Source organism: Pseudovibrio ascidiaceicola (assembly GCF_900114245.1).
Taxonomy (GTDB): Bacteria; Pseudomonadota; Alphaproteobacteria; order Rhizobiales; family Stappiaceae; genus Pseudovibrio; species Pseudovibrio ascidiaceicola.
The window spans coordinates 229547-287217 of sequence record NZ_FOSK01000005.1 but is presented as its reverse complement, the minus strand read 5'-3'; the positions used below and the strand labels follow the sequence as shown (position 1 = coordinate 287217).

At 51.7% G+C, this 57671-nt stretch carries 47 protein-coding genes (2 of these 47 running past the window's edge); 26 read left to right on the top strand and 21 right to left on the bottom strand.

What is annotated here, in order from left to right; genetic code table 11:
* From BM231_RS11755 to BM231_RS11745, 3 genes are all read right to left on the bottom strand, one after another.
* A protein-coding gene (locus BM231_RS11755; protein ID WP_093519555.1) for an iron-containing alcohol dehydrogenase crosses the window boundary here: on the bottom strand, positions 1-562 show its 5' portion. It extends 596 nt beyond the left edge of the window; 562 of the gene's 1158 nt are visible here — the first part of the coding sequence; its start codon is at positions 560-562; its stop codon lies beyond the left edge, outside the window.
* A 114-nt stretch (positions 563-676) separates the two neighbouring features.
* Complete coding sequence (locus tag BM231_RS11750) at positions 677-1966, bottom strand: MFS transporter (protein WP_093519553.1); 1290 nt, start codon at positions 1964-1966, stop codon at positions 677-679.
* 237 nt (positions 1967-2203) lie between these two features.
* On the bottom strand, positions 2204-2866 hold the full coding sequence (locus tag BM231_RS11745) for a YrbL family protein (protein ID WP_208860291.1): 663 nt from the start codon (positions 2864-2866) through the stop codon (positions 2204-2206).
* A gap of 228 nt (positions 2867-3094) precedes the next feature.
* Between BM231_RS11745 and BM231_RS11740 the strand changes: the two genes are divergently transcribed.
* Complete coding sequence (locus tag BM231_RS11740) at positions 3095-4618, top strand: acyl CoA:acetate/3-ketoacid CoA transferase (RefSeq protein ID WP_093519551.1); 1524 nt, start codon at positions 3095-3097, stop codon at positions 4616-4618.
* 755 nt (positions 4619-5373) lie between these two features.
* Here BM231_RS11740 and BM231_RS11735 read toward each other — a convergent pair.
* From BM231_RS11735 to gmd, 3 genes are all read right to left on the bottom strand, one after another.
* Complete coding sequence (locus tag BM231_RS11735) at positions 5374-5718, bottom strand: RidA family protein (RefSeq protein WP_063287656.1); 345 nt, start codon at positions 5716-5718, stop codon at positions 5374-5376.
* 146 nt (positions 5719-5864) lie between these two features.
* On the bottom strand, positions 5865-6833 hold the full coding sequence (gene fcl / locus BM231_RS11730; protein ID WP_093519549.1) for a GDP-L-fucose synthase: 969 nt from the start codon (positions 6831-6833) through the stop codon (positions 5865-5867).
* A complete protein-coding gene (gmd, locus tag BM231_RS11725) occupies positions 6826-7887 on the bottom strand; it encodes a GDP-mannose 4,6-dehydratase (protein ID WP_093519736.1) in 1062 nt (353 codons plus the stop codon). The genes fcl and gmd overlap by 8 nt, the downstream gene beginning before the upstream one ends.
* A 321-nt stretch (positions 7888-8208) precedes the next feature.
* On the opposite strand from gmd, the gene BM231_RS11720 reads away from it, so the two are divergent.
* The 7 genes from BM231_RS11720 to BM231_RS11690 all read left to right on the top strand — a co-directional run bounded on the left by BM231_RS11720 (position 8209) and on the right by BM231_RS11690 (position 18838).
* Entirely contained in the window at positions 8209-9465 is a 1257-nt protein-coding gene (locus tag BM231_RS11720) for an Hsp70 family protein (protein WP_093519547.1), read from the top strand.
* A gap of 338 nt (positions 9466-9803) precedes the next feature.
* Complete coding sequence (locus tag BM231_RS11715; protein ID WP_093519545.1) at positions 9804-10649, top strand: hypothetical protein; 846 nt, start codon at positions 9804-9806, stop codon at positions 10647-10649.
* Positions 10650-10685: 36 nt separating this feature from the next.
* Positions 10686-15434: a DUF5801 repeats-in-toxin domain-containing protein gene (locus tag BM231_RS11710; protein ID WP_093519543.1), complete on the top strand. Its 4749-nt coding sequence runs from the start codon at positions 10686-10688 to the stop codon at positions 15432-15434.
* Positions 15435-15564: 130 nt separating this feature from the next.
* The gene (locus BM231_RS11705; protein ID WP_093519541.1) at positions 15565-16479 is read left to right on the top strand and encodes an alpha/beta fold hydrolase; all 915 of its coding nucleotides are present in this window, start codon (positions 15565-15567) and stop codon (positions 16477-16479) included.
* Positions 16480-16537: 58 nt separating this feature from the next.
* Positions 16538-17551, top strand: a complete 1014-nt coding sequence (locus tag BM231_RS11700; protein WP_093519539.1) for a glutathione S-transferase family protein — start codon at positions 16538-16540, stop codon at positions 17549-17551.
* 309 nt (positions 17552-17860) lie between these two features.
* Positions 17861-18199 carry a hypothetical protein gene (locus tag BM231_RS11695; protein ID WP_093519537.1) on the top strand — a complete coding sequence of 113 codons (339 nt, stop codon included), beginning with the start codon at positions 17861-17863 and terminating at the stop codon, positions 18197-18199.
* Positions 18200-18457: 258 nt separating this feature from the next.
* Positions 18458-18838 carry an LTXXQ motif family protein gene (locus BM231_RS11690; protein WP_093519535.1) on the top strand — a complete coding sequence of 127 codons (381 nt, stop codon included), beginning with the start codon at positions 18458-18460 and terminating at the stop codon, positions 18836-18838.
* A gap of 49 nt (positions 18839-18887) precedes the next feature.
* Here the strand turns inward: BM231_RS11690 and BM231_RS11685 are convergent, their stop codons facing one another.
* The 6 genes from BM231_RS11685 to repA all read right to left on the bottom strand — a co-directional run bounded on the left by BM231_RS11685 (position 18888) and on the right by repA (position 25347).
* Complete coding sequence (locus BM231_RS11685) at positions 18888-19652, bottom strand: isocitrate lyase/PEP mutase family protein (protein WP_093519533.1); 765 nt, start codon at positions 19650-19652, stop codon at positions 18888-18890.
* Complete coding sequence (locus BM231_RS11680) at positions 19639-20718, bottom strand: bifunctional transcriptional activator/DNA repair enzyme AdaA (protein WP_093519531.1); 1080 nt, start codon at positions 20716-20718, stop codon at positions 19639-19641. Before BM231_RS11680 ends, BM231_RS11685 begins: the two co-directional genes overlap by 14 nt.
* Before the next feature lie 162 nt (positions 20719-20880).
* A complete protein-coding gene (locus BM231_RS11675; protein WP_093519734.1) occupies positions 20881-21408 on the bottom strand; it encodes a GNAT family N-acetyltransferase in 528 nt (175 codons plus the stop codon).
* Between the two features lie 34 nt (positions 21409-21442).
* The gene (gene repC, locus BM231_RS11670; protein WP_093519529.1) at positions 21443-22810 is read right to left on the bottom strand and encodes a plasmid replication protein RepC; all 1368 of its coding nucleotides are present in this window, start codon (positions 22808-22810) and stop codon (positions 21443-21445) included.
* Positions 22811-23092: 282 nt separating this feature from the next.
* Complete coding sequence (gene repB / locus BM231_RS11665) at positions 23093-24142, bottom strand: plasmid partitioning protein RepB (RefSeq protein ID WP_093519527.1); 1050 nt, start codon at positions 24140-24142, stop codon at positions 23093-23095.
* Positions 24139-25347 carry a plasmid partitioning protein RepA gene (gene repA, locus BM231_RS11660; RefSeq protein WP_057462928.1) on the bottom strand — a complete coding sequence of 403 codons (1209 nt, stop codon included), beginning with the start codon at positions 25345-25347 and terminating at the stop codon, positions 24139-24141. Before repA ends, repB begins: the two co-directional genes overlap by 4 nt.
* A gap of 534 nt (positions 25348-25881) precedes the next feature.
* On the opposite strand from repA, the gene BM231_RS11655 reads away from it, so the two are divergent.
* The 3 genes from BM231_RS11655 (at position 25882) to BM231_RS11645 (ending at position 28683) form a co-directional block, all read left to right on the top strand.
* Positions 25882-27222: a YheC/YheD family endospore coat-associated protein gene (locus BM231_RS11655; RefSeq protein ID WP_093519525.1), complete on the top strand. Its 1341-nt coding sequence runs from the start codon at positions 25882-25884 to the stop codon at positions 27220-27222.
* A gap of 180 nt (positions 27223-27402) precedes the next feature.
* Positions 27403-28179 carry an SDR family NAD(P)-dependent oxidoreductase gene (locus tag BM231_RS11650; protein WP_093519732.1) on the top strand — a complete coding sequence of 259 codons (777 nt, stop codon included), beginning with the start codon at positions 27403-27405 and terminating at the stop codon, positions 28177-28179.
* Between the two features lie 21 nt (positions 28180-28200).
* Positions 28201-28683 (top strand): GNAT family N-acetyltransferase, encoded by a 483-nt coding sequence (locus tag BM231_RS11645; RefSeq protein ID WP_093519523.1) that lies wholly within the window; start codon positions 28201-28203, stop codon positions 28681-28683.
* Here the strand turns inward: BM231_RS11645 and BM231_RS11640 are convergent.
* A complete protein-coding gene (locus BM231_RS11640) occupies positions 28637-29452 on the bottom strand; it encodes a helix-turn-helix domain-containing protein (protein ID WP_093519521.1) in 816 nt (271 codons plus the stop codon). The two genes, BM231_RS11645 and BM231_RS11640, sit on opposite strands and share 47 nt — an antisense overlap.
* Positions 29453-29629: 177 nt before the next feature.
* On the opposite strand from BM231_RS11640, the gene BM231_RS11635 reads away from it, so the two are divergent.
* Positions 29630-30622: a threonine dehydratase gene (locus BM231_RS11635; protein ID WP_093519519.1), complete on the top strand. Its 993-nt coding sequence runs from the start codon at positions 29630-29632 to the stop codon at positions 30620-30622.
* Positions 30623-30671: 49 nt separating this feature from the next.
* Here BM231_RS11635 and BM231_RS11630 read toward each other — a convergent pair whose 3' ends face one another.
* The gene (locus BM231_RS11630) at positions 30672-33575 is read right to left on the bottom strand and encodes a DUF2339 domain-containing protein (protein WP_208860290.1); all 2904 of its coding nucleotides are present in this window, start codon (positions 33573-33575) and stop codon (positions 30672-30674) included.
* Positions 33576-33774: 199 nt separating this feature from the next.
* The gene (locus BM231_RS11625) at positions 33775-34587 is read right to left on the bottom strand and encodes an SDR family oxidoreductase (protein ID WP_093519515.1); all 813 of its coding nucleotides are present in this window, start codon (positions 34585-34587) and stop codon (positions 33775-33777) included.
* Positions 34588-35028: 441 nt separating this feature from the next.
* Here BM231_RS11625 and BM231_RS11620 point away from each other — a divergent pair, with 441 nt between their 5' ends.
* From BM231_RS11620 to BM231_RS11600, 5 genes are all read left to right on the top strand, one after another.
* Positions 35029-36924, top strand: coding sequence for a 2-oxoacid:acceptor oxidoreductase subunit alpha (locus BM231_RS11620; RefSeq protein ID WP_093519730.1), 1896 nt, complete (start codon positions 35029-35031; stop codon positions 36922-36924).
* A complete protein-coding gene (locus tag BM231_RS11615; RefSeq protein WP_093519513.1) occupies positions 36921-37949 on the top strand; it encodes a 2-oxoacid:ferredoxin oxidoreductase subunit beta in 1029 nt (342 codons plus the stop codon). Before BM231_RS11620 ends, BM231_RS11615 begins: the two co-directional genes overlap by 4 nt.
* Positions 37950-38070: 121 nt before the next feature.
* A complete protein-coding gene (sigZ, locus tag BM231_RS11610) occupies positions 38071-38613 on the top strand; it encodes an RNA polymerase sigma factor SigZ (RefSeq protein ID WP_167550294.1) in 543 nt (180 codons plus the stop codon).
* Positions 38614-38776: 163 nt separating this feature from the next.
* On the top strand, positions 38777-39478 hold the full coding sequence (locus BM231_RS11605; protein ID WP_093519509.1) for a glutathione S-transferase family protein: 702 nt from the start codon (positions 38777-38779) through the stop codon (positions 39476-39478).
* Positions 39479-39667: 189 nt separating this feature from the next.
* Positions 39668-40195, top strand: a complete 528-nt coding sequence (locus BM231_RS11600) for an Lcl C-terminal domain-containing protein (protein WP_093519507.1) — start codon at positions 39668-39670, stop codon at positions 40193-40195.
* 3 nt (positions 40196-40198) lie between these two features.
* On the opposite strand, the gene BM231_RS11595 is transcribed toward BM231_RS11600, so the two are convergent.
* Positions 40199-40906 (bottom strand): DUF930 domain-containing protein, encoded by a 708-nt coding sequence (locus BM231_RS11595; protein WP_093519505.1) that lies wholly within the window; start codon positions 40904-40906, stop codon positions 40199-40201.
* A 405-nt stretch (positions 40907-41311) separates the two neighbouring features.
* Between BM231_RS11595 and BM231_RS11590 the strand changes: the two genes are divergently transcribed.
* The 3 genes from BM231_RS11590 to BM231_RS11580 all read left to right on the top strand — a co-directional run bounded on the left by BM231_RS11590 (position 41312) and on the right by BM231_RS11580 (position 45122).
* Entirely contained in the window at positions 41312-42460 is a 1149-nt protein-coding gene (locus BM231_RS11590) for an NnrS family protein (RefSeq protein WP_208860289.1), read from the top strand.
* Between the two features lie 245 nt (positions 42461-42705).
* Entirely contained in the window at positions 42706-43851 is a 1146-nt protein-coding gene (locus BM231_RS11585) for a helix-turn-helix transcriptional regulator (protein ID WP_093519501.1), read from the top strand.
* A 482-nt stretch (positions 43852-44333) separates the two neighbouring features.
* On the top strand, positions 44334-45122 hold the full coding sequence (locus tag BM231_RS11580) for a pentapeptide repeat-containing protein (RefSeq protein ID WP_093519499.1): 789 nt from the start codon (positions 44334-44336) through the stop codon (positions 45120-45122).
* Between the two features lie 77 nt (positions 45123-45199).
* Here BM231_RS11580 and BM231_RS11575 read toward each other — a convergent pair whose 3' ends face one another.
* A complete protein-coding gene (locus BM231_RS11575) occupies positions 45200-46183 on the bottom strand; it encodes a TRAP transporter substrate-binding protein (RefSeq protein ID WP_093519497.1) in 984 nt (327 codons plus the stop codon).
* Between the two features lie 693 nt (positions 46184-46876).
* On the opposite strand from BM231_RS11575, the gene BM231_RS11570 reads away from it, so the two are divergent.
* The 3 genes from BM231_RS11570 to BM231_RS11560 all read left to right on the top strand — a co-directional run bounded on the left by BM231_RS11570 (position 46877) and on the right by BM231_RS11560 (position 50081).
* Positions 46877-47977, top strand: a complete 1101-nt coding sequence (locus tag BM231_RS11570) for an NAD(P)/FAD-dependent oxidoreductase (protein WP_093519494.1) — start codon at positions 46877-46879, stop codon at positions 47975-47977.
* Between the two features lie 16 nt (positions 47978-47993).
* On the top strand, positions 47994-48347 hold the full coding sequence (locus BM231_RS11565; RefSeq protein ID WP_093519492.1) for a RidA family protein: 354 nt from the start codon (positions 47994-47996) through the stop codon (positions 48345-48347).
* 192 nt (positions 48348-48539) lie between these two features.
* Positions 48540-50081 carry an FG-GAP repeat protein gene (locus BM231_RS11560; RefSeq protein WP_093519490.1) on the top strand — a complete coding sequence of 514 codons (1542 nt, stop codon included), beginning with the start codon at positions 48540-48542 and terminating at the stop codon, positions 50079-50081.
* A gap of 523 nt (positions 50082-50604) precedes the next feature.
* On the opposite strand, the gene BM231_RS11555 is transcribed toward BM231_RS11560, so the two are convergent.
* Positions 50605-50898 carry a hypothetical protein gene (locus tag BM231_RS11555; RefSeq protein ID WP_208860288.1) on the bottom strand — a complete coding sequence of 98 codons (294 nt, stop codon included), beginning with the start codon at positions 50896-50898 and terminating at the stop codon, positions 50605-50607.
* An 886-nt stretch (positions 50899-51784) separates the two neighbouring features.
* Here BM231_RS11555 and BM231_RS11545 point away from each other — a divergent pair.
* Together BM231_RS11545 and BM231_RS11540 are read left to right on the top strand one after the other, a co-directional pair.
* Positions 51785-53353 (top strand): Re/Si-specific NAD(P)(+) transhydrogenase subunit alpha, encoded by a 1569-nt coding sequence (locus BM231_RS11545; protein ID WP_093519486.1) that lies wholly within the window; start codon positions 51785-51787, stop codon positions 53351-53353.
* A gap of 18 nt (positions 53354-53371) precedes the next feature.
* The gene (locus tag BM231_RS11540; RefSeq protein WP_093519484.1) at positions 53372-54760 is read left to right on the top strand and encodes an NAD(P)(+) transhydrogenase (Re/Si-specific) subunit beta; all 1389 of its coding nucleotides are present in this window, start codon (positions 53372-53374) and stop codon (positions 54758-54760) included.
* Positions 54761-54852: 92 nt separating this feature from the next.
* Here the strand turns inward: BM231_RS11540 and BM231_RS11535 are convergent, their stop codons facing one another.
* The 3 genes from BM231_RS11535 to BM231_RS11525 form a co-directional block, all read right to left on the bottom strand.
* Entirely contained in the window at positions 54853-55248 is a 396-nt protein-coding gene (locus tag BM231_RS11535; RefSeq protein WP_093519482.1) for a hypothetical protein, read from the bottom strand.
* A gap of 185 nt (positions 55249-55433) precedes the next feature.
* On the bottom strand, positions 55434-56324 hold the full coding sequence (locus BM231_RS11530; RefSeq protein WP_208860287.1) for a DUF5666 domain-containing protein: 891 nt from the start codon (positions 56322-56324) through the stop codon (positions 55434-55436).
* Complete coding sequence (locus BM231_RS11525) at positions 56324-57145, bottom strand: DUF6502 family protein (protein ID WP_093519478.1); 822 nt, start codon at positions 57143-57145, stop codon at positions 56324-56326. Before BM231_RS11525 ends, BM231_RS11530 begins: the two co-directional genes overlap by 1 nt.
* A 152-nt stretch (positions 57146-57297) precedes the next feature.
* On the opposite strand from BM231_RS11525, the gene BM231_RS11520 reads away from it, so the two are divergent.
* Positions 57298-57671, top strand: the 5' portion of a protein-coding gene (locus BM231_RS11520) for an amino acid adenylation domain-containing protein (RefSeq protein ID WP_093519476.1). The gene runs 1264 nt beyond the window's last position; 374 of the gene's 1638 nt are visible here — the first part of the coding sequence; it begins with the start codon at positions 57298-57300; its stop codon lies beyond the right edge, outside the window.

The window sequence follows — 57671 nt, the reverse complement described above, 5'->3', positions numbered from 1 at the left end:
CCGTGACATGTGGTGGCAGCCCAACCGTGAGATCCGCATCCAGCACCGCCACATCAGGCAAAAGGGATGGAGACACAACGCCTTTCTTCTCAGCCTCACCCGTCGTGATGATGGATATTGGCGTCACTTCAGACCCTGTTCCAGCGGTTGTCGGGATAAGGATCAACGGCAGCCTTTTGCCCTGCGCCATTCCAACACCGTAGATATCAGCAAGCTGCTCGCCTCCCCCAACAAGCAATGCAACAAGCTTAGCGACATCCAGCGAGGACCCGCCGCCCAAACCAATAACACCATCCACACTGGCTGCTTTAGCGATATCAACGGCTTGCAGCACGATGGCCTCTGGCGGGTCGGCAACAACATCATCAAACAACGTGACGTCAATTCCAGCGGCTTCCAGCTGAGCGATCACAGGTTCAACAAGACCTGCCTTCATTAATCCCTTGTCGCTCACCAGAAAAACGCGTTTGCCGACGGTCTCCAGCGTGAGCTCATCCAGCTTCTGAACCGCACCGGGCTCACATACAACGCTGGCTGACGTGTTAAATACAAAGCCTGTCATTTCATTTCCCCCTCATTGCTCAGCACAGGTGGCAGATTTGAGCAATGCAGCGAGAATGCCTCACCCATCAAGCAAGGTCGAGCGCAATTAAAGTCGTAACAACTGATGGAATGCTTAGACAGCTTCCTCTGAAATCACAGGCTCCGCATCAGGCGCCTTCCCAAGGTTGAGCGCAGCAAATAACCCAAACACTGCTCCCACACACATGATAGCACCACCCACAAAGAAGGGCATGGATACAAACCACTGCTCTGCCAGAAATGCACCGATCGGGATCGCAATCAGCGTCAAACCAGATTGCAGCATTTCACCAACCGATGAGATCCGTCCCAGCAAATACTCAGGCGTTTGCTTAACAATGATTGCTCCAAAGGGCACCGTGATAAAGCTGGTAAATGCCCCCCCAATAAACCAGAGAACCATCTGCTCCTGCATCCCCCAAGGCACCGGACTAAACGGCATCCAACCCGCCACCATGGTAAGAGCGCCTCCGAAGAAGGAGCCAATCACCATCAGCAAATGCAAGTTGATACGATCGCCGATCTTGGCCGTCAGATAAGTTCCGATAAGCCCGCCAACACCAATCGAACCTAGGATTGGTCCAGCAGCACTCTCTGGCTGACCGGTTTCTTTAATGAGCAACAACAGGACAGCCTCATAAAGAAAGACGCTGAATATAAAGAGGCAGATGAGCGCCATGCCGAGCATGAGACGCGGTGTTTTCCAGAGATAGGCCAGCCCAACCTTGGCATCGTTCAGCACGCTGCTTTTCTCAGAGGCTTCTTCGGTCTCATCTTCTGCGTCCTTTTTCAGCACGCCTAACAGACTCAGAGAAATTAGAGAGGCCACTGCAAAGCTGGCACCGCCAAGCAGGAAGACATTATGTGGGCTCCAGATCGCAAGCAAAGCACCACCCAAAACCGGTGCAAAAACCTTGGTAGACTGAATGACGAAATGGTCCACGCTGACAGCCTGCGTCAGCATGTTCGACGGCACAATCTTCTTCAGTGCCAATTGCTGCGCGGGCATAAAGGCAGCTGAAACAGCGGCTTTAAAAAACACAAAAGCAATAAGAAGCGAAAGACTGGTGGCAAAAAAGAACATGCCAACCATCAACCCGGCTCGGAGAAGCAAACCGGCGATCAGCACAGGGCCAGCCCCAATCCGGTCAACCAGAACACCGGCTGGCAGGCCGAAGATCACACGGGGCAAAGTCGCTGCCATGATGACACTGGCAACCTCGGTCGCGCCCATTTCCCAGCTGTAACTAACAAGCACCATGATAGCGATGAAATCGATCCAGTCCGCGAATGCTGCCGGAACAAGAACACCAAAAAATCGACGAAACGCGCTCAGCTTAAACAATGCCAACACGGAAGTATTTACTGCCTCACTCTGCGCCACGAAGCCCGCCCCAATTTCATTTGATTGATAACACCAGAAAAATCAGCGCACAAAATATCGCGCTCACCAAATTTGCAATCCCGTCAGCTTAACTGAAGCCAACCCAGATACAAGGCGCGTATAGGTGAAGAAAATTGGCCGAAATACAGCAAGCAAATGAACTGTAGGTGAGAAATGAGGCGAGCCTTTCTCAATCAGTGGCTAGTTTAACAAAACAAGCCACTCAGCTTAGCTAGATCAAATCTTGTGGCCGTCACTGGAACTATCGCCACTTAAAATATCGAGGTGGCGATCTAACCGCCGCCTTATCCGCTTCTTGTTAAGATAGTCAATCTTATGAAGAGGCAGCAATTGATGGTTCAGGTACGGCTTTACGTCAAAACTCTTGATGTACTTATTGCCTGCAGTATCGAGAACAATGCCCATGTTTTCTGGTCTGTCAGCAAAACAGGAAACGTGGTTCTGACGTAAGATTTTAAAGTAATCAATCAAAGCGCGAATAAGTTCTTTGTCCTCAACCCGGCCATGGCGACTGATGTAATCCCGGATACTTCGGATTTCCGGGTGCCAAAAGTTGTCGATCTTCTCGGTCAGCAAAGCAGGTCCGCGATCCGTCTCCACAATCCCGTAGACTTTCGCGAAAGACTGGTGGTCTTCCAAACCAACATCCTGAATGTGCTGCCACCCCAGCAACTCATCCTGATTGCCGCTTAAACGCTGTTTCTTGTAACCTAATTTCGCACGCACCGACCGAAACAGGTCTTTCAAAAACCCACGGCTTTTGACTTTGCGCTCGCCAGCCTCATACCGGTCAAACTTCAGGAGCTTCGTTGGGTCAGACGCACATTCATAGGTGTCACGGAATCCGCCCCCACGAATAAATTCTCCCACCTGAAACACTTGATCTTCCTGAAACACAGTCAACTTTAAGCCAGTCTTTTTTGTAAATTTGAGCCACTTACATAACAAATTATAATAGTTTGAAAAGCATCTTTCTTGCCACACATGCTTAAAGCATTGCTTCTAAAGGCCTTAATTTCATCTGCATGTGCCTTAACCGGACTTTTCAGGGTTTGAGGGATAATCGGTGCAAAGACAAAACGGACACGAACTCCGGGAACCAGCAGGATGCAGATCTGCAGTGCGCGTGAAATTGCGGCCTTTGTGGAAGATGGCGATACCATCGTCATTGGCGGTTGTGGCCGGGGCCTTGCAACGCCGGAAGCTTTGCTGGAGGCCATCGAGCAGCGGTTTCTTTCAACGGGGCATCCCCAAAACCTTTTCATCATCAACTCGCTCTCCATCGGAGATGGCGACAAGCGGGGGCTGAACCGGTTTGCGCATAAGGGAATGCTGCGCGGCATTATTACATCTCACTTCGTTCTCACTCGTTCCCTCCAGAAACTGATCTCTCAAGACAAGCTGGAGGCCTATTGCCTGCCAGCCGGAGTTATTCAGCAGTTGATCCGCGAGATTGGCGCAGGGCGTCCCGGCCTCTTCACCCGCACCGGACTGGGGACGTTTGTTGATCCCAGACATGGCGGGGGCAAATGCAGCAAGTCTTGCAAGCATGAGCTTGTGGAATTGGTTCACCTGCATAGTCAGGAGTATCTTCGGTACCGCCCATTCAAAATCGACCTTGCCTTGATCTGTGGGTCTGTAGCAGACACGAAAGGCAATCTCAGCCTTAATGAAGAAGCTGTCACCCTTGATTGTCTCAGCTTGGCGACGGCTGCGCATAACAGTGGCGGTCATTGTTTTGCGCAGGTGAGAAACGTGGTGCAAACCGGGAGCCTACCTGCCCGCTCTGTTGCGGTTCCGGGCGTTTTTCTGGATGCAATTGTTGAGGCCCCCGGCCAGACTATTGCCTATGACACGCCTTACAGCCCGGCTCTCAGCGGGGATATAAAACCCTCCCATGCCAGAGTTCAAAACGAACCCAGCGAAGTTGCCCGCAAGGTGATTGCTCGCCGGGCGGCGGAGGAGCTGATCGAGAACGCGGCCGTGAATATCGGCTTTGGCGTTCCTGCTGGCCTTCGCTTTACCGAGCAGCGCAAGCAGCTGGCCGAGAGGATCTGGCTCTCCTGCGAACATGGGCATCACAACGGCCAGTTTTTGGGAGATTCTCTTTATGGCGCGGTTCTGGGGTCTGAAGCACTGCTTTCTTCACTGGATCAGTTTGACTTTTATAGCGGCGGCGGACTGGACATTGCTTTTCTAGGCATGAGTGAAGTGGATCGGCATGGGAATGTGAACCTCTCCAAAGTGAATGGCAAAATCGTTGGGGCAGGCAGCTTCATCGATATCTCACAGAATGCCAGAAAGCTGGTGTTTTGCGGTTTGTTAACGGGGGCAGACTCGCAGGTTGAGTACCGCAAAGACAAACTCAAAGTGACGCGCAATGGCACCCACACAAAGTTTGTAGAGCAAACCGACCACATCACCTTCAATGCCTTGAATGCCAAAACCAACGGGCAGGAAGTGCTTTATGTGACCGAGCGCGCCGTCTTCCAGCTGGGGCCTAACGGGCTGGTGCTGACTGAGGTTGCCCCCGGCATCAAACCCAAGCGGGATGTGCTGGCGCATATGGGGTTTGCCTGCAAAGTGGACGTGCAACGTAAAATGCCGGAGCACATTTTCAACGCATTGTGATTGCCGCAAACACAAAGAGCACCGCACGGCTTTGCCGGCAGTGGTGGAGCTTAAATTCCCGAGAGACGGGAGGAGCAAGGCGAGCAGGCAATACCTGCGCTATTTGGTGTAGTTAGTTTCTTCGGCATTGGCTGTCGCCTTGCCCGGGCATTTTGTTATGGACAACATCGCCTCTTATCCTGAAAGACACGATAGCCAGTTTCCTGGAAGGACAATGGCTTATTCCAGCAAGTTTCCTTACTAAAACAGTTCCTTCATCCCTGACACGCAACCACTCTGACAGGTTCGTGCCACCGCGTGATGCCCTTCAGACTTGGGTCCTTCCTCTCAAACCATGCGGTCACGTTTGAAAATCGGTTCCACCGGACCACTGAAAGATACGTTACTTCTCTCAGAAGCCCCACCCAGCCTACGACAAACTGACGGACGGTCCGCCAGCAGCCCGTTACGTAGGCATAAATTCAGAGTACGAGAGATTTTGGAAAGGGGAATAAGTTTTGGCTGATAACTGACCGCTTTTACGCAAAGAGTACGACTGCTTGCCTTCTAATCACGTAGTGGTGGTCATCCACTAAGCCGTGCTCACTTTAACATTTGCCATGGTTCGCAAATGGCGAGGACAAGCGCCTCTCAGCTTTACTCCTAAGAGCGCACCCTGCACATGAGCAAGGCGCGCACTCGCGAAGTCATAGGAGTGGAACTGTGCCCCTTGGTTGAATAAAACCAAGCAAAACAGCTCCAAACACCTGTCTGTCTTAATCGTAAGCCGCTGTTACGATGACTTCCACCAACAACTCCTGAGAAGCAAGACGGGCTTCACCACATGCACGTGCGGGCGCATGCCCTTCTGGCACCCATGCATCCCAGACTTCGTTCATCTCAGCAAAGTCGCGCATGTCAGAGAGCCAGACGATGGCTTGCAGAATCTGCTCGCGGCTGGACCCTGCTTCAACAAGCAGTTCATCAACACGGCGCAGGCATTCTGCGGTCTGTTCTTTGATGCTTTCACCGCGCACGCCAACCTGACCACACAGATAAACGGTGCCGTTGTGCTTGACGATCTTGCTCATACGCTGCTTGGTGTGCATGCGTTCAATCATGGTGCTATCCCTTTGGTTTAGGGGCAGAAGGATGCAGAGATCAACATCCGCTCCAACGCCCAATCTCAGCGAGATACCATGACTGAAACTGCTTCTAATTTCACTGTGACATTTGCGGGTGTCCAAGTGTTTTCGAGAAAGCTGCGTTAAACCAGCTCTTTCTGCACCCCGTTTTCCAAAAACCACTGATAGGTTTGGCGAATTCCTTTATCCAGCGAGATGGATGGCTCCCACCCCAACCGCTGCAAACGGGCTGAGCTCATTAGCTTTCTCGCAGTTCCATCTGGTTTGGAGGTGTCCTGTGTAATGGCACCTTGATAACCCAAAACCTTGGAGAGCCGTTGCGCAAGTTCCAGAATTGAAATGTCCGCACCAAAGCCAACATTGATGTGTTCTTCTGCAGAGTAAGTCTTGAGTAAATGCACCAGAGCATCCGCGCAATCATCGCAGTGTAAAAACTCTCTGCGCGGAGCACCCGTTCCCCAAATCTCAAAGGATACAGCTCCGCTTATCTTCGCTTCGTGCACTTTGCGCATAAGGGCAGGCAAAACGTGGCTGCTTGTCAGATCAAAGTTGTCACCCGGCCCATACAAGTTGGTTGGCATGGCAGAAATGAAGTCACAATCATATTGCCGCCTGAAGGCCTGACACAATTTTATGCCGGCAATTTTAGCAATGGCATACCATTCGTTGGTGGCTTCCAGAGGGCCAGAGAGCAATGCCCCCTCCTCTATCGGCTGCGGGGCGTGTTTTGGATAGATACAGGATGACCCCAAAAACAGGAGCTTTTGCACGCCAGCTGCGAAGGCACCACGAATGAGGTTGGTTTCAATCGCCAAGTTTTCATAAAGAAACTCGGCAGGATACTCATTGTTTGCCCAAATGCCCCCCACCTTGGCAGCAGCAACAATCACGACCTCAGGCTTCGCTTCCTGCAAAAATGCTAGGGTTTCTGCTTGCATGGTGAGGTCTACTTGGCTCCGGTCCGCAGTCAAAAGAGTGCACTTCTCACGCGCCAACCTTTTCATGAGGGCACGGCCAACCATGCCCTTGTGCCCGGCCACGAAAACCGTTTTTCCAGTCAGATCAAAGTCAACAGGTTGGAGATCAGGCATCTTCGAGCATCCTACCGTCTTTCACCTCCAGCAAGTCTGCCTGCACCATCTCCTCAATCAGTGTTTCGAGGGATGTTTTCGCCTCCCAACCGAGTTTATCCCGCGCTTTGCTCGCATCACCAAGGAGCTCGTTCACCTCTGCTGGGCGGAAGTAGCGTGGATCAATCTCAACAAGAGTGCGGCCACTTACCGAGCAGATCCCCTTCTCATCAACCCCACTCCCCTGCCATTCCAGTGTGATGCCGCATTTTGAAAACGCCAGTTCTGCAAACTTGCGCACTGATGTCATGGTGCCGGTTGCCAGCACATAATCATCTGGCACATCCTGCTGCAGCATGGACCACATGCCTTCAACAAAATCCCGCGCATGTCCCCAATCCCGGGTCGCATCGATGTTACCCAAGTAGAGTTTGTCTTGCAGCCCCAGACTGATTGCGGCGGCGGCACGGGTGATCTTACGAGTTACAAACGTCTCACCACGCAGCGGGCTTTCATGATTGAACAAAATACCATTGCTTGCATGGATTCCGTAGGCTTCCCGGTAGTTGACCGCAATCCAGTAGGCATAAAGCTTGGCCGCGGCATAAGGAGAGCGCGGGTAAAACGGTGTGGTCTCGCTTTGTGGAACTTCCTGCACCAAACCGTAGAGTTCCGAGGTTGAAGCCTGATAAAACCGCGTTTTCGGCTCCAGGCCAAGGATGCGGATCGCCTCCAGCAATCGCAAAGCCCCCAAAGCATCGCTGTTGGCGGTGTACTCGGGCGTTTCAAAACTAACCTTCACATGCGATTGCGCCCCAAGGTTATAAACCTCATCGGGCTGCACCTCTTGCATGATGCGGATGAGGTTGGTGGCATCCGTTAAATCCCCGTAGTGCAGGATGAAACTGGCCTCATCCTCATGGGGATCCTGATAGATTCCCTCTATCCGGCCTGTATTGAAGCTGGAAGAACGGCGTTTGACGCCGTGCACCACATATCCCCTATCCAGCAAAAAGCGGCTGAGATACGCTCCATCCTGTCCGGTAACACCTGTTATCAAAGCGGTTTTCTGCAAGGCCATGGCACGCTCAAAAATTTGAGGGAAACAGAGCATGAACCTAGAAGCAGATTGGTTGTTGTCGCAATTCTGAAAACACACCCCTGTATTCTTTGGGTGTTTCTGCAGCCATATGTTTTTAAACGGGTTTTGATGTTCACCCACAAAGATATCCAAGTCCCGTCAAAATTCACTGGCAATACCGCGAAGCAGCGTGTATCAAGCTCGCCCTCCCAAACGCCTTGGGAGGTATCCCGAACCTGAAAACCCATTGGTGCCGCCAATTGCCTGGCAGCCGTCCAGCTTTGCCTGACTTGAGGCATGATAAGAGGTCTTAAAATGAACACCGCATTCGCAGGCATTGATTTTGGAACCTCCAACTCAACCGTGGGCATCTTTTCCGGCGCAAGCCCTGAACTTGTGATGCTTGAAGACGGGCACAGCGAAATGCCTTCTGCCATCTTCTTTAATTTTGAAGACGAGCAGATCGTTTATGGACGCAAGGCCAAGGAAGAGTACATCAGGGGCGATGAGGGCCGCCTTATGCAGGCGCTTAAAAGCGTTTTGGGCACATCCCTCATTCAGGAAAAAACGGCTGTCATGGGCGGCCGTATGGCTTTCAGAGATATTATCGCGCTTTACCTGCGCCAGCTGAAACGCAAGCTGGACGCACACATGCAGGACAATGTTTCCAGCGTGGTTCTGGGACGCCCAGTGCATTTCATCGATGGCGATGAAACCGCTGATCGTGCAGCTGAAAAAACGCTGGAAGGGATCGCCCGTCAGGAAGGCTTCGAGCACATTGCCTTTCAGTACGAACCGATTGCAGCAGCGCTGGCTTATGAGCAAACCGTTACGCGCGAAGAGCTTATTCTGGTGCTGGATATTGGCGGTGGTACAGCCGACTTTTCCGTCATTCGCGTGTCACCTGAGCGCAAAAACGCAGCAGATCGCACCAATGATATTCTCGCCAATACGGGTATTCATATCGGCGGTACTGACTTTGACCGGTTGCTTTCCCTTGCGCAGGTTATGCCGCATCTTGGCTACAAAACGCTGACAAAAGACGGCAAGCGCGCCCTGCCTTCAAAATACTATTTTGATCTGGCAACCTGGCAGTTCATCAACCAGCTCTATTCTCCGAATATCCTGCGGGAACTGGGGGAAGTGCGCCGCGAAGCTGCACACCCTCATCTGGTGGAGCGCCTGCGCGAAGTGATCCGCGCAAAAGACGGGCATATGCTGGCAACCCGCGTGGAGCAAACCAAGATTGATCTGTCCTCTGCAGAGATCGCAAGTCTCAAAATTGAGTTGGAAGAAGAAGACGTTCTGGTTGATGCAACCAATGCAGATTTCCATGCCGCTATCGGCCCTTCCGTTGGCAAAATCGAAGCCACCATTCAGGAAGCGCTGAATAAGGCTGGCGTGAGCGCGGACCAGATCAACAGCATGTTCCTCACCGGTGGCACAACTCGCATCCCGATGCTACGCGAACACTTTAAGTCCTTGATGCCAAACGCATCTGTGGTTGAAGGTAATGTCTTCGGCGCTGTCGGTCTCGGCCTGGCCACCGACGCCCGTCGCAAGTTCGCATAGAGTAATCATGTTGAGTGGGGCCTGCGGCTTGCTCAGAATGCTTTAGCCACTGACGAACGTGAACACACCATCGCAAGATGCATCAAGAGGCCGCTAGGCCTCTTTTTTTTTCGTCTCAGTATGAAGTAATGCCCCTCCCCTTTTACAAGATCCTTTGCCTTGCTCAAGGCATACCCCCTCAAAAACAGCACCCTAATATTTAAATCTACGCCATCTCTCTACCCGGATGTAGGAATTGTCACTTTCAACCAATTCAGGTTCCCTAGATGCAAATGTTAATGAATTCTTAAGAGGAGAGGTGCTGCCGGAGGGTGGATTGAGCGCCTTGAGGGGGCGTTATGAAACAGTGGCAAAATTGGCGTTTCAAACATAGTTGGTTTTGCCGATTTGCCATCATGATGCTTGCGTCCTTCATGGTCACATCCAGCGGTGCGACTACGCTTCGTGATGCAGTGGAAGATAGCTTCCTCTTCACCTCAGCTGAAACTGGCCGGAGTTGGATCAAGGCATCCGAGCACGAAAAGAACGAACTTTGCCTGAGCGTTCTTGAAGCCTATCTAACACTTCACCAAAACACCCGAACTCTTGAGATTTACAGCAAATCTGAGAGTGAGTTGAAGGCATTTGCAGCGACGCTAGCCGATACTGAAGACATCCATTCTCCAGAAGCCGTTGAGCTTGTTGAGAAGGCCGTCGAGAAAACCCTTAAGACGCTGAATGAAATAACTATTTCAGCAAAAAACCAACTCATTGCCGCCCATGCAAAATACGTTGAGTTGACCGGAGCGCGTGCATCAAATCTGCAATCCTCCCTCAGCCCATCTCTTTTTAGTGGATCAACGCTCACAAGAGATAATCGCAGGGATGAGAAGCGATTTCAGCGAGCCGTCGACCAGCATAAACAGCTGCAATTTCGCGCAGCTCGGCGGGCACGTGCCTATCATCTGGCACGCACGGCCAGTCTGGTTGATCCGGCATTGTTTGCGCAGTTTCTGACCGCCCTCGACGACCTACGCCAGGCTGATTTGAAACTTGCAGCGTCTGAAGCAGACCTCGTACGCCTGCATTTTCAGGCGAGAATCCGACAAACAGACATCCTGCTGCATCTGGGGCTCTCACCCCGGCTGATTGAGAAGAAAAAGCACACACAAAGAAAGCTGTTGGCTCGCCAACACGCCAGGTGATCGCAGAGCAAACCGAAAGAAAGAGGAGACACAGCCATGACAAATCTGACCGCACCGCCCGCGACTGTGCCTTCTCAGCCCGCACCGCCGCCGATCCTGCTTGCCGATCCGCTGGCCCCCTCCAGAACGCCAATCCTCATGGTGCGAGAGCAAGGGCAACTTGTTGACCTTTCCAAAACCATCGGCACAGCGAAGCTTATCCGCGATGGAGACGAGCTGCATATTTTGCAAGCAGACGGGCAGATTGTTGTCATCGAGCAATTCTTTGGCGGACCTGCCAATGAGTTCTTCATTTTGATGCCAACTGGCCCGCTAACCACACAAGCTCAGTTTCTGAAGGCCGTTGAGGTTGATACGACACCAAGACTTGGCAGCTTTCAGGTTGACCTCCCCTCCCCTGCCCAGGAAAAAGCAGAGGATGCTGACAAGACATCTGAAGAGCCAAATTGGCAGCCGATATCTAAAACAAGTTTCCAGAGTATTCATCAGGAACCAGTTCTTGAAAAATTGAACGCCCCGACACACCACACTCAGCTTTCTGCGAGTAAGCAGGATAATGATCAGGGGCTACAATTTACAAACCCACTCCCAACGCAATCAGAGAACATCGTTGTTCCGCAACTCTCACTCTCTGATCTTTACGTTCAACCAAACAGCTCAGTTACACGGGCAAGTGATCTTCCTGTCCATTCAATTCAGGAAGCATCCTTTCGCACATCCAACAGTATTTCAGTCAGCGATAGTCTCGCTCTTGATTTCGGCGTGGATGGAACCAACTCCCGCGCACTGCTCTTTACACTTGATGCAGCCGGACGCCCACTCGGCCGCTCAGGTGATCCGCTCGATATTACCTGTGGCGGTGCGCGGGTTCTTTTTCAATCTGAGTTTGGCCCGCAAGGCCAACACATATTGAAAGGTTTGAAAGGCGACGGAACGCTTGTTTTCAAGGTTACGCTGGATCCGAGTACACCAAACGGCACATACAGCTATGAGCAATTTGCGTCATTGGACCATCCGGGAAGTTCAGCAGAACTTTTAGTGAGCTTTAGATTCATTGCAAAGGATGCAGATGGCGACACTCTTGTTTCCTATTTAGACATACGTGTTGAAGATGATCCGATGCCGACTGAGTGGAACCTGTCAGCAACGGTTTCAGAGGCGGGGCTCGCAGGTGGTTCAGATGGCAATCCGGGGCAAGCTTCAGCCTCTGGAGACTTACCGATCACTGCTGAACAAGGTCCTGTCGCTCTGTCTTGGAACGCAGCCTCTCCAGTTGAAGGCTTTAGTTTTCATCAGGAAGGACAAACGCTCTTGATCTTGCAGGGCAATAAAGTCGTTTTGTCAGTCACACTCAATTCAATAACAGGCTCTTACAACGTCACCCAGCACAGTGCGATCAATCATGGATCTGCTGCAGAGGCCGTCTTTAACCTCAGTTTCAGCGCGACCAATACTCAAGGCCAAACGACAGAAGGCAAGCTTCTGGTTTCTTCACTGGATGATGCGCCAAAAGTGTTTCCGCTCAACCAGATCAATTTTGATGAAAGCCAGCTGAGCACTGAACCAGAGCTGAGCTATTCGTCACAGTCCTTGCCTCATTCAGCAGGGGCAGATGCAGCCACGATACGCTGGCAATTACCTGATGACCCCGACGGTCTGATCTACATTATCGAGGGGCAACAGGTCAGTGTCCTGCAGGGTGATACGGTCATTCTCACTGCTCAGTTTACTGGCGGCAACGGCGCTTACTCGGTTCAACAACACAATCCATTGCAACACCAGCACGGCGTAGACCAGCAAATCATCAACCTTCCCTATCTGATTACGGATGGGGACGGTGACACAGCTTCAGGCAACTTCATGGTGTCAATTAAAGACGACACTCCAGAAGTCGGGGCAACGGTCAACCTCAGTTTAAGCGACGACGCATTTGCCCTAACAGCGCCAGCAAATGCGCAAGTTGAGGATACTCATGCGTTAACCGGTGTACTCCCGATCTCAGCTGGTGTAGATGGAGGGCAGGTTTCATGGACACAGTCACCGCTTCCTCCGGGCTTCAGCTGGGACTTGACTGGCGAGAAACTGACGCTTTTCCAAAATACGACGGCGATTTTCACCGCGACGCTGAATTCCAACAGTGGCGCGTATTCTGTCGAACAGCACGCGCCGTTGAACCACGCTCAGGGTATTGAACAGTTTCAACTCCAGTATATTGCAAGCGATGCAGATGGGGACGCTGCACCCGGTCAACTTCAGATCACGATAGCAGACAGCTCCCCCATCCTAGGTTCCGCACCTGAAACACTCAGCCTATCAGAAAGTGCTCTCTTTCAAGCACGCATGAACGACGAGGCCTCAATCACTCAAGACGGCGACCTGAACATTCAATGGGGTGCAGACACTCAGTCAGCGACGTCTCTCACTTTCTCCTCCAGCATGAGCGGCAGTCTTGCCCCCTTCACCGTCAACGGTGCCCAAGTCTATTACGCCATTGAAGGAACGGGCAATCAACTCAGCGCGAAGACACAGGACGGCACGCTCGTTTTCAGGATTAAACTAGACCCGGCGGCCTCTGGCAATTACGAGGTCGAGTTCTTCACGCCGATTGACCATGGGGCGGCACGCGATATTTCTTTGTCGTTTTCTGCAGTGGCTTCTGACGGTGACGGAGACACGATTCCACTGACCTTCTCCTTCAGCATCTCAGATGGAAAATCACTGGCATCCCCTGATCAGTTTTCTGGCAAGGAAGATACACCGCTTGTGTTGGATCTGTTGGGCAATGATATTCTCAGCAGCGAAGGCTTCACTGTTCGCATCGTCTTGGCACCTTCCAAGGGCCATCTCTCTCAAAACCCGGACAACACGTTCAACTACACAGGTCACCCTAACGTCAATGGCTCGGACAGTTTCAGTTATTATATTGAAGATGCCGACGGCGAACGGAGCAACACCGTTAGCGTCTCTATTGAACTGTCGCCAGAGAATGATGCGCCGATCTTTTCTGGTGTGGACCAAGACGCACCGGTTCATCTAAGCGTTGAGGATGACGGTTCAGAAACCGTGTTCACGACAAATGCTTCAGATGCCGATGGAGACCCCCTCCATTTTTTTCTCGAAGGGTCTGATAAGGCCCGTTTCAACATCGACGAACAGACCGGACAAATCAGCTGGAAAGAGGATGTAACCTTCGACGCACCTACGGATATGGACGGCGACAACATCTATGAGGTCTCCGTGGTTGCAAGAGATCCTTCTGGCGCTGAGGCTGTTCAGCAGTTCCGCATTGAAGTCACCGAGGGCACACCCCCCCCCGTTCCGCCACCCGTCGTTTTCCTTCACACCCGAGAACCTGGCAGTTACCAAGTCGGGTGGACCTTCGAAGAAGCAACCTATTCGTCTGAGGCAGCGGGTCATTTGAAATCCAGCCCTTGGATCGAATCTGGAGACGACGGTAAAGCAAACGCCGCCAATGATGGCTCCTCGGACATCTACATCGATGCTGTTACAGGCACCCTTATTCTCTCTGATCGGTCTGGCTCATCCTCAAATGGAGACGACAATCTCGCCAGCATCAGCAAGACGTTTGATCTGACAGGCGCCCAAAATGCTGCAATCCAACTCACTTACACGGCGGAGTTTGCGGCGGTCGACCCAACCAGAGTGTTCTACATTGAGGTCACGTTAGCGGATGGATCGGTCCATCAGATCGGGGAAGTTTCCAGTCTGGAAAACCATACTCAATCCCAGAGGATCAATCTTGATTTGAGCGAGTACATCTCATCCGCGACAACAATCCGTCTGGTTGCGCCAGCCGAACTCACCGCTGCGGACACGCTGAGAATAGAAGACCTGACGGTTTCAATGACTCAACCAGACACTCTCGAACAGCAACACTTTGAAGCCTCCTTTCAGCTTGGAGATGATGACTTGGCAATTGCCAAGTCGGCCAAGATCGAAGGAATGCAGGACCAGATCTCGGGTCTGACCATAAAGCTCTTCAATGCGCAAAGCGGCGATCTTCTCAACTTCACGGATGTCGAAGGTGTAACCAGCCAGCTGGAAGACAACGACAATGGAACCGTAATCCTCACGTTCTCCGGTTCAGCCGACAGCTCCGCCTATCAGAATTTGCTCAACTCAATCACCTTCACAACCACATCGGACAGCTTGGAGGCCCGTAGTCTCTCCGTGGTTGTTCACTCAGAGGATGGGAACTCCAATCCGTCCATTACCAGTATTCAAGTTCACCCCAATCCAGATGACGGTGTCGCCGATACGAGGAACCATATTGACGGGACAACTGGAAACGACACTCTCAAAAGCACCGATGAAGATGATGTGATCAATGGCTTTGAAGGCAACGACCAACTGACTGCCGGAGCCGGCTCAGACGAACTTACTGGCGGTGAAGGCTCTGACATCTTCTTCTTTGAGCAACTCGATGGCGCAGCAGATCACATCACAGACTTCCAGCTGAAAACCTCTGCCGGAGGAGACAAAGATATTCTGGATCTCTCGAAACTGTTTGAAGATTACAGCGAGCATCATTACACCTCGATCTACAACCGCTCAGAGCAATACGTTCGAGTCGCCAAAAGTGAAGATGGGCAGTATTCAATTCAAGTAGACTGCGACGGAAATTATGATGATGCCGATTGGGAAACCGTCACCACATTAGAATTCCAAAACGCGGACGCAGTTGGTGCCACCTTAAGCGTTGACGTAAAAGGCTTCATGCCGGAGGTTGAACTTCCAATCGAAAATGCATTCCCAATGTCCTAGACACTCCCATTAAACTTGGCAGCTGCCAAGTCGAGAAATTCCAGATAAAATCGCTATTCTGCTTTGGTAGAGCTTGTTCTCCCATACGGTATGACTACACTTCCTTTGTAATTGCTGCAGAGGATATTTTATGCGTTCAGATACCCCCATTCAAAAGTTCGTCGACGCGGGAGATCACAAGATCTGCCTTCATGAATGGGCGGGCGAAGGTCCTACATTCCTACTTCTCCATGCCACCGGATTTCATGGTCGTGTTTGGGATTACATCATCAAACATTTTCCTGGCCGCCACGTTCTAGCATGGGACATGCGCAGCCATGGCCAGAGTGACAATGCGGCCTTGCCAAAACTCTGGACTGATCTGGGAGAAGATCTTTTCGCTGTGATCGAGCAACTCGGGCTCAAGCAGGTATACGGTGTCGGCCATTCTTGTGGAGGTCATCTGTCTATCTTGGCAGCTGCCAAGTTTCCCGAACTCTATAAAAACATTCTTCTGTTGGACCCGGTCGTATTTCCAAAACCGCTGCTTCCGTTCTTTAAGCAAATAGCAGATCAGGACCATCCAGTGGCACGTCGCCGCAACCAGTGGGCGGATGTAAGCGAAATGTATGAGCGCTTCAAAACCCGTAAACCATACAACAGCTGGCTGCCTGAAATTCTGCAGGATTACTGTGACCACGGATTAGTCGCATCAGAGCAGGGCGAAGGATACCAGCTTGCTTGTCCACCAGATGCAGAGGCTGAGGTTTATCGCACCTGTTACGGCGATCATATCTATCCGCTTCTGGATGCTGTGACTGTGCCAACTACAATTGTGCGCGCGCGTCGTCGGCAGCCGGATGAGCCTTTGCATGATTTCTCGCCGTCTCCCACCTGGGAACTGCTGGCAGAAAACATGCCCAATGCGAAAGATATTTACGTTCCTGATCACACCCATTTCCTGCCAATGGAAAATCCAGCCGCCATTTTGAACATGATGGTTCAGATGGAGAGGGGAGAGGACATACAGTGGCAGGGTGATGGAGCTATTTTGAACGACATGTAACAACACGTTTGGCAGCGAACTTATGTGAAAGCAGAACCTGCCAAGTCAGGGAGGGAATATGGGGAATTTCGAAATACACGGCGCCTTGGGTTCACCGTACTCAATGAAGGTGCGTGCAGCATTCCGAGCTAAACGCATTCCACACGCATGGAAACTCTGTGCGCCTATGGGACCAAACAGCCCAATCAAGCATGTTAAAATTCCAGTCATCCCTGTTGTCAAATATCCGGATGAAACCTGGATGAACGACTCCACTCCGCTGCTTCTCGATCTGGAAGAAAAAGGGGAGGGGAGGTCTCTTGTTCCTGACGATCCGCTGCTTCGCTTTGCATGTTACCTGATTGAAGACATGGCAGATGAGTGGCTTGTGAAGGCCATGTTCCATTATCGCTGGTTCTATGAGGAAGATCGAAAGATCGTGCCAAGCTGGCTGCTTTATGATGCGTGTCTTGGTCTGGATGAAAAAACCATCAAGGCTATGGGCCAGCAATTTGGTGCACGCCAAATCAGCCGCATGCCGAAGGTTGGGTGCACGCCAGAAACAGCACCGATCATTGAAGCCTCCACCAAACGAATGCTTGGCATTCTGGAACAAGCGGTTCTATCCAAGCAGCACTTCCTGTTTGGTGATATGGCTTCCATGGCAGACGTGGCCCTTTTCGGTCAGCTCTACCAACTCAAAGACGACCCAACTCCGTCTGCCATGTTACAAAGCGAGTTCCCATTCGTCTTCCGCTGGCTGGATCACATTGATGATGCTTCGGGCTTCGACGGCGAGTGGATCACCGAGCTCACTCCGGCAGTCAAAGACTTGCTGAAGATGGTAGGCGATACCTATCTGCCATTCCTGGCTGCAAACTCCAAAGCTATCGACAAAGGGGAGGCGACCTTCACCGCAGATCTGCCGGAAGGTTTCTTCACGCAGGACATCTTCAAATACCAGAAGAAGTGCCTCGACCGACTGCGGGATGAGTGGGCGAAGCTGACACCTGAGCATCGCGAAACACTGAGTGAGTTCCTCATTGGGGGGACGGAGATCCTCGACTGCTCACTGGCTCAAACTGCTTCATAAAAATTCGACTTGGCAGCAATTGTTGGCAGCTGCCAAGTCCTCTACTCTCAGCCAACCTTGCTCGCCTTATCTGTTACTTTTCCCCAAAACTGGCGGAAAACTGCCATAGTGTGCATCAAAGTGTATCCGTCAGCAGCGGTTATCTGCCCAATTTGTAACTGAGTTTGTCAGAGTGCACGAGAGGCGACAGCCGATTACAAAACTCAAATTGCTCAAATTCTACTGATCCCCGATAGTCCCTTCAACGCAATCAGACAGTGTCTTTATCCCAAACAGACGTGTTGAACGACCGAACCACCGGAGATCAGAATGAAAAGAATTGCTATTGCAAGCGCCGCCTTTGTTACTCTGTCCGGCGCAGCTTTCGCCGATGCTTTGACTTTCTATGACAGCAACGGCACCAAGACGATTATTCAGACAAACTCATTGACCGGATGCGTTGCCATTTATGACTCCGGACGCAATCCACTCCAGATCTGCCGAATGAATGCGGCCCCTGCTGCAGTTGTTGTACCAGCCCCAACCACAACAGTTGTCACTCCGGCCCCGGTCGCTGTCGCCCCCAAAGCATGGGACCGCCGTCAGGACAGAGCAACCGCGCGCCGCGTCATTCGCAGAACCGAAGCTCGTCAGGATCTTTTTGACTAAGCTTCACCTTTAAAGTTGCCTTAAATCCCAATGCTGGCAACTGTGCCCGCCTCCTATCCGAGGCGGGCATATCTTTATGAAAATGCGAAATAACCTGACTAGAATATTTCCCAATATTTTTAATGGGTTAGTGAAAGTGTAACGACCTGTCACAAGGAACGGAACGAAGACGTTCTCTTACACTATTTGGTTTGCACTTAACGCAGCGTCCGCGCACAGTTTCAAAACACAGCCCAATTACAAAAAACAGGAGCCCCCATGTTCAAGGCAATAGCTCTCTCCCTGTCCCTCCTATTCGCAGCACCTCTCATTGCTCATGCTGATCCTGGTAAAGGTCAGCGATTGGAAATGATGGCTGAAAAGCTGCAGCTGACTGAGGAGCAAAAAGAAAAAGTTGGTCCGATCATGAAGCAATCCATGGAAGAACGCCGTGCAATTTTGAAAGGTGCCGGGATTGAACGTGGCAAGAAGCCAACAATTGCGCAACTGCGGGAAGTCCGTGGCCCAATGCAAGCGTCCAGAGAAAAGATGAATGAGCAGATGGCTCAGGTTCTCAGCGCAGAGCAGATGGAAAAGTTCAGCGCAATGCAGCAGGAAATGCGCGATAAAATGAGAAAGAAGTTCAAAGAAGGCAAATAAGACAACGCGTCAATAAAAAGGGAAGGGGAGCAAATGCTCCCCTTTCAAATCAACCAAATATGGTTTCAACTTTCCGCTTCAGGTCCACCATCGCTTCCCGATAAGGTCCCGGACCAAAACTTACCCGCGAAACGCCAAGCAAGCCGAGTTCTGAAATCTCAGGCATACCCTTCATCATGTAAGCATTGACTGGCAGAGGGACATTTTCGCAAATCCGTGCAATCAGATCCCGATCCGTTAGGGCAGGGATGAAAAACCCGCTGGCCCCGGCCTCTGCATAGCGTTGACCGCGCAGTATTGCATCCTCAGCAAGAGCAGCATGTTTGCTTGCGTCTGGTTCCTGCAAAAACAAGTCTGTTCTCGCATTGATGAAAAACGGAATACCTGCCTCATCTGCAGCCTGCCGGAAGGCAGCAATCCGCGCGCATTGCTCATCAACGGAGTAAACGCCAGTTCCCTGGACCTTTTGATCCTCAAAATTTACGCCAACTGCACCGGTTTTGATGATCCGGGCCGCATTTTCTTTCACATCCGCAGCGCTATCTGCATAAGCGCCTTCAAAGTCGAGAGAGAAGGGAACATCCACGCTTTCCGCGATGCGGCTTGCGATGATCTCAACCAGCGAAAGCGGGATCTCTTCGCCATCACCATATCCATGAGCCGCAGCGACAGATGCGCTTCCGGTTGCAACCGCCTTGGCACCTGCCTTCGTGGCGGCATGGGCCGTGCCCGCATCCCAAATGTTGTAAAGGACGATTGGTTCGCCTTTTTTATGCAAAGCGGCGAACTGTTTTGCTTTATCAGCCTGAGACATCAATAAGGCCTTTCGATCTTGCTATTTTCAATTCAACATCAATCAATTTCTGCTTGCGCCAAAGCCCACCACCATATCCGGTGAGGCCACCATCCATCCCAACAACACGATGGCACGGAATGACAATGGCAATCTGGTTTGCTCCGTTGGCACGGGCAACAGCGCGGGTAGAGCTGGGTTTTCCAATCTGTTTGGCCAGCTGGCTGTAGCTTTTGGTTGCGCCGATCGGAATACGGCGCAGTTCGCGCCAGACATCCTTGGTAAATTCGGTTCCGTGCATCACCAGCGGCACGTCAAAATCCAGTCGTTTGCCCTCAAAGAACTCTCGCAGTTCTGAGGCGATCTGGTCGGTTGGTGCAGTCCTGCCAAGACCCAGATCCCCCTTAACTTGCTTACGCAGACGGGCAAGTTCTGCAGGCAGTGCTTTGCGGTCCGCAAACTCCAGCAGATGGAGCGCACGATCATCACTCACGGCAATCATCGCGCCAAGCGGTGTATCGAACCAATCCGCCTTAAGGAGACCATCGCCTTTCAGCTCCGCCGGTTTACATCCTAGCAACCGGGCAAAGGCTTGCCGGAAAGCATCTGAAGACGAGAAGCCTGAGGCCAGTTGCGCATCAACCACCTTGCCACCGTCGGAAAGCGTCTCAAATCCATCGCGCAACCGAGAAAGCCGCGCCATTTCCAGAAACGTAATCCCAAACTGGCGCTTAAAGCTGCGACGAACGGTCGAAGGATCTAACCCAAGCCGTGCGATATCTGCCTCGGACCATTTGTGGTGCGGTTTGGCCTCAAACTCACAGAGCAGACGCGTCACCACTTCATCGTTGTCGGCGGACGTACCCACCGGATGGCAGCGTTTGCAAGGGCGGAAACCTGCTTCAAAGCATTCGGAAATAGTCTCAAAGAAACAGCAGTTCTCAAACTTTGGCTTGCGGGCTGGGCAGGTGAGGCGACAGAACACTCCGGTTGAGCGTACACCAACATAAGCCCGGCCATCAAAGTCCGGATCTCGGTCAATCAGTGCCTGATAAAGCACTTTGTTATCTGGAAGTTCAAAAAGCATAGTTTCTTATAAATCCAGATGCCCCCAAATGCGCACGGTTTTCGGGCGTCTATTAAGGACATCTGCTTTCTTGTTTTCCGAGCATCTGATTAAGGCTAATCAATAGCAGCTTACAGCAAAGCGCCGGATGCGGAAATTATGCAGTACCGGTTGCGTCCAGGGTCAATCAAAATTCAGGTTTGCAATGCGAACCTGCATGACGCGGGCAGGGGTGTAAGTGTCGGCAATGACTTCAAACTCTGTCTCTCCGCAATCAATGAAGCCGAGTTTCTGGTAAAACTGCCTGGCTTCCTCGTTCCCTTCGAGCACATAGATTCCAGCAACTTTATCTGCGGGAAATTCAGAGACCGCCTGTTTCATCATCAACCGTCCCAAACCTTTGCGCTGAAAGTCGCTCGCCAAATAGCAAGCCCAGATGAAAACCACTTCACCGCGAAGGGCACAGGCAAGAGAACCAACGATTTTCTCCTGGCTCTTCGCAAGATACAGCTTGCCATGCTCGCCGGGATCAACACCGCCCAAATCCTCACTTTCCAGCCTGGCAACCAACTGTTTTGTCAGCTCGGAACCCAACTCTTCCTCATGAGCCAATGTCCAGGCCGTTGCGAGAAAATCACGCAGCTCCTGCTTATCTCGCTCCTCGAACAGGGAGATCAGAGGCATTTGCGTTGTAGCTGATCCATGGTCCATGAGTTTCACATCCAATTCTAATTGCAGTCCGACGTCAGCTGTCTGCAGCAGATGATCCAGAGGCAGCCAGACCAAACAAGGTGCGGTGCAAGGCTAGCTTTCCATCAATCGCGCGGTCAACACAAGCACGGAAATAACCCGCCGGTCGTGCAATGCTTTCTGGATCACGTAGCGCCTTTTCAACCGTCGTGATCAAAACCGCAGAGGCCGTATAATCACCAACCCTGTTTCGCGCATCAAACCAGCCTTTTTGAGAGAGGCCAATCAGCAAACGCATGTCATCAGAGGCATCAATCAAACTGCTCCAGCTGGAAAGGTCGAGCCCAATTGCAGCTTGGGTTTCTGCTGTTGCTGAGCTGATCAATCCAAGGGAGACCTCTGACAGGAGAGGGGAGAATGGCTCACTTTCGTGAGGATCAACATGTTCTGACCAGTTCAGACTTTCAGCTTTGCTCTGTGTTTGAGGTCTGGCACGAGTTTCGCTTTTTGGTTCCTCTTCAGGAGCCATTTCAAATCGGGTGTAACCTGATTTGTTAGTATTAATGTATGCGTCGTTAGACCTGTTCAGCTGTTTTTTACTTTTAATCCAAGAGCCTTGAGAGGTTGTATTATTATAAGGGGTGACATTGGTGTCTTCTGCGCATGACATTTTTGATTTTCTATCAAAAAAAACATCAGCTTCATTCCGATCAACAGTTCCCTTATCAGCTGCCATGTCGTTGTCTTCAAAGCGCGCCACCAAAAGCTCATGAAGCATGATCAATGCCTCAGCGCGATCAACAACACCCATTGGCTGGTCCATCAACTCGTTGAATGCGGATGCAATCTCTGAGACTTCCAGCTCTTCCAAGTGTGCAAGGCGGAACAAGTCTGCCATAGCCCGGGAAAGACGGCTGATTGTGCGCTTGGCTTCTTTTTCCTGGGCAAGGCGAGCTGCGAACTCAGCGCCGATCTGCTTCAGCTCAGCTAAACGTTGGCGTGCAGGAGAAAAGTCCAACCCGTAACCACGCTCAATCTGGCGGTCTTCACCCGCACGGTAGATATACCGCCGCCCGGTTGGGCTGTCTTTGTAAGCAAGAACGCCAGCTTCCACCAGTCTGCGCAACGAGCGCACAACCGTACGGGAGGAGCGGCTGACATATTCAGCGAGTTTTTCATTGGAAATTGCGACAAGCGGACGGCGATCTTGCGACCAGTCCTCTGCAGCCGTCAGGCCAATCAGAATATCGAGAATATGATAGGTCGTACCATCAATTCCCAAAGCAGGTGCGGCCTTCTTCAAAGCCATCGCAACTTCTGATTTTGTCGTCTTTACAATGTCATTGGCCATCGCCAGTTTTTGACTGGCAACCATTGCCGGCGTCAGTTTTCTGAACGACGCCACTGAACCAACAGATTGCATAGCTACACCGTTCACCTACTAAGTCTAGTAGGTGTTCTCATGGGTCAGGACGCAAAACATCCTCCCCAAACTGAGGATAAACGGGACAAACTGGCGATTAGCATGCAGAAAGACGCTTCAACTCCTTGGTGAAGGGTTGATTCGTACCGCGTCTCGAAGTAATTTGAAGATGCAAAAAAGGGTTACATCGAGCGCTATCGTTTGTTTGTACCCAAGGAATTTCGGTCTTGTTGATTGCCGTCAGCAGGACCGTTTTTCTTTGGAAGAGACGTAACTAGACCGTCATGCATCCTCCTTCAGAATTTCTTCTTCAAACTCATCCATCAGATCCGGCAGGCGGCGCTTCAAAAACGCGGCGAGTTCAGGCTGCTTTTTCGCATCCACCTGAAAGCTCAGCGCATTTGGGCCGTCCTTCATCAGGATCTGCTTATCGCCAATCCAGCTCTTAGCAGCTGTGGCGATAGAACCAGTTGTTACCGCTGCCGTTGTCTCGGCAGACTTGCAGGCAGACAGGATCGCGCTAAAGCGCTCGTCACTTGCAGAAAGCTCGAAGTCGGCACTGATCATCACTGCATCAACACGGGCCTTGAACGGATCAGGCAACTGGCCGTGAGCGAAATGTCCAGCAAGCTCTTCCCATCTTGGTCGCCCGATCTTTGGCGCAGGGCCAATCTCGCGGACAAACTCTTCCGGCAACGCATTCATCAGCTTGAGCAGCTTGGATACGGTGGTCGCGTCCTTGCCAATCGCTTTGGAGATGACAGTCTGCGGAAACGTTTTTGCCAGACGAGAGGCAAACAAAGCGGTCTCGATGAACGACAGGTTCTTCCGCTCATGGTTTTCCTGACCTTGCGCAATCAGAAGAGCTTCATCGGAAAGCTCTTTGATGATCCCGCGAACCGAGATGCCAAGGTCTTTACAGGCGCGCCAACGACGGTGACCAAATGCGATCTGGTAGCGATCCGGCATGTCCGGATGCGGGCGCACCAGAATAGGCACTTGCTGGCCGCTGGCAGAGATGGAAGCTTTGAGCTTCTCAAAATCCTCATCATTGGCCACGACCATACGGTCAGACACAAAGGATGGGTCTAGATCTTCCGTGTTCAGCTCATGCGCAACACTGCCCTCTTCGATCATCTGGCGCAGCTTTTCGTTCTCCTTCTCCACGTTGGAGAAGGTGTTGCGCATGGACTTGATCGCCCCCGGTGAGACGCGTTGCTTGGTTGTCGCCGTCATGGACGGGGCAGGACCGGGTGACTTCGCCAGCTCTGCCGGATCAACACCGCCAAACATGGCACGCATCTTCTTGGAACGATCAGTTGCCTTGTTCATGGACGACCCCATACCTGTTTGATCAGTTGGAACACTTCCGTATTGGCTGCATCGACCGATTCAAGAGCACGATTGAGGGTATCGCGGGTCATGTTTCCGCGCTCAACCTCATAAAGGCTCTTCTTTTCCAGGCCTGCATTAGCAATCGCTGTGGTCTCCACAATGGACGCTGCCAGCACATCCTCACCAAAAAGACCTCTCAAAAGCGCTGCAACGTTCACCTGCGGCACATCATGGGGTGTATGGCGTGTGAGCAAGTAGCGCACGAAATCGTGGCTCAGGGTGCCGCCAGCCTCTTCAATCACCGCCAGCAATTCTGAGGTCATGGAGAGGAACTGGTTCATGGATGACACGTCCAGCATGGCCGGATGCACGGTGATGACAATACCGGTCGCGGCATAGAGCGCACCAAGGGTAAGGTACCCCAGCTGTGGCGGTGCATCGATAAGCACAACATCATAATCATCTTCCACCTCCTTCAGGACGGTCGCCATGCGGCGGAAGAACATGCCATCGCCGCGCGAAAGCCCCTGAGCAATTGCTTGCGGGGTTTCGTGCTCATATTCCATCAGTTCCAGGTTACCGGGGACAAGATCGAGCCCATCAAAGTAAGTTTTGCGGATAACATGGCTGAGTGGAACGCGCTCCTCGTCATCATAACGGATCGCGGCATAAAGCGTCTGGTTCTCGTCAACATCGAACTCTGGCTGATACCCGAACATAGCAGACAAAGAGGCCTGCGGATCAAGGTCGATGGCCAACACACGCAGGCCCTGAAGCGCCAAATAGTGCGCTAAATGGACGGTTGTGGTGGTCTTTGCGGAGCCGCCTTTAAAGTTGGCGACGGCCAGAACCTGCATCTTCTCGCCATGACGACGGCGCGGGTCAAGACGAAGGGCATCTGCAGGTCGTTTTTCGGCCAGATAACGACGCAGTTCGTTGATCTGAGGAAGTGTATAAATACGTCTGCCATTATCCAGCCTTTCGGGGATAACTGCTTCACCGTTGAGAGAAAGCTGGCGCAAACTGGATTCGGCAACGCCGAGCAGACCCGCAACCTCGCGCGAAGAAAACGTCTTCAGCTTCTTCATAGCTTCAGGCGGATACATCTTCTCCCTTAAGGATTGCAGTTGCCGTGACAACAAGTCAGAATGGCGTGCAATCTTCTCAGCAGAAGTTTCATCATGTTCAGCAGCGAGCAGCATATTGCCTCTTAACCTCTATGACGGTTTTGAAGTTCAGAGCGAAAATAATCCGTCACAGCGCATCCTTCTCCGTTTCAAAAGGCGCGTCAATATCTTTATAGTTAACGAGCATTAACCAATATTAAGAGATCGTTAAGGATCTTTCCGCTGTGCCTGTGTTCTGAAACCGAAGAATTACCAGATATTGCGTAAACCACCGATTTAACAGCAACATTTCCATAATTAGACAGAACAATCTTATTAAGAAACGCCACTTTCGCCAAGCCAACAAAAAAACTTAGACATGACGGTTTTTGTGCAAAAATCGATGAAATACCGATTTGACAGATCGAACCTTCGCCTCATCCGGCAGTGCACACGTGAATCAGTCATAGATTCGCACTGAGTCGTAAAGCCCCTAAGTACACGCAAAAACCTAAACCATTAGAGCTTTCCCAAGTTCCGCAAGGCTTTGGCGAGGACCTGTCTTGTATGGTCCGGCCCAATCGGTTTTGTCCAGTTTTGTCCTGATTTCCAGCTGATCTTGGGGGGCCTGTGGTTTCCGCTGTCAAACTTCATCTTTATCGTGTGTCCAGTTCAAGTAGTGAAGTGGTCTTTTCCAAAGGTGCGCTTCAGAAAATCGGCGCGACAGCCGGTGAACACCTGTCATTCAAAATAGGCGCCTGTCACCGGTTTTCAGCCAGAACGGCAGTTAACACCGAGCGCAGGTCTGCCCTTGGCCTGCCAGCAGATGTGTTTGACGAGCTCGGCCTTGCGCTCATTGATGGCCTTCACGTGCGGCGGGAAGGGGACACTATCCATATAGGCCCAACCATCGGCATCATGGGAGCGGGAAAGTTTGACCCTGAACGTCGTCACCAGCAGGACATGCTGAAGTACGCCGAAACCTGCGGATACATCGCCTTTCTGTTCTCGCCAGAAGATTACAATTGGGCGACAAACACGATCACCGGCGAGACCATGCCCGGCCACCGCCAACCCGGCCTGCCGCTGCCCGCCGCCATATACAACCGCATTCATACCCGTGATGAGGAGCATAAACTGCGCGTGGAAGCGGTGAAGAACCGGATGCGTGCGTTGGGATCCCACATCTATAATCCGGGTTTCTTTGATAAGTGGGAGGTGCATGAGCATCTGATGCAGGGTCAAAAGCTACGCAAGTACCTGCCGGAGACTCACCGTGCACCCACACCACCGCTTTTGAAAAAGATCCTTGGTCGTCACAACTCAGCCTATCTGAAGCCAGTTGACGGGCGAGGTGGTAAGCTTTTGATGCGCCTGTCAAAACACGATAAAGGCTATCGGTTGCAATGGCTAACGGACCTGTCGTGTCCTCATGCAGATTTCATGCTGCTCGAAGACGCCTTTGAGTTTGCCTTCTCTCACACCACTCTGGATCAATATCTGGTGCAGCAAAGTCTCGACTTTTCCTCCTTCGATGGCCGGTCCGTTGATTGCCGCGTTCAGATGCAAAAGGACATCAGCGGCACATGGCGCTGCTTGATGATCGGCCCAAGGGTCTGCGCGCACGGCTGCATCTCCTCTCACTTCAGCCAGGGCGCGGATGTGATTAATCCGGATGATTACTTCACCAATGCATTCGGCAAGAAGGCAGAAGCTGTGAAAGCGGCAGTCGAGGAATGTGGTTTCGCCATTGCTCATCGTATGGACGCCTATCACACCTCTCCAATCGGGGAACTGGGACTGGATATAGGTGTCGACAAAACAGGTTGCCCGAAACTTCTCGAGATCAACGCCAAGCCCGGACGCATGATCTTTCTCGATCCAAGCCACGCAGAAGCAAGAGTGACAACGCTGGAGGCCAGCATCGATTATGGCGCGTTTCTTTCCGGCTTTGGTGAAGAGCCTGAGTGACGCGCCTCAAAACTTATAGATGTCGGGAAGGTCTTAGCGCTCCGGTTACTTTGATTGCTGTTTCGCCCGTCTGCCTCTCACGTGTTGAGCAAAAACATACGGGATCTGTACTAAAACAACTCTTTGAGCATCTACGCGAGCAAGATCGCGACAAGAGTTCAGTCGCATCTGGAGGTCACTGTGGCGCGGAAACTAAATGAATCCTCAGCAGTCATTGTCGGTGGCACATCCGGCATAGGGTTTGCCTCTGCTAAAATACTCCTCCAATCCGGTCTTCAAAAACTCACCATCTGCGCGCGAGATGTCACCAAGGGCCGCAACGCCCTGAGCAAACTTGCAGCCGAATTTCCCGGCGCATATTTGCATTTTGTGCAATGCGACGCCTCCGATCCGGGCCGTACAGAAACGGCCATTACCCATGCGGAATTGGCGATGGGGCGAATCGATGTGCTGGTTAGTACCGGTGGTGGAGGGCTCATCCCCAGACCATTGCATGACATGAAACTGCAAGAGCTCATGCCAACAATCACCTCTCTCATGAGCAGTATTTTGCACCCGATTCATGCGGTTTATCCGGTCATGACGAAACAACGTTGCGGTTCAATTATTTGTTTAACCTCGGATGTTTCCATAATCCCGACCTTTGGCAGCACAGCTGTCGGGGCTGCAACAGCAGGTATCTCCATGTTCTGCCGTTCCCTTGCGGTAGAAGCCAAACAGCATTGCATCCGGGTCAATTGTGTCAGTCCAAGTGTTGTACGTGGAACCCCTCTTTATGATAAGCTTCAAAGAGATCCTTTTGCTGCAAGCCTCATCTCAAAAGTCGAGCAGAACGCTCATCTGGGCGTCATCAGACCCGACGAAGTAGCCGAAGCGATCAACTTCCTCGCCGGTCCGGGCTCCGCTAAAATAACAGGACAAATCATTAGCGTTTCCGGAGGAGGTACACCGATTTAGATTTTACAGGTCACCAGTCCTATGGAAAGTTTAGAACGCACTTTTACCCTTTCTGAAATGAGCAAGACCCCCGATTTCATTCCCACCATTGCCCATCGCATCTGGCAGGCATGGTGGCGCGACAAGGGCGTTTTGCAAGACGAGATCGAAGTCAAAGTCCGTGCAGCCCTTTGTCCTGAAGCTGTCCCCACTGCCTTTGTTGCCCATCGTAACGGAACCTACCTCGGCAGTGCCTTACTGATTGAAAGCGACTTTGCCGCCCGTCCTCACCTGACCCCATGGGTTGCCGCTGTCTGGACAGAGGAAGTGCATCGCCGCGAAGGCATTGGCACAGCCCTTGTTGCTCGTATGGCTCAACTGGCTTTTGAGAGCGGGCACTCACGTGTGTATTTGTGCGCCTCTGACGACAACACGCCGTTTTATGAGAAAATGGGGTGGCGTGTGCTTGAGTATCACGTCAAACAATTGAACGTGCTGGCGCTGGATAAACCTGGTTCGTCATAAGCTGGGTCGGCGAAACGCCAAGCCGTTTTTTGAAGGTCGAGCTCATATGCGCGTGGGATGAAAACCCGCAGGCATAGGCAACCTGACTGAGAGAAGCATGTGGTGCGCCAAGCAGTTTGCGCGCCCGCGCCACGCGCCGCTCCAACACGTAATCGTGTGGCGTCTTGCCTGTGGCTCCTTTGAATGCGCGATTAAAGAAGCCAGCAGACAGATCCACACATGCTGCCAGATCAGACATGGACATCTGCTGAGCAAGGTGGTCTTCGACAAACTCCTCCACGCGCTTCAGCCGCGTATCCGTCATGGACGATGCAGATGGAGGGTCTTCATGTTCTCCCGCCTGCACCCGCTCAACCACATCCAGCAGAGCATAGAGCTGAGCTTCTATCGCCAGGGTGTCCTGAGGTTCTGCTGAAAGAAGTGCCTTGCGAAGATGAAAGGCAGCTTTAATCGCATCAGGCGAGACAGCATGGTTGAAGCGCAGCTGTTCTCCGCGATCAGGCAGGAGTTCAGCTGGTACCGTAAAAGTCAGGTATTCCCCGCCGCGTTCACTCTCAGAGGTGACATCACATCCTTTAGGCACAAAGGCGAGGCTGTTGGGCCGCGTCCAGAAATCAACCCGGCGGTCACTGTTAAAAGAATGCACGCCCCGCTGACTTTCAAACGCAAACCCGATTGAGGCCCGTGCAGCCGTATAGGCAACAGCGTAGGCACTGCTTGGCAAAAGCTGCAGCTTCCACTTGCTGATTATGTCCTGCCTCAAGCTCATAGTCTCAATTTCTTCAATGGGTTCTTCTGATTTCCTACGCTTTATTTATAAGCCGTCAGGCCACGTGTAAACAAGGGGCCATCCTCAAGGAACTTTAGGTCAGTATTTTGAAAGCCATGGCCAGTGGCGGGTTTTAAGTTGGTGGCAAAGTGTTTCTAACTGCCAAAAGGAAATTCAATGCCGCTGTTTTCGCTAGAGGATCTGGAGGCTGCTCACACCACTGTTAAGCAGTTCGTCCCTGAGACCCCGTGTTATGCATGGCCATTACTGAAAGAGCGTACAGGTGTTGATGTTTTTGTGAAGCATGAAAACCATACGCCAACAGGTTCGTTTAAGGCGCGTGGTGGGTTCACCTATGTGGATGCCTTGATGAAGTCCGCGCACAGGCCTACCGGACTGGTGACGGCAACACGTGGCAACCATGGTCAGTCCGTTGCCCTTGGCGCAAGCCGTAATGGCATTCCCTCTTACATTGTTGTGCCCGAAGGCAACTCACTGGAGAAGAATGTCGCCATGCGCGCCTTTGGAGCCAATGTGATCATTGCTGGCAAGGATTTTGACGAAAGCCGCGTGGTTGCGCAGCAACTTCAGGAAGAGCATGGCTACCATATGGTGCCTGCGTTCCATGAAAACCTCGTCAAAGGCGTCTCCACTTATGCGCTGGAACTGTACCGTGCGGTTGCTGATCTGGATGTTGTCTATGTCCCGATTGGCATGGGCTCTGGCATCTGCAGCCTGATCACGGTTCGCGACTTACTTGGCCTGAAAACCAAGATCATTGGTGTAACCGCACAAAACGCAGCTGCCTTTGCGCTGTCCTTTAAAGCTGGCGAGGCAATCCAGACAGAGACGGCAAACACTTTTGCAGACGGTATGGCCTGCCGTGATCCGCAGGCACAGCCGCTGGAGATCATCCTGAAAGGCGCGGAAGATGTGATCAGCGTGAGTGAGGTGCAAATTGCTGAAGCGATGGCAGCCTACTACAAAGACACCCACAATCTGGCAGAAGGGGCAGGGGCTGCACCACTTGCAGGCCTGATGGCAAACAAACACAATTTGCAGGGTAAACGGGCAGGCGTAATCCTGACCGGAGGCAACATCGACCTGACCACCTTCCTGAGTGTGATGAACACCCACTTGCAGGCAACTGGTGAACTTGCACCGGCATAGGCGAAAAAGGCCGGAGAGAGGTGTTTGCTCTCTCCGGCCCATTGATGAGTTAAGCCTGATCTTGCTGAGGTTTGAGCTCGGGCTCATCCTCCTCAACTGGCGGATCAAACGACAAGAACCGCTTGTTCGCCCAGGCGATACCAACCAGCGTTAATCCAAGACCGATGAACGAAGTTGCGCGGGCAAGCCCATAAAGACCCGACATGTCGATGAAGAACACTTTCAGGCAGGTGATGATAATGAACGCCAGTCCAGCTTGCCCAACTCGTTTACGTTGCTTCACAGAGGCAAAGGCAATCAGTCCGACTGAGAAAATCAGCATCGCAACGGTGTAGCTGTAGAGTTCCTCCAGAACCACACCGCGACCCGTCAGCACAGGGCCCTGCCAGAAAGCGCGGATTTCCAATCCAACAAACATCACCAACAAGACGCCCGCCAGACCGCGTGTCACGTTTTGCAGGTGATCCTCACGGGTCCAGAAACGTTCAGTTGCCAGCAGCAACGCCAGAGCCGGATACAGATAGGCGATGGACAGGCTATCAATCGGGAAGTAGCCGAAGACATGGTCCTGACCCAGTGGGTTCGTCACAATCGCGACCACACAGTTCAGCACAGCAATGGCCCAGTACCAATGGAATAGCCCTTCTCTCAACTTGGTGAAGGAATTTGAGAAACTCATCCGCTTCAGCTGAACGGAAACCTGAATTGCCAGAACAAAAGCATAGGACCCATGCATCACATACATGGGCATGTCGCCCTGATCGCGGTAGAACACTTGAAGTAAGGCGCAGAAGAACAGGGACAGAGCCGCCCAGACGGTCGTTTCAAATACGACTGCCTCGCTCTCATCCCCACGCTGCTGGCCACGCCACCACCCCAATGCGCTGAGCGCGAGCACTGGCAGGAACAGCAGCGAAATGTCTGCGTACCCTGCTTCGCCAAATCCGTCGATGTAGCGCTGCGTGGTGAAGAAAACCATGCCACTCAGGTATGCAAAGAACGCCTTTCGCGCAATGTTAAGCCCGAACAGATCTGAGATTTCAAGAACGACAACAGCACCGACCATGAGAACAATTGGAAGCGTGATTTCTCCAAAGAAATAGTAGGCAAATGGCAGGAATAGCAAAAAGGCAAGCGCTGCGCTTCCCTCAGTCCCAAACTTAAACTTATGCGCTGACTTGCGGAAATAGACTGCAACGCAAATTTGCAGAGCAAGCGCAAACAGATAGCCAAAGGCCCCGACCGCGCCTTGCAATTCCGGCGCATGAAGTGCTGTGTAGATAAAGTAGATCCCCGCACCAAGACCCGGCAAGGCGACGGCAGACCAGTTCCAGAACCACGCCCGCATGGAGGTTTGACCACGCAACAGGCTGCCACCTGTCACAGCGGTAATCGTGACCGCCAGAACAGCAAGGTAGAACGGTTGATCATCTGGAACAGCTTGCCAGGCCAGTGCCTTTGGCATCCACATCATCAACGCGAAGCCTGCAAGCAGGGCTGGTCCAATCAGGTCAAGGCTTTCCGCTTTACTCAAGAAGAACACATGGGCGATCAGAAGACCGGCAAACATCAGCGTCATTGGCCGTGCCAGATCCATATCTTCACCCGCAAAGAATAAGCCGGTCAGGAACACAAGACCCGTAACGGCATAACTTAGCAAAGCAGGATAGGTCTTCTTGTAGTGCAAAAACGCTTTGTCCAGCGGCCAGCTGGAGATAGATGATTTCGGCGGCACACCAAAAGCAGGTACCGTAATCGTTAGCACCAGAATTGCGGCCAGCATGAGCGGCGTCAGTTGCTGGTCCGGCATCTGGATCTGCAACAGGAACACCCAGACGAAAACGGAAAGAACGCTGAGTGTGGAGAGCCAGATCCAGCGCTGCAAGCGCTCGACCGCAAAGCTCGTTGCCAGCACCATGGCAAAATAGAGATAGAGCAGGGCAGATGGTTCTGTCCCACCAACCAGCAACGGGGAGTAATAAGCACCCAGAATACCAATGGTCGCGAGCACCGGGCCATAAAGCAGACCACCGCCAATCGCGAGCCATGACACAAGGGCCAATCCGATGAAGGTGGTCGTTGGGCCAATCAACCCATAAAGAGAATAAGCCCCAACAGTTGCGCCAAACAGAGACGCAAGACCTCCACTGGCCGCTGCAACTAGCGGACCAAACGGATCAACCTGCGCCTCTTTCTGTCGGTAGCGGAAGAACTCGGAGCCAGCAATCAGCAAGACACCAAAGGCCAGCGCACAGCTGATGCGCATGGCGGGTGAGAGGACGCCATTTTCGATACCGTATTGAACAAAGAAGATACCGCCAAAAGCAAGCGACAAGGCACCCAGCCAGACAACCCAGTTTTTGCGGGCATTGTCGATCACATCGCGGGCAACGCGACTAAACCACGCTTCAAACCTTTTAGGCTTCAGCTGAGGCGGTGCAGACTTGCTTGAAGCAGCCTCTTGCTCAGATTTTGGCGCGTCTTTCGCAGCATTTTCCTGAGCAAGCGTTTGGTTTTTCGAAGGCTTTTGTTGTTCATCTCCGACGATTTTCTCGGAGACCGAAGTTTGCTCAGATCCCAAAGCAGCCCGCTTTGCGGCCTCTGATTTAGCATCCTCTTTTGGTGTGTCTTGCGAGGCCATCTTACTCGGTACAGGAGGCGACGTTGGTTTCACCGCCTCGTTCTTGGCATCCAAATCCCTCATCCATGGCTTCTTCGACACAGACGGTACAACGGAATCCCGCGGTGTGGCTGATTTTTCGGCACCAGTTGGAGCTGCTTGTGCAGTCTCCGCATTCGGAGAGTGGCCCTGAAGCTCAGCCATGCTCTTATGGAGCTCTTTCATCTGCGCATTCAAAAACGTGAGTTTGAGCGCGATGTCAGAGAGGCGGTTATAAAATGCAAATGCCACGCCAAGAAAAAGGGCGACAGCAACGATAATGATGAGTTCCATGAAAACCTGAGGAAGCAAGACTTAAAGAAAAAGACTGCGGCAAACCTACACGCATTGCCCTTTAAGAGCCACGACAATCTTTCCTGTGCCTGACTTGCAGCTGCCTCAACTGGTTTCAGAAGCTTCAAGCAAAAAGCAGAGAACACCGCCACGTCCTCTGCCTTCGAACTGTACTTTTGGAAATCCGTTCAATCAGCCTTTAAAGGCCTAACTGCTCCTTCAGGCCACCAATGAACGTTGCATCATCCAGTGCCTTGCGGTTGTCGAGGAACTGGACGGCATCGGCTCCAGCGCGATAGCGCAGGGTGTTGGTACCGTCAGTGACAGCTGTATAGATGACGTCTGCCACAACGATTGGCTCGGAAGGCTGCATGCCGCCGTTCATCGCGCCAAACAACGCCTGCACAACACCTTGGTATTCGGTCATGCTCTCATCATTGGTGAAGTCGAAAGAACGACCAGCGAAATCAGTGCTAATCATGCCTGGTTCAACGATCTTCATCTTGATGCCTGCAGCTTCCAGCTCAAAGTGAAGCGCCTCTGAAATACCCTCAACCGCAAACTTGGTACCATGATAGAGCGCGCCGAGCGGGAAGGTCATCTGACCTCCGATCGAAGAGACGTTCACGATACTACCAGACTTGTTGGCCCGCATATGTGGCAGGACAACTTTTGTAACTTCCAGAAGACCAATCACGTTGGTCTCAAACTGACGGCGGATCTTCTCCATGGAAAACGCTTCCAGCGGACCATAAGCGCCATAACCTGCGTTGTTGAGCAGCACGTCAATTTTGCCAAACCGTGCAATACTTTCTGCAACAGCCGTTTCAATGGAGGCGCTGTCTGTCACATCCAGACGCGTCACAAGCACGTTGTCGAGCTTGGTCAGTTCCTCTTCTTTTTCCGGCTGGCGCATGGTCGCAATCACATTCCAGCCTTTGTCGTGGAACAGTTTTGCAGTCACTTTGCCAATGCCGGAAGATGCACCTGTAATCAGAATTGTGTCAGACATGAAGAAACTCCTGAGGTTCTTTACTCGGGGTGCTAGGGGAGGCAACCCATCTGTTGTTCATCATGCTTGATAAATTAGGGAGGCTATTGGTCTTCTACAAAGCCATATCGCGCCAAATGACTAGCAAATCGCGCCAAATATGATCACAGAACAATACCCCGATGAAAATCATCGTGCACGCATCATTGATGAGTGTGGTTCAGTAGTTCGAAGAGGATCAGCACCGCAAAAACCGCCAGACTTGCTATTAATGCAGAGGGAGGTTCGACCAATTACCAGCGGACTGCGTTAACGGGTCGCAACTCCATTCCTGCTATTACAGGCTACAAAAAGCCACAGAGAAGTGGGTATTCTGGCTCAGCTGATTGGCAAAGTCCTGAAGGACAAAAAAGAACATATGAGATTCCTGCCACTGCCGCTGCCAGTATTTTGGAGCTGATTATGCAGAGTGGACTAGAGCGCAGCACAACAACGCATGAGCTTCCTGTCTCCCAGCAACCGGAGGTCGACTATGTGCGCGTCCGCTTTGCCGGAGACTCGGGCGACGGCATTCAGATGACGGGCACACGTCTGGCTGAGAGCGCCGCCAGATTTGGCAATGACATTGCAACCTTCCCGGATTTTCCAGCGGATATACGCGCACCAAGCGGTACGATCTACGGCGTCTCAGCTTATTCTCTCAATATTGGCCACACCGAGGTGGACACGTTTGGCGACGAAACCGATGCGCTTGTGGCGCTGAACCCGGCAGCTCTGCGCAAATATCTGGAAGGCGTGAAGCAGAACGGTCTGCTGATCATCGACATAGATGCGTTTACCGAGCGTGCGATCACCAAAGCGGGTTTTTCTGCCAATCCGCTGGAAGATGGTTCGCTCTCCAGCTTTCGCGTGCTGCCATTGGAGATAACCAGCAACACAGAAAAAGCGCTGAAGGAAACAGGCCTTTCTGCAAAGGATGCCCGGCGCAGCAAGAATATGTGGACCCTTGGCCTCGTGCTTTGGCTATTCGAGCGCTCCACCGCAGATGTTGAGCATTGGATCGAGCAGAAGTTCCACAAAAAACCGGATGTAGCCAAAGCCAACATCATGGCGTTGCAGGCGGGCCACCTTTACGGAGAAGTCAGCGATCTGCCGCCGGATGTTTCCCGCTACCGCATTCAGCCAGCTCCATTGATGGAAGGGGAGTATCGGTCCATCAATGGCAACGAGGGCATGGCCTATGGCCTTTATGCCGGTGCAACCCTTGCCAACCTTGAACTGTTTTACGGCTCCTATCCAATCACACCAGCCTCTCCATTGCTGCATACAGTGGCGAAACTAAAAGAGCTGGGAGCGATTTCGTTTCAGGCAGAAGATGAGATTGCCGCCATCTGCGCAGCCATCGGTGCATCCTATGCCGGTCATCTGGGCGTGACGGGTTCCTCCGGTCCGGGCATTGCGTTGAAGACGGAGGCCATTGGCCTTGCCATCATGACTGAATTGCCGCTGGTGATTGTCAACGTTCAGCGTGGCGGACCTTCCACGGGCTTGCCCACCAAGACCGAGCAATCCGATCTGTTCCAGGCCATCTGGGGCCGCAACGGCGATGCTCCGTTGCCCGTCATCGCGCCAGCTCACCCGGGTGAGTGCTTTGATATGGGCGTGGAAGCCGCCAAGCTCGCCACCAGACACATGACACCGCTCATGGTGCTTTCTGATGGGTACATCGCCAACGCCAGCGCCCCTTGGAAGCTGCCGGACTTCAATGATCCCGCCTATGAGCCGTTTCCAGTAGAGCAAGCCAAAGAACCAGAGGGCTTCCTGCCTTATGACCACGATCCCGACACCATGGCCCGCCCATGGGCGGTGCCAGGCACAGCAGACCTGATGCACCGCATTGGTGGGCTGGAGAAGCAGGCGGGCAGCGGCAACATTTCATATGACGGTGAAAACCACCAGCTCATGACCCAGATCCGCGCGCAGAAACTGGACGCGATTGCGAAAAGCATTCCACCACAGCATGTGGAATCCGGACCAACCACCGGCAAGCTGGCCATTCTGGGCTGGGGCTCCAGCTGGGGCCCAATCCGCGTGGCTGCGCGCCGTGCGGAGCTGGAAGGAAAGTCTGTCTCCCACATCCACTTACGTCACCTCTGGCCGCTTCCCTCTAATCTGGAAGAGCTGCTCTCGGGGTATGATCGGGTGATCATTCCTGAGATGAACAACGGACAACTCGCAACCGTTTTGCGCAGCCAGATGGATATTAAGGTGGAAAGCGTTTCCTGCGTGAAAGGACGCCCGTTCCTTGTGCGTGAGATCGCCAAAATCATAGAAGACGCGCTGGGAGCTTCATCATGACTGATCTGAAACCTAAAGATTTCGCCAGCTCCCTCGATGTTCGCTGGTGCCCGGGTTGCGGCGACTATGCTGTTTTGAAAAGCCTGCACAAGATGCTGGCAGATACAGGCGCAAAACTGGAAGACACCCTGTGCGTCTCCGGCATCGGCTGCTCCTCCCGCTTGCCCTATTACATGGCAACCTATGGCTTCCACACAATCCATGGCCGCGCTCCTGCCATTGCCTCTGGTGCAAAGCTTGCTAATCCGGAACTGGATGTGTGGGTGTTCACTGGCGACGGGGATGGATTGTCCATCGGCGGCAACCATCTGCTTCACGCGCTGCGCCGAAATCTGGATATGCAGATAGTGCTGTTCAACAACCAGATTTACGGCCTGACCAAGGGCCAATACTCCCCAACCTCACAAAAAGGCATGCGCACGCCAAGCTCTCCGGGCGGCACAGTGGAAATGCCGCTCAACCCGGCTCGCTTTGCCATCGGGGCAGGCTCCAAGTTCATCGCCCGCAGCATTGACACGCAGGCCAAAGTGCTCGGCCCCATTTTGCAAGCAGCCCGCGACTTCGACGGCACCGCCTTTGTGGAAGTGCTGCAGAACTGCGTGATTTTCAACGACGGTGTGTTTGATCACCTGAAGGACAAGAAACAGGGTCCAGACCACACCATTGTCGTCGAGCATGGTCAGCCCATGGTGTTTGGCGTCAATAAAGACAAAGGCATTCGCGTAAAACCCGGCGGGTTCGTGCTGGATATCGTTTCATTGGAAGCAGACGGCGTGACCGAAGCAGACCTGCTGGTCCATGATGAAACCAACCACGCACTGGCCGTCGCTCTGGCAGAGCTTGGTGAGAAAGACGGCGAGCCAACCGTCCTCGGCATCCTGTTCCGCGAACAAGCCACCGAATTCGGCGCCGCCAGCCGCATAGGCCTGCCAGAAAAACCACTGAGCATGAACGAAAAACTCATTCACCTTTCTGCAACCCTGCGCGCATCAGAAACATGGGATGTTGGCGAAGACGCGGCTTAACGCGTTCTTCACGTTCAAAACCGGAAAGAGCCTGCAAACATAACCGTTTGCGGGCTCTTGTCTTGACAGAGCGTGTTCCACCTCCCACGTTTTCGACCAGAACGAGATGCAGGGGCTAGACATGACACTTGAACAGATCTGGCAGGAGTATCGTGCGGCGCTTAAAGCCTTTCTGCATTCAAAGCTGAGCAATCCGGCGGATGTAGACGACCTGTTGCAGGATATTTTGATCAAGACGTTTGAAAAGCGCAGTGAGCTGAAAGACCAGACCGCGCTCAAATCCTGGCTGTTTCAGGTGGCCAACAACGCGATCATTGACCATTATCGCAAGAACGCCACGCGCAGTGACACCTCCGCGGCGGAAGATTGGCACAAACAAGACGCTGCCAGCATTGAGCAGGATTTGGCAGTTTGCATTCGTCCGTTCATTGCCTCCTTACCGGATGACAGCGCGCAGCTTCTGACGCGCATTGACCTGGATGGCATCTCACAAAAGGAACTGGCCGCAGAAATGGGCATCAGCTATTCCACGCTGAAATCCCGCGTCCAGAAAAGCCGCAGTGAAATGCGCAAACTCTATGACGACTGCTGCAAGATGACCCTGGACACCAAAGGCCGTGTCGCAGATTATCAAGAAAAATCTGATAGTTGTAAAAGTTGCTAGGGCGTATTCCCGAAAAGCGGACACTGGTTTTCCGATAAGAATACGCAGGCAAAAGTAAATCCAAACAGACCGTGAGCTTCCTAAAATCAGTCTGTCTTGGATTTTATTTCGTCTTTTTCTGTCCTCGCCCGTCTAACAAGCGAAACTAAATGAGGACACTAAGATGCTCAAAATCATCAGCTATAAAATCTGCCCCTTCGTCCAGCGTGTTACGGCCATGCTTGAAGCGAAGCAGATGCCTTACCAGATCGATTACATCAGCCTGAAGGACAAGCCAGATTGGTTTCTGGACGTCTCTCCAAACGGACAGGTGCCAGTTCTAATCACCGAGAACGGCACTGCGCTCTTTGAGTCTGACGCCATTGTTGAATACATCGACGAAATAGCACCGCCAATGCACCCAGGACTCTCACCAGAGCAGAAGGCGATTGAGCGGGCATGGAGCTATCAGGCCGCCAAGAACTATCTGGTTCAGTGCAGCACCATGCGCAGCCATGACAAGGCAACGCTGGAAGAGCGTGCTGAGAAGCTGAGCGCTTTGTTTGGCAACGCTGAGCAGCAGCTTTCAGGCGAGGGCTTCTTCTCTGGCGCGCAGATCGGCAACGTCGATATGGCATGGCTGCCATTGTTGCATCGTGCCAACATCATCGCGCGTCATGCTGGCTATGACTTCCTAAAAGGCTTTCCTACTGTGAAGGCATGGCAGAAACGTCTGTTGGAAACTGGTCTGGCAGAAAAGTCCGTTTCTGAAGACTTCGAAAAGCTGTTCGTTGAGTTTTATCTCTCCGATCAGACCTATCTGGGGTCTGGAAAGTGCTGCGACTCCCCAAAGGTGGACGTCTGTAAGACGGGCGCTTGCTGTTAAGCACGAGAGCAAGAAGAGCGGCCCCAATCCGCTCTTCTTTGCAGAACGCACAGGTTAATCACGGAATTACCCAACCTGCCATAAACGCACCACTATTTCTCGTCAGTGAAGTGCCATCGTGCTGCGATTTGCTAGATAAAAACAAGCATGCACCGCGATCTTTCAAAAATCACTTTGCGATGTTTTATAATGACAAAAAAGCCATTCTCCCTCACCACAGCGGCTACTCTCAGCCTCTTCCTGTCAGCCTTTCCTGCCGCTGCTCAACTTGATTGCAGCAACAAACCTGCCTTGCAAGAGCGCTTCACTCTTGAGGGAGCTCGGCTCAAGCAAACCGGTTATGCGCTGGAATGGAAACGTTGCGCCGAGGGCATGACATGGCAAAGCGATACGCAGAGTTGTTCCGGTGAGCCAATGCAGGTTGGACAAGACATTGCTGTCTCTCACTTTGCCGAGAACACTGAAGGCTGGCGCCTGCCAACAATCCGCGAGCTTTACGGACTGCTGGATTCCACCTGCGCGGAAAAAGAGGAACTGCACGCCCTGTTTCCAGATCTTACAGCCCCAGCCTTTGTCGACTACGCCGACTTTTGGTCCGCCACTGGCGATCAGAAGCTGAAAGGGATGTACTACTATCTGGACTTCGTCACCTACGTCCTCGACTTTCACAGCCAAGGTTACTCTCTGGCCGTCCGGGCCGTTCGCGACACCAAGTAACCCTTACTCAGCAAACAGAAAATGATCTTCCCACTCTGACCGTGCGATGACGTCATCTGCCAGGAACTCCAAGGCGGTGACGAGGTTGGTGGTGGGGTTGTAGGTGCATTTGTAGGTGAGGTGGTACCAGTCACCCTTGCTGCGGAAAGCTGCGCCATCTGCGCTGACGCTGTTGCCGAACACCACAGGGTCTTTGTAGGCAAAGGCGACCACGCGTTCCGGGTTGAAGCTCTCGTCCCATAACTGGATTTGCTCCATCACCTCCAGATTGCACAACTGCTCGCGCTGATCGGATGGATCAAACAGAACCAGCGACTCTTTCAGCTCCTTGTTTTCAGGCGCGTGCAGCAAACGGCCCAACTGAAAGTGTTGCGCAATGACAGGTTGCGGCGTTTGAATGACTTCCTCTCTCACAACTGGTGGCGGCAAAGGTTGCGGGGTTGCATCTTCCGGCGGAGCAGATGAGAGAGATGCCGTTGGTGGCTCTTGTTGAACTGGCGGCGCGATGAGTTGCTCAAACTGAGCGGTGCCAATGAGTTCGACACCAATGCTTTTCACCGGGCTTCCACGAAAGCTACGAGGCAAATGTGACATGGCCAGCACCCAGTAAGCGAACAGGTGCACCATTAATGAGGACGCAAACACCAGCGTATAGGTCTTGTTTGACCCTGCTATCACATAGCTGTTTCTGTCTGCTTGCAAAACGTGCAATGAATCAATCCTGTGTCTCGCCCCTGGAAGTTGCCAGACTCGTGGCAGAACAAGGCAAAAATCCGGCAGAACTTCTCACATTTCAACTTACCCGCAACTGATTGCACACGACCGCCCTCTCTCTGAAATCAGTACCTTACGTCTCGCTTGCAGGCCGGTTTGGGTGGCTAATTTAGAATTATTTGACATTGCACAAATATGAGTATTAGTTTCATGTTTATAAGGGGTGATAAGTGGAGAAGTTCGACCATCGCTCCATCACTTCTGGTCGAATGCGTTTCCTGTGCCTTGATAAGAAAATGAGCGAAGGCTAATCCTTCGCCGACCGAGACCTGACACATGCAGCAAACACAAACTATGCCGAAGCCTCCCAGCGCGAGCACAGCTTTCTCCTGGGAAGCATTTTTGTCCCTCGGCTTTCGTCCGTTCTATATTGTTGGTGCAGCATATGCGGCCATCAGCGTTCCGCTTTGGGTTGCCTCCATCATCGGGTTTGTCGAAATCAACGGCCCGCTCGAAGGCGTGTTATGGCACTCTCATGAGTTGATCTTCGGCTTCGCGGTCGCCATTCTCATCGGCTTCCTTTACACCGCCGTTCAAAACTGGACGGGCCGACGCACTCCAAATGGCTTGGTTTTGGGTGGATTGCTCGCCTTATGGCTGGCGGCGCGCGTGCTCTTGTTTGTGGGCAGCGGACCACTTGGGTCTCTGGGGCAAATTCTTGATCTTCTCTTCCTTCCTCTTGCCGCTCTTGGCATCGCAATTCCGCTTTATCAGGCGAAAAACAAACGCAACTACTTTGCGGTGGCTTTGCTGCTGGTGCTGGCGGTGGCAAACGGTCTGTTCCACGCCATTGCGCTGGATCTCATCAATTATGACTCTGCCGATGTGTTCCTCTGGGCGGTTGATGTCTTCGCGATCTTTGTAACCGTCATTGGCGGCCGTATTATCCCGCTCTTCACCAACAATGCCCTTGGCGTGAAACGCGCAGTGCGTAACCAGCGCCTTGAAGATGCAATTGGTCTTGGCATGGTTCTGCTATTGGTCAGCGACATCTATTTTGGCATGAGCTACGAAGCCGCAACCCTACGCGCGGTGGGCTTGCTGGTGCTCGCCGGGCTGCACATTGTGAAGATGGGCCTATGGCGTCCTCAGATCACATGGGGCAAACCGATCCTCTGGATCCTGCCGGTCTCCTACGCTTGGCTACCAATTGCATTGTTGTTGCGGGCAGGGGCCCTGCTGGATGCACCATGGGATCAGGTACTGGCCATCCACGCGATCACCGTTGGTTCCATCGCGGGTATGATGCTGGCCATGATGACACGCAGTGCGCTGGGTCACTCCGGCAGACCACTCCAGCCAACATGGGTTGAGATTGCAATCTACTATCTCATTGTCATGAGTGCAGCGGTGCGGGTATTTGGCATTCTTCTATATCCGCAGGGATATTTCATGGTTCTGGGGCTTTCAGCCCTGTGCTGGGTCGGTGCATTTGGCCTCTTTACTATTAGATACTGGGGCATTGTCACCCGGCCAAATACAATCTTCTGACATCACAAAGGCCCGGTTTTCCGGGCCTTTCCTGTATTCAAGCACACATCTTTATTCAGAATATTCTCATATATACCTATGCACTGTTGCTGATATATCGCAGGGTCAGTTTCTTTTTAGACCAAACGGTCAACTTACTTGATTTAACCCGTCTGACGGCTCAATACTTAAGCGGTTTCTTTATTAGAGATCTTTGATTACCGCTCTGTACCACTCCTTTCGAGCCCTATTGCAGACCATTGATTATGACACCGCTCCTTGATCAAAGTATCAGCGACATCTTCCGGACCTTCATGAATGAAGAGCCGTTGGAAAATGCGTTGAAGCAACTGCAGACAAAGTACTCAGAGTTTCCCTTTGCCATCAATGTGCAAAGCCTGGCAGACCGTCACTATGACTATCGCAAGGTTTTGAATGTGGGGCAGGCGTTCCATGACAGTTTTGCGCCCGTAGCTCAGCTGAATCCTCTACCCTCCGTTTTAAAGCGGGTTGATATTGAAGAGCCCTGCCGGCCGCATCGGCATTTCCGTAAGGAAGACATTCACGCGGATTATGTTGGCAATTTCATTGAGCCCAACCAAAACATCGACCGCGCCATTACGCTAATGATCGATCGTCAAAACGGTCTGTGCTCCTACATCAACATTTCGCTTCCCTATGCCGTCTCAGAAAATGACGAAGACCAGCTTTTTGAGGAAGTGAAGTTCTTGCAGCCGTATTTCCGCAATGCTTTTCAGCTGGCTTTGCAGCGTCGCATGCGTGAGGCAGTTGCCCCCACCAAGGCGTTAGGCAAGTTCTGGTTGGAGCAGATGCCCTTCAGCGCTCTCGTGGTTGATGAAAACAGCAGCGTGCAGGTGATGAACGGGCGCGCAGAAAAGCTGCTGAGCAAACACACCAACTTGCAGCTAGGGCGTTACATGCGGCTCTCTGCCAAGGCAGTAGATGAGGCCAGCGCATTGGAAAGCGCGGTCAGACAGTCCATTTACACGCATACCCTGCCGTCTCCGGTTATCATCCGTAATGAGTTTGGTCCGAACACACTGGTCTTCATCCAGCCTATTGAGACTCAAAAGGACGCTCCAGACTATCTTTCGCATTTTTTGGCCAGACCAAAATACTGCCTTTTGATGGTGTTTGATCCGACCGATTTTGCCGAAGTGCCAGACAAAATGATCAGCCACCTGCTGAATCTTACCCCGAAAGAAACCGAGGTCGTGAAGGCGCTGACCAATGGAGCGTCAACACGAGACGCTGCTGAGCAACTCGGTATTTCTTACAATACCGCACGAAACCACATCGCCAACGTGTCTCGCCGGCTGGATGTTGGCTCACAAACCGAGATCGTGCGACTGGTGATGACGACACTCTCGCGTTATCCGTGGCAGACCTAATACAATCCCTTCAGGGATTTCCCTCAGTCGCCTAATCCTGCCCCCTCAATTTCATGCACCCGACATATCGGAGAGGAAAATAATCTGATATTTTTATTAGATATATCAGAGCGTTATCAGCTAATTTTAGAGTTTTGTCTTTTTCTGCAGAAAATTAGTGCAATTGCATCAAGTCACCTCGAAAAATTCTGAGTAAATTTAACTCAGCAAACAAGAGGCGTCGGGAGCACAGGTTTTCGGAGGCAGTCTTGGCACAGAAGGCATACCTTCAACCGCAATTCGGTCCTTAAGTTTGCTGTTTGGTGGTTCGTTTGCTTGGGAAATGAGCTGCTTGTATTGTTGCAAATTATTGCCTAGCCGGCTTAGCCTTCCATATTTCAAAAGGCGACGCCGGTCTTTTCTTGCCTAATTGAACCTGCCCGATTGAACGCTCACACTGCACATGGCACAGTGGGTATCTCTTCGTTCATCACGGTGCTCACATGACATCCTCAGATATTTCCGCTGCTCTCTCCTTTGAAACATTCTCTGCTCTTTTGGAATCTGGCAGACCAATTATCGATGCAGAGTTGGAAGCGACATGGCTTGAAGGCAAAGACCTGCGGGACGCGCAGTTCTTCAATTGTAGTTTTGAGCCCGGCTGCGACTTCAATGCCGTAGATTTTCGTGAAAGCAGCTGGAAGGACTCCCAGTTCCCGGCCAGCACCTTCAAAAGCTGCGATCTAAGAGATGCGAAGTTTGAAAACTGCAGTTTTTATTATGCCGACACACGGGCAGGAGGGTGCTTTCGGCATGCGGACCTGAGCAACGTGGAGTTTCACAACTGCGACCTGCGCCTTACCACCTTCCCCTATTCGCAAATGTTCTGCATTGCCTTCCAAAACTCCCGCTTGACGGGCGCTTCACTGGAGGGCTGTGACTTTGGCAAGGTTGCGGGCAAACGGGCCCTGAAGACACGCGCAACATTTACAGACTGCCAGCTGAACTATGCAACCCTGTCTGATCTGGACTTAGAAGAGTGCATTCTGACCGACTGTGATCTGACCAGCAGCAACCTGTCCAACACGAACCTGACAAATGCAGACCTGAAGCGCAGCACGCTCTCTGATGCAGAGACGGAAGGTCTGGATCTCACCTATGCGGACTTAAGAGGTACGAACCTTGGCGCGCTCTTCTTAACAACCTTGCGCGGATACCGCGGCATGTTGATTTCAGCCAGCCAGCAACATCTGCTTTTGCAGGGCCTCGGCATCAAAGTTGAGCCAGACTAAAACAGCAGCCTTTTCCATACAAAAACCCCGCCTCCAAGAAGGCGGGGTTTAAGGTCATTGCCCGGAGAGTGTTTTACTTATTTCGCAAGGCCTTTGATGCGTGCAACCAGATCAGCCAGTTTAGGTGACTTTTCTGAAAGTGCATCGTGCATTGGCAGAACCGCGCTGATGAACGGACCCTTTTCAACTTCAACAAACTTAACGTCGAGCTTTGTTTTTGCAGTTTCAATCGCTTCGAGGGTCTGCTTGTTGTAAAGGTCGCGGTGGAAGTCCATCATTTCACGAGCAGCTGTTTTCAGCGCTTTCTGGCTGTCAGCTTCCAGACCATCCCAAACCTTGGTGGAGATCATCAGAACGCCTGGGATCATGGTGTGTTCATCGCGGGAGTATACTTTTGCAACTTCGCCGTGGCGCACATCAACAAGTGCCTGCGGGTTGTTTTCAGCACCATCAACCACGCCCTGCTGCAGCGCAGAGTAAAGCTCACCGAAGGAGATCGGGGTTGGCGCGCCGCCGAGCAGTTCAACCATCTGGATTGCGGACGGGGAAGGCTGCACGCGGATCTTCATACCCTTCAGATCAGCTGGGCTGTTGATGGCTTTGTTTGCATAGAAAGAGCGGGAGCCGTCTACCATAAAGGCCAGACCAACAAAGCCCTTGTCTTTGGAAGCCATGAAGACGTCTTCAGCAACATCTGAGGTCAACACTTTGTAATAATGGTCTTCACTCTCAAAGATGTATGGGAGGGTCAACGCGGAATAGGATGGTTCAAAAGCTTCCATTTCTGCTGCGTTGGAACGAGCCATGTCCAAAAGGCCGTTCTGCATCAGTTCAACGGATTCACGCTGTGTGCCAAGCTGTGCATTGGCGAAAATGCGCATTTTAACATCGCCGCCGGAAAGCTCTTTAACGCGCTTTGCCATGAACTCCAGAGAGATATGTGCCGGGTTGTCAGTCGGCAGGTTATGGCTGACCTTCAAGGTCTTTGCTTCTGCAACAGTAGCGCCCACCATAAGAGCAGATGTAAGCACAGCACCAATAAAATGAGACTTGCGGAACATTCTTCTAAATTCTCCCTTGAAGTACACAGACAAGAGACGCCTGGTACGGAATTCCCGATTTATCGAAATGAGCCGATCTTCCCTCCGGCGACATCTCTTACCCGTATTTCTGACCAATTTCACAAAAAGGTCAACCAAAATATCAATTCTAGGTGTTGGCACTGACAATTGGTCACGCCTCACGGAATGCGCTCCGAAAAGCAAACCATAGATGATGCAAGTCACATAATCTTTATGAAAAGCGTGATTTAATAGCACTTTCTGAGTAATAATAATAATAGTATCAACTTATATCGAGCAGCCTTCGCAGTAACCACTCTCTTTACTTTAAAGCTATATCCAATGCTATATTTTCCGGAAATTTACATTCAAGTATACTAATTGGAGCGCATTGACAGCCGATCTCAGATAATGTCCGACCTTTCGACCAAAAACCTTCCAATAGGTCGACCAAATATTCAAAAATTCAGAACAACTCCCACTCTGTGTCCAGAGAGATTCGCATTTTTTGGCAGCTCTTTGCCCTCTTGAAATTGGCTGACCAATATCCAAAACCATCTCAACCAAGTGAAAATCCACGTTCCAACATTGTTATGGGAACAATATAAAAGTGAGTAAGATCGGTTTTTCCTCGCATCGCCGCGCCCTTTGCTAGATATATCAGCTTTGCTTTTTATATTTGCGAGGTTTGACATGGCACAGCACTGCGATTTTCTGATTATCGGCGGCGGCATCGCTGGCATCAGTGCTGCCTCTCAACTGGCAGAGACAGCAAAAACCATTGTGCTGGAGATGGAAGATGTGATCGGCCACCACTCGACAGGCCGCTCTGCCGCAATCTTCATTCGCAACTACGGCAATGCCGTCATCCGTGCCTTAAACGCTGCTTCAGAACCTACGCTCATGAACCCGCAAGGCATCTGTGAGGGGTCCGTGCTCACGCGCCGAGGACTTTTGATGTTGGCGGAAGAGGGCAAGGAAGACCTGCTGGAAACCTACGAGGAAGACGCAGAGGGGTTGGAGACACGCAGCGCTGAAGAAGCCCTCGCCATGGTTCCAATCCTTGATCCGGAAAAAGTCTCCTCCGCGCTTTACGAGCCCAACGCATTGGACATTGACGTGGACCGATTGTTTCAGGGCTACGCCCGCCTCTTCAAATCCCGTGGTGGAGAGATCATCCTCTCAGCACCTGCCACTCAGATTGAACGGCAAGATGGGCTTTGGCAGGTCACCACACCCAAAGGCGTGTTTTGCGCCCCTGTTCTGATCAACGCCGCGGGAGCTTGGGCTGATAAAATTGCCGAACTTGCAGGCCTTAAAACAATTGGGCTCACCCCCAAACGCCGGACCGCTGCAATCCTGCCTTTGCCGGAAGGTGTCGACAGCAGCAACTGGCCCTTGTTTGAAGGCGCAGCAGAACCCTTTTACGCCAAACCGGAAGCAGGCAAACTGCTTGTCTCTCCCGTGGATGCCGACCCTGTAGAGCCGCACGATGCCTTTGTTGATGACATGGTGCTCGCCGAAGGCCTCTACAGATTTGAAAACGCCGTCAATTTCCCCGTCACACGCGTGGAGCACAGTTGGGCAGGCTTGCGCAGTTTCGTTGAAGATCGCAGCCCCGTCGTCGGCTTTGCACCGGATGCAGACGGCTTCTTCTGGCTCGCCGCCCAAGGTGGGTATGGCATTCAAACCAGCCCGGCTCTTTCCCGCCTCACCGCAGATCTCTGCCTCAATCGCCCCTGCGAACTGCCGGAGGAGATTTTGGCAGCGCTTTCACCAAACCGATTTACATAAAGCATAGGAATACCCCATGTCTGACATTATCCGCCTGAACAAAGGCCCGCGCATGAGCCAAATCGTCGTTTACAACGGCATCGTGCACCTTTCCGGTCAGGTCGACACAAACGGCAAAACCGCAGCCGACCAGACCCACGCCATTCTGGCAAACATCGAAAAACTGCTGGAAGAAGCCGGCTCCAACAAATCCCGCATCCTGCAAGCCACCATCTGGCTGAACGATGTTGCCGACTTTGATGAGATGAACTCCGTCTGGGACGCATGGGTTGACCCACAAAACCCACCGGCCCGCGCCTGCGGCGAATGCAAACTCGCCCTAGACAGCCTCAAAGTAGAAATCCTCATCACAGCGGCAGCTGCTGCCTGATAAGAGTGACACAGAATTCAATGCATGGGCTCATTTTGAGCCCATGCCGATAGCTTCTAAATCGGCACTTCAAGGATGTAACTTAGAACATTTCTTATTGTTGTAGCCTAAACACTTTTAAGTTGCATAAAATTATAATCACACCTAATTTCTGTTTTGTGCATACTGCAATCATTTATCGAGTTGGCTACAATGAGCAACACAGTTCAAAACACCGCAAGCAACCTTACTCTTTCATCAGAAGAGACCAACCTAATTACTGAGTTTCTGAAGTTAACGGTACCAGGCACCAGCCACGAAAGCAGATTAGGAAGTTCTGTTTCAGTTAATGAAGCAGGGGTTATCGCTGTAGGAGCAAGTACGGCTGCTGAAGCATTGGTGATCCAACCTGGCTCCGTTACAGTTTTTCGACCTCTGGGCGATGGCAATTATGAAGAAATCTATATAGCTGCACCAGATGCCAGAGATGTCACAGATGTCACAGATGTCTTTTCCTTCGGCAACTCGATAAGTATCATGAATGATGGAACGTTAATAGTTGGCGCTCCTCATTTCAGTCTAGACGGCTTTATTTGGGGAGGCGCAGTTTATGTGTACCCACTTGATGACGATGGACACTATTCTGCCCCCATCAAACTGATAGCGTCAGATACCAATCATGGTGACTACTTCGGCTCAGCTGTCACCGTAAATGAAAATGGCCAAATTGTAGTAGCAGCAAAGGGTGATGATGCAGACGGTATCTATAACGCCGGCGCTATCTACGTCTTTACTCCTCAAGAAGATGGGAGTTACACAGAACTAAAACTGAGTTCGCCTTCTGTAGCCTCCTACTTTGGTTCATCAGTCTCCATCAATGAAGATGGTCTTATTGCTGTCGGAGCTTCTGGCGAGCAACACTCAACAGGGGCTTTATACATCTACAAACCCACAGAGAACGGATATGAAGACCCAATCAAACTCGAAGTAGATGACCCGTTCTTCAATGACCAGTTTGGAGCTGCTGTGTCAGTCAATGATGTCGGAGAGATTTTGGTGAGTCAGCCAGGCAACATGGTTGATGGAAAATATATTGCAGGTTCTGTTTTGCTTTTCAAACCAGACTCACAAGGAAACTACACTCAAAAAATTGAGTTTACTGTATCCGACCCAGCTGATGGCCATATGTTTGGCTCCTCTGTTGCCATGAGTTCTTCTGGTGTAGTCGTCATCGGAGCAAGGGCAACGGAAACAGGTGGTTTTGTCTCAGTATTCACAGTTCAGGATGACGGCAGCTACAAAGAATTTAAAGTCGCGGTACCTGATACAATTTATGACGATGAGTTTGGATATTCTATAGCCATCAATGAAGCCGGAACAATTATCATCGGCAAACCAGGTGAAGACACAGAAACCGCCTTTGATACGGGCGCAATTTACGTCATTGAACCAGACGAGCACGGCAACTACGCCAGTACGGCTAATGAGACACAGCCAGAAATGGCTGAAAACGAAACCTTCGATTTCTCACAAAGTGGGTTTGGTCAGGCAACACTTGTAGATTTTGAAGTGGGCGAAGGCTCAAATGATGTAATCGAATTTGATCAAGCGATGTTTTCTGACTTCGATGCCGTGATTGCAGCTGCTAGCGAGAATGGTGCTGATACGGTCATCACCCTTGACGCTGATAACTCAGTCACATTGAAAAATGTTTCATTGGCAGACCTTCACGCAGATGATTTCCAGTTTGTCTAAGTCGAGCATGCGAGTCAGCAACTTCGAACTCTTCGAATAGCTGTTGGCTTACAACTGTTCTTCCTGATCAGAATTGCAATACACTCAGAGAGGGGGACATGGTCTTTCTCTCTGAGGGTTTATAAACGGCCCGCCACGTGAAGCTCGAGTAGAGCCAGGTTGTGAGTGGCAAGCCAAGGGCATAGCTCTATTGTGAAAAGTCTGGCGGATGTGCGCCTGAACGCGGTAATCTGACGGCGCCAAAAAGAGAGCGTTAGAACAGCGAGCTTATGGTCCTCTGCCGAACGAGTGTTTTCGCAACAGGTCATATTCGGGCCTCTGAGTGATCTTGTAAAAGGTGAGGAGGCTGCCGATACAGATCAGGAAGATGCCAATATAGAGCGCGGCGTCCATTTCTTGGTTTTCTCCCTGCAGCCAGTTATCTCTGAGTGTCTATTCTTCGAGTGCATTCCGTTCAAGTAGAATGTCACATGCTTGGAGGAGGGGGATAAATTCTTTCTCAAATCAGAGAAAAAGGACTTAGCTACAAGCCCAGATAATTTGAAATAACCACCAGAAGTATCGCATACCAAACAATCCCTAGTGGTACGCCGACAGCATGTAATAGGCCTATCGTAGCCAACTTGACATAAGCAGGTTTCAGCGGGTCATCTTTCTTTCGAAAATACGCTGGAAGCAAAAAGACGGGGTTCAAATTCTGAGCGAGCTTGCGTTTGCGAAGCTCTGCATACTCATCTCGGCGGCGGATCAACTGATAAGAGATGACACCTCCAGCGAAAATCACGAATATGCCGATCGTAAAGATTGTATCCATCATCTGATTTGTCTTATGCCCCCCAGTAAGCCAACTTATGCCCATGCGATGAAGCGCCGTAACATTGATCTTTTAATTTAGTGAAGGGCGCCCTTAGCACATATGCAAAGAGCAATCATCAGCAGAGTGAGGCCTATCAGCGTACAACGGTGAGAACCTACCGTGGTGGAGTGGTACGCCACGTTCCTGAAGGTCCATTTTCAGCCGCTTTTCCCATAGCAACGCATAAAAACGCAAAATCGCGCAAAGAAACGCACAGATTAACGCAAGGGCGGAAAGTGGTTTTCGTGAACGGTTGAAAGCGCTGTTTCTATGTCAGGTTGTCGCATGCACCGAAGTGATGAGCTGGTATATCTACCTTCGACTTCAGACTGAGATATAAATATATTTCAGTTAAAATCCCACTTTGAGCACAGTTTTCCTCTGCGTGGGCCAAGAGCAAATGCAAGTATAAACCCCGATGATCTGCGTGAAATGCGGTTTATACTCACCTTCGCTCTTATATATGTGAACTATATTGAGATTCATTCAATTTCACTTATCCACCTCGTTCTTTAGTTTGAACTCAAACACTTGGGTAAAGGTGATCAACTATCGTTCAGATAGGGCTTTACCCTACTGGGATTTGAACGGGCTCCCTTTTAAAGATGAAGGGATTTTCGAAGTTTTTAGGAGAGACTTGCAGTTTACGCAAAGGAGCTTAACCTGCCTTGCGAGTAAGATTGGTCAAAGAGATTCCTTTGACGGTTTGGCAAAGTTTAGGGCCTTTGGTGCATTGCACAAAAACGGAACCAGCCACTACGCTGGGAAAGAGAATAAAAAACGATTGGAACAGTTGGTAACGAGCGATTTCTGCTGGAAACCTATTTAACAGGCAAGAGGTTAGAACATGATCATAGGGGCTGCCAAGGAAGTCCTTGACGGGGAACGTCGGGTCGCGTTGACGCCGGACAGCGCCCAACAGCTGCAAAAGCTGGGATATGAGTGCGCTATTGAATCCGGCGCCGGTGAAGCTGCAAACTTCTCTGACACAGATTATACAGATGCTGGCGTAAAGGTTATCGCAGATGCAAAAACGCTCTGGGAAACCGCAGATATTGTCATCAAAGTCCGTCCGCCCGAAGCATCTGAACTGAAACTGACACACGAGGGACAAACTCTCATCAGCTTCTTCTGGCCAGCGCAAAATGGTGAGCTTCTTCAGCAGTTTGCCGATAAAAAGGTCAACGTGCTGGCGATGGATATGGTGCCGCGTATCTCGCGCGCACAGAAGATGGATGCTCTGTCATCCATGGCCAACATCGCTGGTTACCGCGCTGTTATGGAAGCTGGTAACAACTTCCCGCGCTTCTTCACCGGCCAGATCACCGCTGCCGGTAAAGTGCCACCAGCCAAAGTGCTCGTCATCGGCGCTGGCGTCGCTGGCCTTGCTGCCATTGGCGCATCCACCTCTCTCGGCGCCATCACCCTAGCGTTCGACGTTCGCCCGGAAGTGGCTGAACAGGTCGAGTCCATGGGCGCTGAGTTCGTTTATCTGGACTTTGAGGAAGAGCAGCAGGACGGCGCCTCCACTGGCGGCTATGCCTCTGTTTCTTCACCGGAATTCCGCGAAGCGCAGCTGGCGAAGTTCCGCGAGTTGGCACCAGAAGTTGACATCGTCATCACCACAGCACTGATCCCAGGCCGCGATGCGCCTGAGCTCTGGACCGAAGACATGGTTCAATCCATGAAGCCGGGTTCTGTGATTGTTGACCTTGCAGCAGAAAAAGGCGGCAACTGTAAACTAACCAAGATGGACGAGAAGATCGTAACCGACAACGGTGTTACCGTGATCGGCTACACTGACTTCCCATCCCGCATGGCAACACAGTCCTCCACGCTATACGCAACCAACATTCGCCACATGATGTTTGATCTGACTCCTGAGAAGGACGGTCAGGCCAATATCAACATGGAAGATGATGTTATCCGCGGTGCAACGGCGACCAAAGACGGGGAAATCACCTTCCCGCCGCCTAAGCCGAAGATTGCTGCAATTGCTGCTCAAAAGCCAAAGGCGCCTGAGAAAACCCCAGAGGAACTCGCGGTTGAAGAGGCCGCAGCTGCCAAAGCTGCTGGTCGCAAACAGCTCGGTCTTCTGATTGGTGGTGGTGCTGTTATGGCGTTAATAGGTGCCTATGCGCCTGAAAGCTTTATGCAACACTTCATCGTATTTGTCCTCGCAGTGTTTGTAGGCTTCCAGGTGATCTGGGGCGTGGCTCACTCCCTGCATACACCACTTATGGCTGTGACCAACGCAATCTCCGGCATCATCATTCTTGGTGCGCTGTTGCAGCTTGGCTCCGGCAGTTGGATCGTTTGGTTCCTCGCTGGCATCTCGGTGCTGATTGCATCGGTCAATATCGTTGGTGGGTTTATGGTCACGCGCCGTATGCTCCAGATGTTCAACAAGTCTTAAGCGGGGGAGGGAAGCATTATGTCTATTGGACTTCAAACCGCCGCTTATATTGCGGCAACTGTACTCTTCATCCTGTCTCTGGGCGGTCTGTCCAATCAGGAAAGCGCAAAACGCGCTGTTTGGTTTGGCATCGTCGGCATGGGACTAGCTGTTCTTGCAACAGTATTTGGTCCAGGTGTCGATCTTACAAGCCCAGCCGTTTTGATCATGTTGCTTGTAACCGTAACCGTTGGCTCCACTGCCGGCGCGATTGTGGCTCAACGTGTTGAAATGACTGGCATGCCGCAGCTTGTGGCTGCTCTGCACTCCTTCGTGGGTCTGGCTGCTGTGTTCATCGGCATCAATTCAGATATCGCTCCACCAGCAGGTCTGGCAGGCGCTGAGTTGGTCATCCATGAAGCTGAAATCTTCATCGGCGTCTTCATCGGTGCTATCACCTTTACTGGCTCCATTGTCGCTTACGGCAAGCTTGCTGGAAAGATCGGTGGTAAAGCACTGTTGTTGCCGGGTCGTCACGCCCTCAACGCAGGTCTGCTTGTTCTCGCAGTGATCCTGATGTTCATGTACATGAACCATGCTGGTTCCTGGACGCTCTACCTGATGACCCTGATCGCCTTCTTCATCGGTTGGCACATGGTTATGGCCATCGGCGGCGCCGACATGCCAGTTGTTGTTTCCATGCTGAACTCCTACTCCGGTTGGGCAGCAGCAGCGACAGGCTTCCTGCTTGGCAACGATCTGCTGATCGTTACAGGTGCTCTGGTTGGTTCCTCCGGTGCGATCCTCTCGTACATCATGTGTAAGGCTATGAACCGCCACTTTGTTTCCGTTATTCTGGGCGGCTTTGGCACCACAACTGGTCCGGCACAGGAAATCGAAGGCGAGATGGTTCCAACTGATACGGACTTCGTAGCTGAAACACTCAATGATGCAGATAGCGTTGTGATTGTACCAGGTTACGGCATGGCTGTTGCTCAGGCACAGCAGTCCGTTTCTGAACTGACCAAGCGTCTGCGTGCAAAAGGCAAAAACGTCCGCTTCGCAATCCATCCGGTTGCAGGCCGTCTGCCAGGCCACATGAACGTGCTGCTTGCAGAGGCGAAAGTGCCTTACGATATCGTTCTGGAAATGGACGAGATCAACGATGATTTTCCTGATACGGATGTTGTGATCATCATTGGCGCGAACGACATTGTAAACCCAGCTGCTCAGGAAGATCCAAACTCACCAATCGCTGGCATGCCAGTTCTGGAAGTTTGGAAAGCCAAGCACGTGTTTATCTCCAAGCGCGGTCAGGGCACCGGTTACTCCGGTATCGAAAACCCACTGTTCTACAAAGAGAACTCCCGCATGTACTACGGTGATGCGAAGAGCTCTATGAACAACCTACTGGGTAAGATCAGCTAGTTTGGTCCGTAATTGATGTACAAAAAGCCCCGGAGCGTTCTTCACGTTCCGGGGCTTTTTTCTTCATCATCACAAAAAAGTAAGTCGTATATCTATTTTACGTTTATCTTATAGGTGTCTGAAAAGTAATTCATTTGACTACCTTGAACATACTTCGGCATTGAATAGCTGGTCTTAAATGCATCCTTGCCGCGATAGCCTTTCTTCGGAGTATATACAACAACAACTGCGTTGAATTTCTTTCCGTAACAGCGTCTACCTTTAGGCGGGCTATATGTTGTTCTGCGAATTTGTACGCTTCCATGCTTAGGTTCAACTTTAACCTTCACCTGAGCAATTGGGCCTGACGTACATTGGTTTTGATCGTAATAGACATGTCCGTTAACAACAGACGCTTTGCGTGCTGGGACATCGCGCGAATGCGTTTCCGCCGCAGCGGTACTTAGACCCGCAACTAAAAACGCTACTCCAGCAATATACTTGATCATCTTATTTCCCCACCAAGTTCACTTATAGTTGCTTCAGTTTTCAAACCTTTTAGGCAGAAGGAACGAAAGAAGCAAAGAGCCAGTGACGCTATGTCTATTCAATCACAACTATATGGGGTAGATATACGCAAGTATATGATATTGATAAGGAACGCGTAGCCGCTTAACCACGCGCTCCCAACAGACTACTGACAGCCTAGCTTCTCCAGCAGTTCAGGATCTACTGTTTTGGTTGTGTCGCTTCCTAGTTTGCCACCATATCCGCACACGAGCACTTTTGCTGTTTCGTCGATCATGTCAGGTTGATCAGTGAAGGCTACCATGCCGGAGCCGAGCAAGGTGTAAAGGCCGGTTGAGTTTGGCGGAGACAAGTAACCTTCTGCCTGAACCAATCCGACTTTCCCATCAAAGATGCCGGTTTCAAGCGATGTCGCACGGATACTGCCAGCCTCAGGAACCCCTGTAACCCGGATTACATCACCAGACTGAACGTGTTGCGGAATAATGCCTGCAATCAAGGTGTTGCCGATTTGAGGAACATTGCTTGCACCAACGGAAAGATTGCTGCCGATGATGACAGCGGACTGGCGGGGCGGAACAACCTCAACACGTGTTGCAACCACGTCCTCATCTTGCCACAGACCGCTGATTGCCACCCAATCTCCTTGTTTCACCGTGGTCGCAATAGCCTCTGGTACGTGAACGAACGTTCCCATAATCTCAAAGGTTCTGCCTGCCTCATCCGACTTCACCTCAGAAACCGGGCCAATGATCGGCACAATTCTGCGGATACTTTGCGCTTCCCAGTTTGCACCAGTCAGGGCTGCAACAACAGCGACAGTATCTCCGGGCACCAACTGCGAGGCCGTCAGTGGTCCAAGTTCATTTTTGACCGGCAGGTCTGGAGGGAAGGTGATGCGCTGATCATTTACAATGATGCTGCCAAGGCGCGTAATCGTGCCAACAATGCCTGTCCCCAGAATACCGCCTTCACGCTCTTCCTCTGCATGGCCTGCAGCTGGAGCGATCAGAAAAGTGGATGCAATTAAAGCGGAAAGTGTGTGCCTCCAAACCATTATGCAGCAGCCTCATCTGATTTTGGCTTTTTTTTTGGAAGGACGTAGGCCCCAAAGGCAAAACGGCCATTGGCGGTCTGTTCCGCATCATTCATTTGCATCTCCCGTGCCAGAGCGTTGACTTCTTCCAAAAGCATCTGGGCTTTCTCTTGCGTCAACCTGTTCAGAGTCTCCACTGACTCCTCTGACAAATGCGAATAACGCAGGATTCGATCAAAATTGAGAGCTTCTCCCTGAGGGGCAATTAAGTTGTGGGTAGCGGCTGATAAATGGGTCGAAAGCGTCGCCTGATAGGCGGCAACTTGCTCTGCACTTCCAGGTGCCGGCAAAAGGGCATGAGTCAATAAACGATAAAATCCGTCATCTAATTCCGCAACGACACCCTGCTCAATAAGTGCCTCAAGCACTGTTCCAGGTGCCATATCTGCGCGTGTAAGGCGGACTAACTCATCAAAGCCGGGTTCCTTGTCACTGCCTTGTCGAGGCAAGTTTCGGGGCGTTCCTTCTGCGCTTTGAAACTCTGGAGCCGTCGCCCAGTAACTAATCGCCAGAGCCGTCGCATTGATGGATTTCTTGAGAGAACTGCCGTTTTCATCAGATCGTAACCGTTTGACATCTTTGCGGTGAATGCCGGTTTTAAGGCTGACACGGCTATCGGTCGTCTTGCCGGGAGTTTCTTCAATTGCGGCCTGGAGCAGGGCCCGTTTTAGTGCCTCGGTCGCTGGCCCGATTGTGACGCCACGCGCCACCATCGCTTTTGCCAGTGGGGCAAGGAGCGCTGTGAGGGCAGTCTCAAAAGGGTCTGTTTGCTCGGGACTCATTTCCGTTTCCTGTGCTGTCCAGTTCTCTAATCATTACACCAGAATTTTTCATCCTACGAATTCGTTACTGCTTGTTGAACACTTGTTATACTCAAATGGGAATTTTTCCCATTATTTAGGATCAGTGATTATCACCATAAGAGGGACTCGCCATGCGGGATATTGCTGCAGATTATCTAAATGACATTCGGCCAGTGTTTCCGGCCATGCCAAAACTGACAAGAGTTGCACCACGCAATCCACTTCTGTCGGCATTAAGCGATTTTGATCAGGAACGTTTTCTGGATTTTGGCTGGGGACCAGAAACCGCTCCACGTTTTCCAACTATCATTTCCGCAATGAACCACTTTATGACTGCACAGCCAAATGCCGTTGCAGCCGAGTATCAAGACCACGAAATCAGCTACGGTGAGCTGAATGAAGCCGCTAACCGGCTCGCTCACACTTTGGCACAGCACGGCGTTAAGAGAGGAGACGCCGTTTGCTTGTACCTGCATCGTTCCATTCCAATGTTGGTTGGTATTGT

Excerpts from the sequence above, each read along its gene's own strand:
- BM231_RS11740 (WP_093519551.1), top strand. The coding sequence starts at position 3,095 with ATGCAGATCTGCAGTGCGCGTGAAATTGCGGCCTTTGTGGAAGATGGC.
- BM231_RS11735 (WP_063287656.1), bottom strand. The coding sequence starts at position 5,718 with ATGATTGAACGCATGCACACCAAGCAGCGTATGAGCAAGATCGTCAAG.
- fcl (WP_093519549.1), bottom strand. The coding sequence starts at position 6,833 with ATGCCTGATCTCCAACCTGTTGACTTTGATCTGACTGGAAAAACGGTT.
- BM231_RS11720 (WP_093519547.1), top strand. The coding sequence starts at position 8,209 with ATGAACACCGCATTCGCAGGCATTGATTTTGGAACCTCCAACTCAACC.
- BM231_RS11715 (WP_093519545.1), top strand. The coding sequence starts at position 9,804 with ATGAAACAGTGGCAAAATTGGCGTTTCAAACATAGTTGGTTTTGCCGA.
- BM231_RS11710 (WP_093519543.1), top strand. The coding sequence starts at position 10,686 with ATGACAAATCTGACCGCACCGCCCGCGACTGTGCCTTCTCAGCCCGCA.
- BM231_RS11705 (WP_093519541.1), top strand. The coding sequence starts at position 15,565 with ATGCGTTCAGATACCCCCATTCAAAAGTTCGTCGACGCGGGAGATCAC.
- BM231_RS11700 (WP_093519539.1), top strand. The coding sequence starts at position 16,538 with ATGGGGAATTTCGAAATACACGGCGCCTTGGGTTCACCGTACTCAATG.
- BM231_RS11695 (WP_093519537.1), top strand. The coding sequence starts at position 17,861 with ATGAAAAGAATTGCTATTGCAAGCGCCGCCTTTGTTACTCTGTCCGGC.
- BM231_RS11690 (WP_093519535.1), top strand. The coding sequence starts at position 18,458 with ATGTTCAAGGCAATAGCTCTCTCCCTGTCCCTCCTATTCGCAGCACCT.
- BM231_RS11685 (WP_093519533.1), bottom strand. The coding sequence starts at position 19,652 with ATGTCTCAGGCTGATAAAGCAAAACAGTTCGCCGCTTTGCATAAAAAA.
- BM231_RS11680 (WP_093519531.1), bottom strand. The coding sequence starts at position 20,718 with ATGCTTTTTGAACTTCCAGATAACAAAGTGCTTTATCAGGCACTGATT.
- BM231_RS11675 (WP_093519734.1), bottom strand. The coding sequence starts at position 21,408 with ATGGACCATGGATCAGCTACAACGCAAATGCCTCTGATCTCCCTGTTC.
- repC (WP_093519529.1), bottom strand. The coding sequence starts at position 22,810 with ATGCAATCTGTTGGTTCAGTGGCGTCGTTCAGAAAACTGACGCCGGCA.
- repB (WP_093519527.1), bottom strand. The coding sequence starts at position 24,142 with ATGAACAAGGCAACTGATCGTTCCAAGAAGATGCGTGCCATGTTTGGC.
- repA (WP_057462928.1), bottom strand. The coding sequence starts at position 25,347 with ATGCTGCTCGCTGCTGAACATGATGAAACTTCTGCTGAGAAGATTGCA.
- BM231_RS11645 (WP_093519523.1), top strand. The coding sequence starts at position 28,201 with ATGGAAAGTTTAGAACGCACTTTTACCCTTTCTGAAATGAGCAAGACC.
- BM231_RS11640 (WP_093519521.1), bottom strand. The coding sequence starts at position 29,452 with ATGAGCTTGAGGCAGGACATAATCAGCAAGTGGAAGCTGCAGCTTTTG.
- BM231_RS11635 (WP_093519519.1), top strand. The coding sequence starts at position 29,630 with ATGCCGCTGTTTTCGCTAGAGGATCTGGAGGCTGCTCACACCACTGTT.
- BM231_RS11630 (WP_208860290.1), bottom strand. The coding sequence starts at position 33,575 with ATGGAACTCATCATTATCGTTGCTGTCGCCCTTTTTCTTGGCGTGGCA.
- BM231_RS11625 (WP_093519515.1), bottom strand. The coding sequence starts at position 34,587 with ATGTCTGACACAATTCTGATTACAGGTGCATCTTCCGGCATTGGCAAA.
- BM231_RS11620 (WP_093519730.1), top strand. The coding sequence starts at position 35,029 with ATGCAGAGTGGACTAGAGCGCAGCACAACAACGCATGAGCTTCCTGTC.
- BM231_RS11615 (WP_093519513.1), top strand. The coding sequence starts at position 36,921 with ATGACTGATCTGAAACCTAAAGATTTCGCCAGCTCCCTCGATGTTCGC.
- sigZ (WP_167550294.1), top strand. The coding sequence starts at position 38,071 with ATGACACTTGAACAGATCTGGCAGGAGTATCGTGCGGCGCTTAAAGCC.
- BM231_RS11605 (WP_093519509.1), top strand. The coding sequence starts at position 38,777 with ATGCTCAAAATCATCAGCTATAAAATCTGCCCCTTCGTCCAGCGTGTT.
- BM231_RS11600 (WP_093519507.1), top strand. The coding sequence starts at position 39,668 with ATGACAAAAAAGCCATTCTCCCTCACCACAGCGGCTACTCTCAGCCTC.
- BM231_RS11585 (WP_093519501.1), top strand. The coding sequence starts at position 42,706 with ATGACACCGCTCCTTGATCAAAGTATCAGCGACATCTTCCGGACCTTC.
- BM231_RS11580 (WP_093519499.1), top strand. The coding sequence starts at position 44,334 with ATGACATCCTCAGATATTTCCGCTGCTCTCTCCTTTGAAACATTCTCT.
- BM231_RS11575 (WP_093519497.1), bottom strand. The coding sequence starts at position 46,183 with ATGTTCCGCAAGTCTCATTTTATTGGTGCTGTGCTTACATCTGCTCTT.
- BM231_RS11570 (WP_093519494.1), top strand. The coding sequence starts at position 46,877 with ATGGCACAGCACTGCGATTTTCTGATTATCGGCGGCGGCATCGCTGGC.
- BM231_RS11565 (WP_093519492.1), top strand. The coding sequence starts at position 47,994 with ATGTCTGACATTATCCGCCTGAACAAAGGCCCGCGCATGAGCCAAATC.
- BM231_RS11560 (WP_093519490.1), top strand. The coding sequence starts at position 48,540 with ATGAGCAACACAGTTCAAAACACCGCAAGCAACCTTACTCTTTCATCA.
- BM231_RS11555 (WP_208860288.1), bottom strand. The coding sequence starts at position 50,898 with ATGATGGATACAATCTTTACGATCGGCATATTCGTGATTTTCGCTGGA.
- BM231_RS11545 (WP_093519486.1), top strand. The coding sequence starts at position 51,785 with ATGATCATAGGGGCTGCCAAGGAAGTCCTTGACGGGGAACGTCGGGTC.
- BM231_RS11540 (WP_093519484.1), top strand. The coding sequence starts at position 53,372 with ATGTCTATTGGACTTCAAACCGCCGCTTATATTGCGGCAACTGTACTC.
- BM231_RS11535 (WP_093519482.1), bottom strand. The coding sequence starts at position 55,248 with ATGATCAAGTATATTGCTGGAGTAGCGTTTTTAGTTGCGGGTCTAAGT.
- BM231_RS11530 (WP_208860287.1), bottom strand. The coding sequence starts at position 56,324 with ATGGTTTGGAGGCACACACTTTCCGCTTTAATTGCATCCACTTTTCTG.
- BM231_RS11525 (WP_093519478.1), bottom strand. The coding sequence starts at position 57,145 with ATGAGTCCCGAGCAAACAGACCCTTTTGAGACTGCCCTCACAGCGCTC.